Raw genomic sequence first — 57,671 nt, forward strand, 5'->3', positions numbered from 1 at the left:
CGACAACGCAACAAGTTGCCCGGTTAATAGTGGCTGACACCAGACAATGCCAGGGCCTGTTGAAATTCAAAGAATTTCGATGCCTGCTACCGGAATATGGATGTTCCGGAAAAATCGGCGACGCCTAAGTCGTTGATTTTGGGAGAAAAGTGAAAATCACATTTTTCGCTTTTCGTGTGTTGGAAAAGGCAGGATGCCTTTTTCAACAACCTGCTAGGGGGACCTCTGATTAATTCAGAGCCCGCAAAGGCAGGTCTTCCCGGTGCTCCATTGCGACGTCAAGTATCCGGGTAAGAAATTCACACAGTACGCCGGCGGTGAAGCCCCAAATCTCATATTCCTGAAACTGGTAGGCGGGCAGATCGATGGCGCGCTGGTCGATGGTGACACGGTCGGTACGAATGCGCGGGTCCGCCAGGAAGAAAGACAGCGGCACCCGGAAAACAGCATCCAGCTCTCCGGGATTGGGGGACAACTCCACATCGGGCGACACAATGCCGAGCCATGGGGTTACACGCACCTGCCAGCGGGTGGTACGGGTCCACAGGGGGCCCAGTACCCTGACCGACTCGGCCGGCACGCCAATCTCTTCCTCCGCCTCCCGCAGGGCCGTATCCTCAAGGGAGGCGTCGCCCGGCTCCCAGCGGCCACCGGGCAGAGCCACTTCGCCGGAGTGCGTAGACAGGTGTTGTGAACGCAGGGTGAGAATGACTTCAGGGTCGGACTTGTCCGTCAGGGCCAGCAACACCGCCGCGTGACCATGCAGGTCATCGCCCCGGGGAACTGTCGTTAATAGGTCCGGCTTCAGTTCCCCCAGTTTGCGCTCTATGACTTTCAGCATTGAAACCCCAAGTGATGGCCCTGGACCACATCATGCACAGGATTGCGCCTGCAGGCAAATGACGCTGTAGCGAGAGAAGCGCGACCAACCCCCGTTAGCACAATCGCACACCAAGCGGGCCAGCTTGCAATGATCAACCCGGCAACTTATTTAGTTTCCCGATTGATAATTATGAGCACCGGGCACTGGTTGGATGAATGTCGGATGCCCTTGTGAGACCCAAAACCACTGCGAGCCGGATCCACCGGCCGTTACTATCGCGGATGCCGGTCGCCGCCGAATTAAATCTCCGCTGCGGCACTATCCGACTGCGCCGCGGGACTGTGTCCGCCTTTGATTTTCTCCCGCAGCGACTGCACCAGGGCATAGTAGACCGGCACCAATAAGGTCGCCAAAACCGCCGAGGCAATCATACCGCCGAATACCGCCAGCCCCAGGGAAACCCGGCTGGCGGCGCCCGCACCGCTGGCAACCACCAGCGGGAAGACGCCCAATACAAACGACAAGGCAGTCATCAATACCGCGCGGAAACGCAATTGCGTGGCATTCACCGCGGACTCTACCACCGACTTGCCCTGGTCGCGTTCCAGACAGGCGAATTCCACAATCAGAATGGCACTCTTGGCTGACATACCGATGAGCAACACCAGGCCAATCTGTGTATACAGGTTATTGATCGAGCCCACCAGCCAGACCAGCAACATGGCTCCGACAATCGCAATCGGCACACTCAACATCACCGCTACAGGAATCATCCAGCTTTCGTATTGCGCCACCAGAAAGAGATATACAAAAACAATGGCGAGGGAAAACAATATTGGTGCTACATTGCCAGAGGAGATTTCCTGCAAGCTGGTACCGCTCCACTCATAACCGTAACCATCGGGCAGTTGTGCCGCCAGTTCCTCCATGGTTTTCATGGCCTGACCACTGGAATAGCCCGGCGCCGGGGAGCCATTGATGGTAACGCTGTTATAGAGGTTGTAACGGCTTATGGACTGCGGCGCCACCACCGGTTTGATATCCACAATCGAAGTCACAGGCACCAGGCCACCGCTGTTGGCGCGGACGAAAAACCCCGCTAAATCCTGCTCGCTATTGCGAAACTGCTCCTCCCCCTGAACCATTACCCGGAATACCTTGCCAAACAGGTTAAAGTCATTGACGTAATAACCGCCCAACTGGGTTTGCAATGTGTTGTACACATCCCCCAGTTCCAACCCCAGTACATGAGCCATATCCCTGTCGACGGTCAGTTTCAGCTGCGGGGTGCTGGCCTGGAAGTTGGTGAATGCCTCGGCAATCTCCGGTCGCTGGTTGGCGGCACCCAGCAGATCGAAGGTCACCTGGGCCAGCTCCGAGGACTCCCTGCCCAGCAGGTCCAGCAGAATAAACTCAAAACCACCGATGGTGCCCAGGCCGGGCAGCGGTGGCGAGGGAAATACCATCACCCTGGCCTGGGAGACCGCCATTACCTGTTTTTGCAGGCGCTGCATCACCGCCATCTGATGCTGGTTCCGCTCGGTTCTCTCGTCCCACGGCAGCAGGATACCGATCATAAAGGCGGTATTGGAATTGACGCTGTTGCTCAGAATATTGAAACCGGGCACCGCCAGCACATGCGCCATTTCCGGGTCCGACTCCATAATTTTGCGAATCTGGTCCACCACCGGCCCGGTGCGTGTCAGCGAGGCTCCCTCGGTCAATTGAACGTGCACATAAAAGTACCCCTGGTCTTCGTCGGGAATAAACCCCGTGGGTACGGAGGTAAACAACCAGTAGCAAAGCCCGAATAGCGTGGCGACGGATGCAATACCCATCAGCGGCCGCGCCACCCAGAAACGCACCATGTTCATATACCAGTGGGTGAACTTGTGCAGTATCTTGTTAAACCAGCCAAAAAATCCGCTTTCCTTCATACCCGACACTTCGTCGGGCTCCACTTTTTTAAGGAAGGTTGCGCACAGTGCCGGGCTCAGGGTCAGTGCATTGATCGAGGAAATCACCACCGCGAAACTGATCGTGATGGCGAACTGCTGGTACATCTTCCCGGTCAGGCCCGGCATCAGCATCACCGGCACGAACACCGCCAGCAGCACCAGGGTGGTGGCGATAACCGGGCCGGTCACCTCCTCCATAGACTTCAGCGCCGCCTGCTGCGGATCCAGCCCCTCGCTCATCAAACGCTGTGTGTTCTCCACAATGATGATCGCATCATCCACCACTATGCCGATGGCCAGAATCAAGGCAAACAGGGTGACCGTATTGATACTCATGCCGAAGGCATACATCAACGCGAAGGTGCCGATCAACGAAACAGGAATCGCGATGGCAGGAATCAGCATGGAGCGGAAGTCCTGCAGGAACAGGAAAACTACCAGGATGACCAGAACCAGCGCGATAAATAGCGTCTCCACAACCTCGGAGATGGATGCGCGCACGAAATCCGTGGTGTCAAAAATAATCTCGGCCTTCAACCCCTCGGGAAAATTCTCGGCCAGCTTGTTCACGCGCGCAGTGATACCCTCGGCAACGTTCAGCGCGTTGGCGTCCGGCAGCTGATATACCGCGATCACCGCCGATGGTTTGCCGTCCAACTGGCCATAGGCGCTATAGAGTTCACTGCCCAATTCCACCCGCGCTATATCTTTGATTCGAACCATGCCCCCCGCCGGGCTGGCGCGAATACTGATTTCCTTGAACTGTGTCGCGTCCACCAGGCGCCCCTGGGTGAGGATGTTGTATTGAAACTGCTGGTCTTTGGCGATTGGCGGCGCTCCTATCTGGCCCGCCGCCACCACCATGTTTTGATCCCGGATGGCATTAATGACGTCCTGTGTGGTGACATCCAGCGACGCCATACGGTCCGGATTGAGCCAGATACGCATAGCGTAGTTGAGCGCACCCAGTATCTGGACATCGCTGACACCGGGAACCCGGGACAATTCATCGCGCAGAAAGATCTCGGCGTAATTCGACAGAAACAGCTCGTCAAATTTTTGCTCCGGTGAGATCAGGTTGACCACCATCAGCATGGTGTTGGACTTTTTCTGCACCACCACGCCATTGCGCAGAACGTCTTCCGGCAGTGTCGGGTTCGCCTGCTGCACTCGGTTTTGCACATTGACCTGGGCGATATCGTCGTCGGTGCCGGTTTCGAACGTGACCGTCAGGGCATAGCTGCCATCGTTTCCGCTGGTGGAGGACATATACAGCATATCCTCCACACCGTTCACTTCCGATTCGATCGGCACCGCGACGCTATCGCGCATCACCTCGGCGCTGGCACCATTGTATTGAGCCGTTGCGGTAATGGTGGGGGGTGTGATATCGGGAAATTGGGCAACCGGCAGAATCGGCAGCGTCAGCAGCCCGGCCAGGGTAATCAAAATGGACACAACAAAGGCAAAGCGCGGCCGCCGGATAAAGAATGCACTGATCAAAAACTTTACTCCCTGTCAGATACCTGCGGTCCCTTACTTCCCTTCGGTCCCCTCGTCTTCCCCACTTCCGCCGTCCGGCTCCACATCCCTTGGCGGTTTCTCTGCCGGAGGCTGCAATCGCTGTCCCCGGCCCGATGGTGCCGGCTGTTCGGCGCGCTCGGCATAGGGATTACGCGGGGCGTTTTCCGGTGTCACCGGTTTATTCGCCACTACCCGTTGCAAACCCGCGATGATCACCCGCTCCCCCACTTTGATACCGCTCTCCACCGCCCACAACTCCCCCTCCCGCTGCCCCAGCTTCAGATAGCGCCGGTGGGCGATGTTTTTATCATCCACTACAAACACATAGCGCCCCTGCATATCCTCCTGTACCGCCGACTGAGGCACCAGCGGCTTGATATCGTCGCCACCCACAGACACCCAGATGGACACCCGCGCAAACTGGCCCTGTACCAGCAGCTGTTGCGGATTGGGAAACAGGGCCCGCACCGCCACCGAACCGGTATTCAGGTCAATCTGGTTGTCCACAAAGGCAATGGCCCCGGGATAGGGGTAATAGTTGCCATCCGGCTGCTGAATGCGAATATCCGATGTCGCCGGCGCCTGACCCAGCGCCCGCCGGCGCTCCCCCTCGCTCCGCACCGCGAACAATTGATCCTGCGGCACCTCGAACAAAACGTAGGTGGGATCGAGCTTCAGCACTGAGGTGAGCGGGTCCGAAGCGGGGCCAACCAGAGCGCCCTCCGTATAGGCGGAGCGGCCTATCTGGCCGGTGAGCGGGGAGTAGATGCGGGTATAGGACAGATCCAGCTCCGCATTCTCCACATCCGCTTTCGCCGCTGTCAGGTCGGCCTGGGCTTTTTCGTAATCCCCCGTCAGCTCGTCCATCGTCATTTGACTGATGGCGCCCTCTTTTACCAGTATCAGACCGCGCCGATAGTTACGCTCGCTCACCTGTAACGCGGCCTGTGCCCGGTTTTGTGCCGCGTTTCGATTGTCGAGCGTGGCCTCGAAAGGTGCCGGATCGATTTGATACAAAAGCTGGCCCTTTTGCACCAGAGACCCCTCTTCGAACAACCGGTTCTCTATGTACCCCTCCACTCTGGCGCGCACCTCGAGTTCGTCGGTGGCTTCCACCCGCCCGACAAATTCAAACCTCGGGATCACCGGCTGCTCCTGCACTGCCAGCACTTCCACTGGCGGGGGCTTCTGCTGCGGTTTATCGCCCTGGTCAGAGCACCCCCCGACAAGCAATAGCAGCAAGGTAAAGGCCGGCAATACGACAAAAATGCGACAGGGCATTGGGCTGAACCCCTACTCACCGAAGCAACTCCCTCGAAAAACTATAGTTGCTGTGCCCCCGGCTGCGGGTGGGATTGGTCACAGGGGAATGAAATACCGGAACCTTATACCGCGGGGAAATAACGCCGGGTCAATGCGGTACAGAATGCGCCACTGCCGGGTATAGGCCGGCGTGACCTCTTGAATAGCATGCGATTCCCCGCGACTGCGCAGGTTTTCTCAGACTGCAGCCGGGTTGATGGGAGATCATCTATTGGCCTGCCGGCTTGTGAATTACCCTTTGCCTGCGGGTCCGGCCCCCGAGCGGTGAACCAGACAGCCTTGAGAGGACTGACGCGCCGCCAGCGCACGGGTATACTGGCACCATGAAATTCTGTAGCCACTGCGGCAGCGACGCCGTGAATTTTGCGATTCCCAAGGGCGACGACCGCCCCCGGCACATTTGCACCGGTTGCGGCGCCATTCACTATATCAACCCGCGGGTGATTGTGGGTGTCGTCCCCTACCTGGGGGAGCGTGTGCTGCTGTGCAAACGGGCCATAGAACCGCGGCGGGGGCTCTGGACTCTGCCGGCCGGTTTTATGGAAAACGGGGAAACCAGTGAAGAGGGCGCGTTGCGGGAATCCTGGGAGGAAGCCAGGGCCAATATTCGCGTGGATGCACTCTACACCCTGTACGATATCCCCCATATCAACCAAATCTACCTGATGTACCGGGGGGAACTCACCGACACCAATTTTGGCCCCGGCCCGGAATCACTGGCAGTGGAACTGCTGCACCCCCATGAGATCCCCTGGGACGAGATCGCCTTCCCCATCATGCGGGAGACTCTGCAGCATTATTTCCGCGATCGCGAGACCGGCGAGTTTCCGCTGCACCAGGGCATTATTCAGCGCAAGCTGTAACACCACTGGCCTCTCCTACTTGCACGGGCCGCCGGTTTTCACTGGCACCGATCGTCGAGACGCCACAGGTCGAAGGCCGGCTCCTCGTAGGGGTGGGTTTCGCGAAGGGCCGCCAGCACCGCATTCACACACTGGTCGTCGCACACCATTTCCACCCGGTACTCCGGCACCTGCTCTACAGAGCCGACCTGCCCGATGAATGGCTGGCTTCCGTCCAGGGGCCGAAACTGCCCCTGCCCCAGTGTCTGCCAGGCACAGCAGTCATAATCCCCGATGCGTCCGGCACCGGCGGCAAACAGCGCCTGCTTGACTAATTCCACATGGGCTTCGGGGATATAGACACAGAGCTTGAACACTGTATGGGACCTGTTTGCACTAATAAAGCAGCGTCATCAATTTGCGCTGATAGCGCGCTGCTACGGGATCGCCGGGGCCCAGGCTTTTTACCATATCCAAAAAGGCCTGCCTCGCGGCACCATCTGCATAGTTGATGTCGCTGCGAAGAATATTCAGCAGTAATTCCAGCGCCTCTTCGCTGCGGTGGTTCTGGCTGTACTGCACTGCCAGTTGGTAGGCGGAATCAAAGTCCTCCGGGTCGGCCTCCAGTGCCTGTTGCAACGCCTTTATCTCAGGCGACTCGGCCGCCTGCTGCTTGAGTTCCAACTGCGCCATCAACTGCTGATAATCGGAATCCTGATCCGCCAGCAGAATCTTCCCCAATACGGTTTCCGCTTCCGCAATACGGTTTTGTTCCAGCAGTACCGCCGCAAACTGCTTGGCGATGTCCGCGCGCTCCGAGGACTCACTATAGGCCTGACGAAGCAGCGGCATTGCCTCGTCCAATCGGTTCTCCGACACCAGTGCCTGAGCCTGCTGCAGTTTGATATCCCAGGGCTTGGGCAGGTACTTATCCAATATCTCGCGAATTTCGCTTTCCGGCTGCACACCCGCAAAGCCGTCCACCGGCTGCCCGTCTTTCAGAACCATCACCGTAGGCAGGCTGCGCACACCCAACTGCGCCGCCAACATCTGTTCACTATCGGCGTTGACCTTGGCCAACAGAAACTGACCTGCATATTCATTGGCCAGTTTTTCCATCACCGGCATCAACTGTTTACAGGGCTCGCACCAATCAGCCCAAAAATCCACCACCACGGGCCGCTTCATGGACTCGTCAATCAGTAGCTGCTGAGCACTCTCCGCGGTAACTTCCACAATACAATCGTTCACAAAAACTCCTTATTGAGCCTCACTGCTCTGCGCCTCATGGTACACCCAGGCGTACTGTTTGTTGAGTGCCGGCCCTCTGGCCGCCTGGCCAAATGGACGCTGCGCCGACCGCAATACAGCGACAGGCCCGACCGGTACTCGGGTGGCCACACTGCTTTCGAATTCAATAACCTCCCGAATTGCACCTGAATCGACAATACAGATGCTCACTGGCCATCGCTGTGACGACTTCAGGCGACGAACCCGGCAACGGATTGCCGCATCTCATTGAGCCACAGGGTCCGCTCGGCCAATATTAACCGGGCAACTCAATAAGCTGCCGGGTTGGTAGCAGAAGCGTTTTGATAGTCATCGCGAGTGAAAATGAACGGACTGAAGTGGAAAGGGTGGGCTTTTGGCTTGGGTAGCGGTTCGAAAAAAGAGCTTCCCGCCACTTCTCCTTGCGCCGGCTCAATAGCGGTCATTGATTCCTTAAATCCAGGGATGAGCCCGCCACACTGTGCAATTCCTGTTCGCAGGTCACAAAACCGGTGGCAGCAGGGCTCTCTCAGCTGGTGTGGACAGGCGCTAGCGCCGTGCCGCAACAATACCGCCGGCCATGACCACCAGTGAAGCGACTATCCCAGCACCCACCAGGCCATATAAGCTTACGGATTGACGTGCGGCCTCACCCAGGACCTCCTCAAAGGGAAACTGCCAGGCAACGATGGCGGAAGCCACCAGGACCGCACCATATTGCATACGCGTCACCCGGCGCTCCCGGCGCCACACGGGAGATGGCAGTTGCGACATCACCGCTTCGCAGAACCCATCGTTCTCCAGATAGGGTTCATTGAACTGCAACTGCTGGCCAAGCCAGCGGTCAAAGCCCAGTTCACTGTCCTGCTGCTCGAGCTCGTGTTCAAATCTATCCACTTGTAACCTCCTCCCGCCAAGCATAAAGCAATGTCTGCAATTTTGCCCGCGCTCGGTTGATGTGGGATTTTACCGTACCAAGAGGCAGCTTCATAATAGTGGCTGCCTCCTCGTGGGAAAAACCGCGCTGCATACATAGGTGCACCGCCTGTCGTTGCGCCTCGCTGAGTTCCTCCATCGCCGCATTCAGATCCCGCGACATACCCAGCTGTTGCGCCTCTTCCACGCTCTCCTGCGCCTGCGCCCGATCCACCAGCTCCTGGTTGACTTCGGGTGTCTGCTTGCGCTTGTGGCTCATGACCAGATTGTAGGCGATACGGTACAACCAGGTGCTGAAACGCGCATCGCCGCGGAAAGCGGGTAGCGCCTTATAGGCCTTGATAAACGCCTCCTGTGCCATATCGTCGGCCAGAGCCTGGTCATCATTACACAATCCCCGCAGCGAAAACCGCAATTGCGACTGATAGCGACGAACCAGCTGGGCGTAGGCCCGCTGGTCTCCGTCGTTAACAATGCGTCGGATCAGATCCTCGTCATTGAGGCCCATTACCCAGCTTCCCTACCCTGCCCCACTTGAGTTCTGCTGTTCGAATCTCCAGTTGATAAACCGCGCCGCTCCGATAAACAGAGGTATCAGGCCCAGGCTCCCCACTTCCGGCCCCGCCGCTATAGAGAGCCAGATCAGCAGCGCCAGACCCACGGCGATGAGAGTAAAGCCCCGGTCCCTCAGGTTCGCCGGCGAAGTCCCCTCGAGTGAATCCAGCATTTCCTGCGGAATATCCCGGCCCTCGACCACCATCCGGTTGATATTGTCCATCAGCAGCTGCCTCTTGCGATAGCTGTTGCGGGTCACCAGCCACACAATAAGGACCGGAGTGCCGAACACGGCCAGAATTCCCAGAATGGCGGGTATCAATTCCATATTATTGTCTCCAAACTCGAAGCCGTGATCGTGCCGGCCGCTGCCACCGCGACGGTGGGAACGATCGCTGCGCGCGCCGGTATTGCTCTCCCGTGTGATACCGATACTGACATTCTCCGGCACGCCATCGAGCACTCTATCCACCACGAAACCCTTTTCGTCGAGCACTCCTTTGCTTTCCAGCTCATCGTAGATGCGCCGGGTCAGGGCTCCGCCAAACTCTTCGCCCAGATCCAACTGCACTTCAGAGGTTTCACCGTCCTCATCCCGAGTTTTTATGCGCAGGCTGCCATCCTCGTCGCGATAGATACGCACCTGGCTGTGCAGCTGGTCCCTTGCCCGGCTCTGTACTTCCCGCGCCTGGCTGAGCCGCTCCTGTGCCTCCTTCGCCCGCTGCAACTGCCTCTGTTCCATCTGCCCTTCGACACCGGTGGCCCGGGGGGCCTCAGGCGCCGGTACGGGGGCGTCCGGTGTTTGCGGGACCTGAACATCCGCCGGCTCCTGGGCCCAACTCAAGGCCGTGAAGGCGGCCAGTACAGCCAGCCACAGCGCGGCCGGATAGTTTCTTTTCGCTCTCATAGTTAGTGCTCTCTAGTCGTTTACTGCTTCCTGTCCGGCAGATGGGGCCCGGTCCGCCACAGTAGGGGCCCTCCCACAGGATTTTGCCTGTCCTTTATAGAGCGGCAACCACAGGGGCATCACAGGCCCACCGAATTGCCCCGGGGGCGTATCGCCAGTTCGATCCCGACGAGTGACGCCGCCAGACCCTCAAAGATCTGTTCCTGTGCGGCGATTCTTACCGGAAAGCGCGGACCGGTCGGTTCCTTCTGGTTTTTCTGGTGCCGAACTCCGTCCCCGCACTCATTGAACTTGCGGGTGAAAGCCTGCTCCGCCTTCAGGGTGAGATCCCGCTGCACCTCCAGCATGGGAATGGCCAGTTCACCCGCCGCCGCCGGCAGGCTGCTGACCAAAATGACCACCACTGCGCAGGCGCGCACCATTTTCACACTCACTGCATTTAGGGTTACCATGATCGCCTCCAGGCAATTGTCCTTTTACAGCGATAAGATGGTACTAGCAATGCATTTGGATGCACCGACGGTCACTTTTTCCCAGGGTGCCGTTCCGCAGCCTGCCCAGATACTGTGCGCCTGGTTCGGCAGTGCGGAGCTCCGGGCCCCGGTCGAGGAGCCATATCGCCGGCTGTGGTTTAGCCCCAGCGAAGCGAACGACAAGGGGTTAGCGCGGGATTTCGGCCAGGTGGTGGAGCGGGCCCTGGCGGGTCAACTGGACGACTGGAGTGCGACATTGACAGGTGAACTGGCGCTGGTGCTGCTCTGTGACCAGTTTACCCGCAATATTTACCGCGGAACCAGCAGCGCCTTCGCGGGGGATGCCAGGGCGCAGCAGCTCGCCCTGGCGGTGATCCAGCGGGGCGATCACCACCGGCTAGGACTCTACCAGCGCGCTTTTCTGGGTATGCCACTGGAACACGGTGAAAGCGAAGAGATGCAGCAACGCTCCGTGGCCTTTTTCGACCAGCTGCGCAAAGTCCGCTGGAACAGCGCGGAAGAGACGGCCCAGGCAGACAGCTTTTATCGATACGCTGTGGCGCACCGGGATGTCATCGACCGCTTTGGCCGCTACCCCCACCGCAACGCGGCCCTCGGTCGGGTGTCCTGGCCGGAGGAGCAGCAGTGGCTCGCGCAGGGAGGCGGCTTCTAATGGACTGGATCGCCTGGTTGTCCCTGGCCGGGATATGCACCCTCGGGGCCATGTCGCCCGGCCCCAGCCTGCTTATTGTGATGCGCAACGCCGCCTCCGGTGTCCGCCAGGGTATGGCAGCGGCGGTGGCACACGGTATTGCGATTGCGGTCTACGCCGGCTTGACGGCCTTTGGACTGGCGGTACTGATCACCAGCTCTCCAGCAGTATTCACCGCCCTGCAGTGGGCCGGTGCGGCACTGCTGCTCTATCTGGGCTGGAAATCCCTGCGCGCCACCGGCTCCGACAGTGGTACAGCGGAGAAACCGCGGGCGCCGGTGCCAGTGCACAGAGCCGCACTGCAGGGTTTCGGGGTCGCCTTTTTCAATCCGAAAGTGGTGATATTCTTCACCGCCCTGTTCAGTCAGTTCGTCACCGAACAGCAGTCTTTCACCATCAAGCTGGGCATGGCCGCCCTCGCCTCCGCCATCGACGCGGCCTGGTACTGTCTGGTTGCGATTGCGGTCACCGCCGGCAGTCGGGGCGCCTGGATAAGCGAATCCGTCAGTCGCAGACTGCAGCAGCTCCTGGGGATCCTGCTGGTAGCCCTGGCGGCGCGACTGGTGCTCTCCATCTGACTCCCGGCACCCCTCTCCCGGAACCCGTCTGTCGGTAAAGCCACAACCGCTTCCCGGGCATATTTGCCACCCGGGCGCCTCACCCGATCCGCCACCGGCGATCAAAATGCGAAACCCGCCATTGACACTGCATATAATTACAGATACTGTATGCTTAAACAGTATTCATAACCAGACCATAAGGGGACATTAACAATGGCTGTTGTTGCTGTATGGAAGTGCGATAGGGACGGAGCAATGTTCGACAACAAGAAAGACGCCGAAGAACACGACAAAATGCTGGAACTGGCCGCCAACATCACCTCTTTGATTGAGCGTCATGTGGACGAAATCTCCGAGGCGGCAGCCGAGGAAATCGGCCTGCTGCTGGCCCGGCAGAGAGAAGCCCTGGCCAAGGCCTGCAAAGGTAAGCCGGAAGTGTTGCTGGAAGCGGAGCCAGCCCAGCCGGAAGCAGCGGACGACCGCGTCACTCCGCTGGCAGTCAGCCAGTAACACCCAAACCCGCAGATTCTATCCCTGTAGTAGCCTGCCCGGCCCTGGCCGGGCTTTTTTGCACCAAGCAGTCGTCAGGCTGCCCGGAGCACGTAGAAGATATTGATCAGCGCAAAAGCGAAGATCACCACCCAGGTGAAGATGGTGCCCCAGAAGCGGCCCAGATGATAGCCGCCCCTACTCGCTATTAAACCATAGGCATGCAGCAGCCGCCCCAACACCAGCGCACTCCCCAACAGGTGTAGCCAAAGAGCCCCCAAGCCGTTCAACTCCGCAATCAGCATCAACAGCAGCGCCGCTGGCAAATACTCCACTGCATTGCCGTGGGCTCGCACCAACACAGCTCCACTATGCTTGCCGCCGGTGCCAACACCAACTTTCTCGTCGCGGCGAAAACGCACCACACGATAGGCCAGCGCCAGCAGCAACAGGCCGCTGAGGCCCGCGTAAAAACCCGTTATGTAAACCATTCCTTACTCCCGTCAGAACGGCGGAAATGATTGTCCGCCGCTCTCCAAACCGCCAGTCACTTCAAAACTTGTATCCGGCTCCATGGCCCGCTTCCGGCTTGAGGTAGCGGTCGCGCAAACGGGTCGACCGGTTTACCAGTGACTGCTCCTCACCGCCAATCAGCACCCTCTCCGCAAAGCTGGTAACCTCCAGGGGATCCCCACTCCAAACCACCACGTCAGCCACGGCGCCCGGCTCAATGGTGCCACCTTCCAGGCCGTATATATCCGCCACATTGCGGCTGATGGCCTTGAGACCCTCTTCATAGGGAAGTCCGTAGGCAACCGCATTACCCGCCGCCTGGCGCGACAAGTGTATATTGTGGGTACCGCCATAACCGGGGCCGGCAATGGCCAGGGTGACGCCCGCGGCCTGCATTAGCGCTGCATTTTCCGCGCGTGCTCCAAGGCTTTCGAAAGCGATGGGCAGATTGTCCAGTGAATCTATCACCACCGGCACCCCGGCAGCGGCCAGTTGTGGCGCCACCATCCAGCCCTCAGCAGCTCCCGCTATGATGAGACGCAGATTGAAGTCGCGGGCCAGCTTGAGGGCCTGGAGAATGTCGCTGGCCCGGTTTGCAGTCACCAGCAGCGGCTGCTGGCCCTGAATCACCTTCTGCAGCGCCTCCAGGTCCGCTATGGAGTAATTCAGCTGTCGCCAGTTGCCGGAGCGGATAGCCTCGCGGTTGGCCCGGTACTCCCGCGCTTCCATGAGCGCGCGTTTGATCTTGGCAAACGCATTTGCCCGGCTGCCCCCGGCCAGCTGGGCTCCGACATCCCCCAGATACGCCTTGTGGGCGAGATCCGTTGCCACGACGCTATCGAACTCGCCGTTCAGCGCAATGGCAAAGCTCCGCCCGGCAAATACCCGCTGCATCTCTTCGGCGTCGGTATTCCAGGTGCTGATGGCGGGAAACACCACCGCGCGCGTGACACCGCCGGCCCGGCTGTAGGGAATCAGGGTACTGTTGGGGTTGTAGGCCGGCAGCGGGTCAAAGGCGCTGCCGATACTCTTCCCGGTGACCCCGTAATCATTTGTGCTGCTGGCAGCGCTTATCTCTACCAGGCCGAGCTCCGACATGGGGGCGATGACGCCGGGAGTCACGACTTTTCCCGTCGCATCGATGACTTTATCGGCATCTGCGTCGATGGATGGCGCCACGGCCTCGACACGGCCGTCCCGCAGGAGAATATCGGCTGTGGGAAGGCTGCCAGCGGCCGCCAATGTGTGGACTTTGCCACCCTTGATCAAAATCGTTTCCGCCTGCACTGTGGACGCCAACAGTCCGGTCAGCAGCAGAATTACCCGCGATAATCTGTTCACAGACGCTCCCCCTCTGGATTCAGTATCCCCAACTCGAAATCGGTATGCGGCTGACGCGCCGGGTCATTGCGGTCGTACATCAGCTCGCCGTCGATAAACACCTGGTCCGCTTTGCTGTAGACACTGAAGGGGTTGCCAGACCAGACCACGACATCCGCCATCTTGCCCTTTTCAAGGCTGCCGGTCTGCTCGTCGATTCCCAGCGCCCGGGCGGGGTTCAGGGTCATCCAGGCCACCGCCTCCTCCGGCCCGATAGCAAAGCCGGCGCGCTGCCCGGCGGCCATCGCCTTGGCAACTTCCTGATTGAGGTGCTGAATTCCCACCGCTGAGTCCGAGTGGATCATTGCACACGCCTTGGCCTGATCCACGATGGCAATATTGGCCTCAGTCATGTCGAAGGCTTCGTGTTTAAAGCCCCACCAGTCAGCCCACATGGCCGCACAAACGTTGTTCTCCGCCAGCAGGTCGGCGACCTTGTAAGCCTCGACGGCGTGGTGGAAGGTGGATATCTGGAAGTCAAACTCCCGCGCTATATCCATCATAACGGCCATCTCTTCGCCGCGATAACAGTGGTTGTGGACCAGGATCTCGCCGTTCAAAACACCGGCCAGTGTCTCCAGTTGCAGATTGCGCTGCGGTTCATCGCCACCGTTTTCAGCGAAATCCTGCCACTGCTTGCGATAGTCCGCCGCCTCGATCCAGGCCTTGCGATAGCCCGCTACATTGCCCATCCGGGTCGAGGGGGCACTCCCCTTGCCACCGTAAACCCGCTTGGGGTTCTCTCCACAGGCCATTTTCAGCCCGTAGGGGGCCCCGGGAAATTTCATATCCTGCACGCTGCGCCCGGGTACATTTTTGAGCGTGACACTGCGGCCGCCGAACAGGTTGGCGGAACCCGGCAGAATCTGCATAGTGGTTACGCCGCCGGCGAGCGCCAGGGGAAATTGCGGGTCCTGGGTCCACACCGAGTGTTCCGTCCACACCTCTGCGGTATTCGGTGCAGTTATTTCATTGCCATCCTGAGACGACTCGATAGACGGTGCAGGGTAATTTCCCAGGTGGGAATGCACATCGATAATGCCGGGGGTTACCCATTTGCCGGTACCGTCAATGACCAACGCATCCTCGGGTGCTTTCAGCCCATCGCCCATATCGGCTATTTTTCCGTCTCGAAGCAGTATATCCGCCTGTTCGATCCGCTCACCGGTGCCGGTCAACAGGGTAGCGCCCTGAATCAAGACCGGCTTTGATTGAGTGACCTCATAAGTGGAAGGGAAAGCCTGTTCACGCGCAAAACTCAGGGATTCGCTATCCCTGTCGGATGCTTTGTCTCCCCCACAGCCACTGAGCAGCAAGGCTAGGCCCAGGGCTATTGCAAAACGAAGGTAAGGCAATTGCATATTATTTATCCAGAATTGTCCGTTACGTTGAGCCGGCATGGGGTCGAACAAATCGCGTTAAACCGCCTGCCGGAACCAGCATGCTATCAGTTCGGCGCCATTTCGCCATACCAACACTGGAGATCATCGACACCCCAAGGGTTTTTCCAGCCCCGAACACAGACCAGCAATCATGGGCCCTATTCCCCATTGCCTCAGGGGGGAGGCTTAAAAAAATCGAATAAATTAACCGCCGCTCTAATTCGACCTTCCGTTGGCGCCTTTTACCAGAGTAAGTGGTACGCAACATATGGACATTGCAGGGTGTTCATGCTGGAATTTGCCTAAAAAATAAACAGGAGGTTCCAATGTCCAAGAGGGACTCTCCACCAGCGGCGAAAGGTGCGGACCCCGAGCATATCTGTGAAGCACTGCGCAAGAGCGAAGAGCGCTACCGCGAACTGGTAGAGCACGCAAACTCGATTATTTTGCGCTGGGACAGCAACGGCATCGTGACCGCTTTCAATGAATACGCCCAGCAATTTTTCGGCTACTCGGAAACGGAAATCGCCGGCAGGCATGTGGTGGGGACCATTGTGCCCGCCACCGAAAGCACCGGCCGCGATCTGCGCTCACTGATGGATCAAATCTGCCGGCACCCGGAGCAGCATCAATATACGGTCAACGAAAACATTACCAAAAATGGAAACAGAGTCTGGGTCGCATGGACAAACAAGGTACTCAGCGATGAAAGCGGCACCCGCTTCGGGGTATTGAGTATCGGCTCAGACATTACCAAACAGAGGATTCTCGAGGAGGAGCTGCGCCAGGCCCACAAGATGCAGGCGCTGGGAGAACTCGCCGGGGGCATTGCCCACGATTTCAATAATATCATTCACGGCATCAGTGGCTATGCAGAGGTGATTCGCGAGGTCTGTGACGATCCCCGTGTCCTCGACTACAGCACCCATATCCTTACCAGCGCGCAACACGCAGGCGAACTCACCCGACAACTGCTCACCTTCGCGCGCAAGGGAAGCTACCGTATCCGCAACTGCAATACCCACGAAATCATCCGCGACGTCTGCGCGATCCTTGAACGCACCATCGACCGGCGCATCACCATTTCGCAGGATCTGAATGCCGGCCGCCCCCATGTGGCGGGCGACTCGGCACAGCTGAAAAGCGCCCTGCTCAACCTGGGCATCAACGCCAAGGACGCCATGCCCGAAGGTGGCCGGCTGCGCTTTTCCACTTGCAATCTGGTGGTGGAAAGAACAACGGTCATCGGTGACTTCGAGATAGAAGCCGGACAGTATCTGCTGGTCAATATCAGCGATAGCGGCACCGGTATGACTGCGGAAGTGCAGCGGCGTATTTTCGAGCCCTTCTTCACCACCAAAGCCTATGGCCGCGGTGCCGGCCTCGGACTCGCTGCGGTCTATGGCACATTGCATTTGCACAAAGGGGCCATCCACTGCCAGAGTCACCAGGGGGAGGGAACCAGTTTCGATCTGTATGTCCCCGTCAGCAAGGGCGGCACGGCCAAAACCCGGCCCAGATCGCCTTCCCACTACGATCGCAGGAAACTGAAGATCATGCTTGTGGATGACGAACCCATAGTACACAGCTACTCCAAAACCCTGTTCGAAATGCACGGCCACCAGCTGGTGTGTTTTGGTTCCGCCGAGGAGGCCCTCAACCACTACCGCGAGCACTGCCAAAATATAGACCTGGTTATCTTGGATATGATCATGCCCGGTATGGACGGCCAGCAGTTGTTTTCGCGCTTGAAGGACCTGAACCCCAACATCAAGGCAATCCTCTCCACCGGCTATAGCCTCGACAGCCAGTTGCAGGAAGTACTTGCGGACGGGATTCTCGACTGTATTCAAAAACCCTTCACCTACGAGCAGTTACAGGAACGGGTCGAACGCCTATACACTTCCGAGCTGAGTAACTTCACCCGCGAAAAGGAGCCGGAACCCTGCTGACAGTCGCCATCGGCAAAAGCCAGCCATGTTGTTGAAGAGCCGGGGATTGCGCTCAAGCGCGCAGGTTTTCAAGGGCGACAGTCCAATCGATGGGGGGTTATCGATTGGGTTGCCGATTAATAGTGAAACAACTTGATGACCGGTTCGCCGTTATCACACTCGCCCACGATTTCGGGTTCGGAAATTTTGGCGCCCGCCTGAATAACTATATTGGATGGGCGGGATATAAAGCAGGCGAAATTGAAATTCACCGCCCAGTTACAACTCAGGCGGCCATCGTCTTCCCGATAGAATCGCTGCTGACAGAAACTCAGAGTCGGGCTCTGTCCGAGATTGGGCTTGAACAGGGCATCCTCAGACATGGTATAGGAGCCAACACAGAGGGCGGGCACTGCACAGCACGCCACCAGCAGTCTAAGCCACATAAACTACCTCGTGACCCATGTATCGCTGGCTAAAGTGTAGCAACCAGTTGCGCGATTTTCCTCACTCGCGGTGACTCAACCCCAGTCTGGGTAAAAATTGGGACCATTTTGGCGGGCACAAAAAAAAAGGGGGCCAGGAAACCTCTGATTAAGTCCGCGCCCCGGGGCAGGCCCCACAGACCATCAGGACTTAATCAGAGGTTCCCTAGCCTCCCAAGCCAACTCTATGCAGGAAGAGAACTCTGCGATTGGCAAGCTCAAGGTAAAACAGTTGGAAATGGCCCCGGGAACAATAAATCCGCCCCCAGCCCAAATCCCAACAACCCACTCAGGTAGCAATGGCTGGATGTCGCAACCATTTATTACCACTCAGGAGTCAAAAAGGAATATATTATTCTTCATCGGTCAAATCAAGCCCCCAGAGAGCCACTTGCCCGAAACAGGAATAAATGATATCTATAAATCAATAATTTACGAATAAATTAGTACATCTGGTACATCGGCTGCGGCCGGCAACACAAAAACGCTCAGACAGGGGTTTTCTCGGATGGAACTGCAGTTTACGGCGCTGGACTGGGCGATCTTTGCGGTCTACGGGGGGATTCTGGCCGCCAGCGGCCTGTATTTCAGCCGTACGCGGAACGCCGACAGCCGCGACTATTTTCTCGCCCACAACAGCATGCCCATGTGGATGGTGGCAATCTCCACACTGGCGACGACCCAATCGGCGGCTACATTTTTAGGCGGCCCGGACCTGGGCTACAGGGGTGACCTCAGCTATCTGTTCACCAACCTCGGCGCCATCCTGGCGGCGATGGTGGTGGCCCGCTTTTTGATCCCCCGGTTCTATCAACAGCGTGTCACCACTGTCTATGAATTGCTACAGACCAGGTTTGGTGCATCCGCCAGCCACCAGGCGGGCGCCATGTATCTGCTGGGTCGCGTATTTGCCAGTGGTGCGCGGCTCTATATGGCGGCCATTGCTGTGTCCATGATCCTGTTCAGTGACATTGAGGCCGGCCACGTGGTGCTTGCGGTGGTAATCCTCACTCTGGCTGGCCTGCTGCAGACATTTATCGGTGGTGTCCGCTCAGTAATCCAGAGCGATGTGCTGCAGTGCCTGGTCTATGTCAGCGCCGCAATCGCAGTGATAGCAGTGCTCCTGTGGCAGATACCGGCGAGTCCCGCCGATATAGTGGCCGCGTTGAATAACCCCACAGACGGCAGCGGTTCCAAGTTGACCCTGGTGGACACCAGTTGGAATCTCGCCGATCCCTTCAACCTCTGGGCCACCTTCACCGGTTTCGTATTGCTCAATATTGCCGCTTTCGGCCTCGATCAGGATGTCACCCAGCGGTTGCTGACCTGTAAAACGCCGCGGGATGGCGCCAGAGCCATGCTGACCTCTGTCGTCATGGTGGTGCCGGTCATGGCGATATTTATGGGTATCGGCTTGCTCCTGTACATTTTCTACCAGCGCCCCGAGCTGATGGGCGGGGTGGAGATGCCACCCCCATCCGGTGGCGACATTACCGTGTTCATGCATTACGTCCTCAACGAAATGCCGGCGGGCTTGCGCGGACTGGTTACTATCGGAGTAATTGCCGCGGCGCTGTCGACCCTCAACTCCAGCCTGAACTCCATGGCCAGTGTGCTCACCGAGGACCTTTATCGCAGCTGGCTGGCCAGGCGCGGCCTGAGCCGGCCGCCACATCATTTTGTCGTCGCGGGCCGTATCGCCATGTCCCTCATCGGCCTGGCCCTCGGCGCCATGGCGGTTTTGTGTTTTTACTGGCAGCAGATGAGCGACCTGCCCCTGATCACCTTTGCGCTGTCAGTGATGGTATTTGCCTACTCCGGGCTCCTGGGTGTGTTTTTCACTGTGCTGTTTACCAAGCGGGGTAACGGGACCAGCGCCGCTCTCGCCCTCATTACCGGCTTTGTCGCGACGCTGGCACAACAACCGTGGATGATTGCCCTGGCCACGGGAAGCGAACCCGCAACAGCCATCGCCTTCCCCTGGCAACTGTGTCTCGGCACCGCGGTCTCGTTCGCGGTATGCTGCCTCGGTAAACCCGTAACAGAGCACCAACTGGCAAGGGGACGCGAAGGCAGCGGCGCATGAGTGAATACTTCCTCGGTATCGACGGCGGTGCCAGCAAAACTCTGGCGCGGCTGGGTGGGCCCAAAATGGCGCCCAGGGAACTGCGTTCCGGGCCCGGTTCGCTGACGCAAAACCTGACCGGGGCCGTTGCCACCATCCTCAGGTTGTCGCGACAACTCCTGGCCGCGGAAAAGTTGCGGGCCGACCAGGTCAATATTGCGTGCGGTGTGGCCGGCGCCGGTAATCCCAGCGCTGCCCGATTGCTCACCGAGCATTTGCAGTCGGAGGGCTTCGCCACAGTGAGCGTTACTTCCGATGCACAGACATCCCTGATCGGTGCCGGAGGCGGCCAACCTATGGTCATGGTGGCAGTCGGCACCGGCTCAGTGGCCATGCGCCTGGGCCGAGACGGATCTTTTCGCCAGTTTGGTGGCTGGGGCCTGGCGGTGGGCGACGAAGGCAGTGGGGCGGCAATAGGAAAAAGTGCCGTGCGCGCCATGTTGTGGGAACTGGATACCCAGGGTTGTCCCAAAAGTGCCCTGTGCCGGCGGATCATGGAGTCTGTCGGTCGCCGGCGCACGGATATTCTGCCCTGGTTGCAGCACGCCGGCTCGCGCGAATATGCCGCTCTGGCACCCGTCGTTTTCGAACACCTGCCCGGTTGTGAAATTGCGCAGGATATCGTTTTAAAAACGACCCTCGAAGTGGAAAAACTGATCCGCCTGGCCAGTGACGGGGAAGACCTGCCCCTGACTATACTTGGAGGGCTGGCGGATAACCTCGGGCCATTGCTGGCCGAGGATTTGCAGTCGCGACGGATTCCGCCTCTGGGCACATCATTGGATGGAGCCTGTGCTATCGCATCCTCGCAGCGGATAGCCGATAGAGGCGTTTGCGCGGGTGCAGCCACAACTCCGGAGTTTAGCCGCCATCCGCCGGTGGAATCGATTGAATATTCAGACAACTAAACCAGGGACCGGTATGATTTGCCCGCTGAAAGAAACCGGCGGGCAATCAAGGCACGGGAATGGTGATGTCAGTTGCCGGAGGCCGTAGCGCCGGAGCTTCGACAGGAATCATTAGGCAGGACAGGGCAAGCCCGTTGGATGGCTGCCTTTTATTCGGACAGTGGGCAGAGATTTATGAATCAGAAACTTATCCAGGAACTCAGCCGCCTGCCCAGCGAGGCGCGCAATCCCGATAGTGAGGACATAGACCTTCTCCCCACCGCCGAAATCGTGGAGAAAATCAACGCTGCCGATCAGGGTGTCGCTGAGGCGGTGCGAAAGGAATTGCCGCAGGTAACAGCCGCGGTGGAGGCCATTGTCACGGCGTTTAAGGCCAGCGGACGCCTGGTATATATGGGTGCGGGCACCAGCGGCCGCCTGGGTATTCTGGACGCGGTGGAGTGCCCCCCCACCTATGGGGTTGAAGAGGGCATGGTGGTGGCCTTGATCGCGGGTGGCGAAGACGCCGTCTACCGCGCCCAGGAGGGCGCCGAGGACAATCCGGAACTGGGAGCACAGGATCTGAAAAACATCGGTTTGCAATCCCGCGACGTGGTGGTCGGCATTGCCGCCAGCGGGCGAACACCCTATGTCGCCGGCGGCCTGGAGTATGCGCGCTCCCTGGGCTGCACCGCCATCGCTCTGGCCTGCAACAAATCGGCGGCCATAGCGGCACAGGCGGACATAGCGATACTGCCGGAAGTCGGCCCCGAGATCCTTACCGGATCCACCCGCATGAAGGCCGGCAGCGCGCAAAAGCTGGTGCTCAACATGCTCACCACCGCCAGCATGATCCGCCTGGGCAAGAGCTTTCACAACCTGATGGTCGATGTGAAGGCCACCAACGCCAAGCTGGTGGGAAGAACCCGTCGCATAGTGATAGAGGCCACCGGTGTCTCCCTGGAGGAGGCGGACCGGGTTTTGGATGCGTGCGACCACAATGCCAAGCTGGCGATCATGGTTTTGCTCAGTGGGTTGGAGCGCGCCGAGGCGGAGCGGGCGCTGGAAGACGCGAACGGCTTTCTACGGCTGGCATTGCGCTCGGTAAAGGGCGCCAGGCAAGCTGAGGACCTGCTTGCCTGAACCCAAAAGGAGTCGCTCCCGCTCAACATTGACCCCAGCCGCCCGGTAACAACTGCCCCGACTCGCGCAGACAGTGGGAGTGACATTCACTCGGCGTGAGGCTGGTCCAGGGCGTCCGCCACCAGTTCCAACCAGTGTCTCACCGGAGTCCCGGTACCGCCCTGTAAGTGCAGTTGGCAGCCGATATTCGCCGTGACAATCACATCCGGCCCGGTAGCCTGCAGGTGGCGAAGTTTGGCCGCCCTGAGGGCGCGGGCCATAGTTGGCTGCAACAGCGAATAGGTCCCCGCCGATCCACAGCACAGATGTGCGTCTTCAATGGTTGGCAGCGCCACCCCCATATGCATCAGCAGCCGCTCGACCCTGCCGTTCAAACCCTGCCCGTGTTGTAGCGTACAGGGGCAGTGAAAAGCGTATTGCTTGCCGGCCCCCAGTTCCCGCGGCAGCAGACCCGGCTGCTGTTGCGACAACTCCTCCAACAGCTCCACCGGGTCGCGTACCAGATGCGCCAGTGCCCGCGCCTTTTCCCCATAGATTGGATCCGCCTGCAGCAGCGCCGGGTAGTCTTGCAAGTGCACGCCGCAGCCGCTGGCGGTGGTTACTATGGCCCTCACCTCACGCTGCTGATAGAGCTGCCACCAGCAGTCGATATTGCGCCGCGCCAACGCGCGGGCCTGATCCTCGCCACTGGTGTGAAAACTGGCCGCGCCACAGCAACCGGCGGCGCCCGGCGCCAACAGCGGCACGGCGAAGTGATCCAGGATGCGCGCCAGCGCCTGATCGGTCTCCGGTCGCAGCGACGGCTGGATACAACCGGGTACCAGTATCACCGCCGCGCCCTGCGCAGAATCACCTGCGGCGACCCTTGTGCCCAGCCAATCTGGCTCCCGCAGGGGGAAATAGGTGCGCCGCACCGCCGCCGGCAGCAGCGGCGAACAGGCGCGGCCCAGGGCCAGGAGAATCCGCAGCAGGCGCGGCGACAGCAACAGCCGCCGAAGTGCCGCGCGCATGAGTCGCTCGGCGGGATTGCGCGGCGCCAGCTGCTCGCTGGTGTGGCGGCCTATGGCTACCAGGTGGTGGTAGTCCACACCCGAGGGACAGGTGGTCTCGCAGCTCTGGCAGGTCACACAGCGATCCAGGTGCCTCCGTGTCACCGCCGTCGCCCGGCCGGTTTCCAGCATTTCCTTGATCAGATAAATTCGCCCGCGCGGACTGTCCAGCTCGTTGCCGGTCTCCACATAAGTGGGGCAAGTGGCGGTGCAGAAACCACAGTGCACACAGGCGTTGAGAATTTCTTCAGCCCGTTGGGTATCTCCGTCCTGCAGCAGTCCCCGGATCAGATTCACCTGCATAGCGGCTGGGCTCCGTCGGCAAAATAGCGAGCAAACAGCGATGGATTGAAAATTTGCCGCGGATCCATGGCCTGTTTGATACGCCGGTGCCACTCTGCTGCGGGCACCTCTGCCTGCGGCGGGCCGCCGCGCAGGGCGCGCACAAATCCGCCGGCGGCCTGCGCTGCGCTGACCAGCTCCGGGTAATCACCCTGCCGCACCCAGACCCGCGCCCCCTCCCAGTCGATCAAGGTCTCGCCGGTGGCAACTCGCGGGAGAGAAAAGCGCGGTAACTGAACCACCGCCAGACTGTCGCTGTGGAAAAAGGGGTGGCGGAGATCCCGCACTCCATCCCAGTCGAAATCGGATGGCTCTCCGCCCAACCCGGCCAGGGCCGCCACCACCGCTCGCTCGCGCCCCTGCAGCCGCAGGTGCAGCTGTTCCCGGTACACACAACAGGCCCGCAGCAGCGGACGGAGTTGGCGCGTCTTCTGCCACCAGCGCGGCAAGTCGTCGGCCGCAACCTGGAAAGCCCGGCTCGCGCTGTATTCGGCGACCGGCGACAAACGCAAACTGACGTCCAGCAAAACCCCCAAAGTCCCCAGCGCACCCACCTGCAGACGCGAGAGATCGTAGCCGGCCACATTTTTCATGACCTGGCCACCAAAATTCACCAGCTGCGCCTGTCCGTTGACCAGCCCGCAGCCCAGCAGTGTATCCCGCAGGGACACCCCAAAAGCCCGCTCGGGGCCATCCCACCCAGTCGCGATGGCGCCGCCGATGGTGCTCTCTGGCGCCGGTCTGGGGACATCCGCGGCCAGGCGCTGTCCCTGTTGCTGCAACAGTCCGGCAATGTCCTCGAGCCTCGTGCCGCTGCGCACCCGCAACACCAGCTCATCCGGCTGATAGTCGATAACGCCGCTGTGATCCGCAAGGGAAATCGACGTTTCAGGCCCGAGCAGATTGAAAGCTTCCCGGGTCGCCGCCCCGCTGATCGACAGGGGCTCGGCGCAGTCGAGCGCAGCTTCCACACGGGCCTGGATCTCTGCCCCGCAGTCACGTTCAAGCATGGCTTTTTCTCAATGCCCGATATTCCTGGCACCGCGCCAGAGAGGGAATCAGCTTGTCCGGGTTGAGCAGCTGCTGAGGATCCAGGGCCCGTTTGAGATCCAGAAACTGGCTGATTTCCGCATCGCTAAACTGCACTGCCATCTGATTGATCTTCTCTATACCCACGCCGTGCTCGCCGGTGATGGTGCCACCCACTGCGACACAATATTCCAGGATATCAGCCGCCAGCCGCTCCACCCTTTCCAGCGCGTCGTCCTCGCGACCATCGAACAGGATGATCGGGTGCAGATTGCCGTCCCCAGCGTGAAATACATTTGCTACCCGCAGGCGATAGGGGCCGGCCAGGCGGGCGATGGTTTCCAATACATCCCCGATGCGGCGGCGGGGCACTGTGCCGTCAATACAATAGTAATCGGGGCTGAGACGGCCTATGGCCGGAAAAGCGCTTTTGCGCCCCTTCCACCAGCGCTGCCGCTGCTCTTCATCCTGTGCCGACTGTACCCGGGCCGCGCCCGACATCTGCAGCACCTGGAGCACCAGTGCCGTTTCCGCCTCCACCTCCAGCGGATCCCCATCCAGATCGACCAACAGAATCGCCGCCGCGTCCAGCGCATATCCCGCGTGACAAAAAGCTTCCGTGGCGGAGATCGCCAGCGCATCCATCATTTCCAGTGCGGCGGGTATCACACCGGCCCGGATGATTGCCGCGACCGCGTCCGCCGCCGCCCCAACACTGGAGAAGTCCGCCATCAGGGTGCGGGTTTGCGCCGGTACCGGAGTCAGTTTGACGGTGACTTCGGTGACTACACCCAGCCCACCCTCAGAACCATGCATCAGTGCCAACAAATCAAAACCGGGCTGGGCGAGGCAATCACCACCCAGGGTCAGTATTTGGCCATCAATGGTCACCAGGCGCATTGCGCAGACGTTTTGTACAGTTACCCCGTACTTGAGGCAGTGCACCCCACCGGCGTTTTCCGCTACATTGCCGCCAATGGAACAGGCGATCTGAGAGGAGGGGTCCGGGGCATAATAGAGCCCGAAGTCCGCTGCGGCCTGGGACAGACGCGCATTGACCACTCCCGGCTCCACCCGCGCGGTCATGGTCTGCGGATCCAGCTCAAGGATGCGATCCATTCCCGCAGTGACCAGCAGCACACCGCGGTCATGGGGTCTGGCACCGGCCGAGAGCCCGGTGCCGGCGCCGCGGGTGACCAGCGGCACCCGGTGCGCACTGCAGAGCCCGACTACGGTGATCACCTCCTCCTCGGACTTGGCCAGCACCACCGCCAGGGGCCGCGCACAGTACACCGGCAGGGCGTCACACTCGAAGGGCGCCAGCTGTTCCCCTGCGGTGAGTACTCTTCCCCTGGGCAGGGCCCGCACAAGCTCCCGTTTGAATTGCACCCTATCCATGTGATTTACACTTTCCAGATGATGTTGCGGCGATACATCTGCCACAACACCAGATAAAAAACGATCAGGCAGGACAGCGCAAAAGCCAGCGAACCGCCGTAACTGCCAAATAGGGGTTCGTATATGGCACCGAACAGCCACTGCTTGAGGGATTGCCCCCCCACAGGAATCATGATCAGCAAGCGCCCAACTATCCCCGCCAGCATAAACAGCGCAATGGCATTGACACCAAACACCAGCAGTGGCGCCAGTGCCCGCCGGTGACGGCGCACATCCACCAGGAAAAAGAGTCCCGACAGCAACATCAGCGAGGCACCGCCGCTGATCATTACAAAGCTGGGCGACCACAGGGCTTTGTTGATGGGTATCCAGGGGTGCAGCAACTGCCCGCCAAGCAGCAACAAGCCTCCCCACACAAGCCAGCCCCTGCAGAGCTGCGCACAGCTTACGCCGTCGCGCTCGCTGCGCTTCCAGGCCAACCCCGCCAGGACTCCCACCAAAGCCGTGGCAACCGCCGGCAGTGTCGTCAGCAGCCCCTCGGGATCAAAGGCGAAAGGTTCCGCATTGCGATAGTAAAGGTGGGCGCTGCCAAGCAGCTTTTCATCCAACCAGGCGGAGAAATGATTGCCAAACAGCAGCTGTCCGCGAAACAGTTCGCCCTGCTCACTGGCGTAGGGCACATACATCATCAACAGCCAGGGCACTGCCACCAGGGCAACTGCTGCCGCGGTCAATCCCCGCGGCGACAGCCAATAGACCAAATAGCAACACAGGATATAAACCAGCGCGATCCGTTGCAGCACCCCCAGCCATCGCACTCCCACAAGCCGGTCGTCCAGCCAGCTGTAGGATGGATCGCGGAAGTTGTAGAAAAAGACCGCCAGAAAAAGCCCCAGCGCAAACAGCCTCAGACTGCGGGACCACTGTGTCCAGCCTACCCGGGGAAATTTCCTATTGTTGCCGTTTGCCAGCACCATCGATATACCCACCACAAACAAAAACAGCGGGAAGATCAGGTCGGTGGGCGTCCAGCCGTGCCACTGCGCATGGGCGAGAGGCGCATACACATAGGACCAGTTGCCAGGGTTGTTGACCAGCACCATGGCGGCGATTGCCAGCCCGCGCAACAGGTCCACGGCCAGTACACGCCCCGGCGGCAGCTTGCCGAGTATTTCCGACAGGTGGCGAGCCGGCAACGGCTAGTCCTCCCGGTAGAGAAGATAGGGTTTGCGCCGCTGGCGAAAATGCTGCAAATCCGCCTGCCAGCTGCGCCGGATCTGGGCCTCACTCTGGCCGGCCATCACGGCGAGACGCAGCCGATCGGTGCCGGCCAGCTTGTCAAAAAAACTGGCGCGGGAAAAAAATTCAGGACCGGTTTCACCGGTGCGGCCCACCCAGTCAATCAGGTAACGCAGAGTAAAACGACTCGGCTGATCGGCCCGGCGCAAATCGTCGCCGTGTACCTCCAGTCCGCGGTACTTTGGATTCTCACTCGCGCCGGGTACAGGTCGCGGCACGAATACCAGCTCCCCTTGAGTGTCACTGGGGTGACCGACCACCTGGAACGGAAACCGGGTACCGCGGCCGATACTCACCGTCGTGCCTTCGAACAGGGCCAGTGATGGGTAGAGGCGCACTGAAAGGTCATTGGGAAGATTGGGTGAAGGCTTGACCGGCAGGGAGTAGTGATCCCCCTTGCGATAACCCGCCGCGGGAATCACCGTCAGCTCACACCGGGCGTCCCCGTCGAGCCAGCCCTCGCCGTTGATCATGCGGGCCAGCTCACCCACGGTCATCCCGTGTACCAGGGGGATGGGGTGCATGCCCACAAAGCTGCGGAACTTCGGTTCCAGTACCGGGCCATCCACATAGTCGCCGTTGGGATTGGGCCTGTCCAGGACCATCAGCTGCACCGAGTAATCCGCGCAGGCCTGCATCAGATAGTGCAGAGAACTGATATAGGTGTAGAAACGCACCCCCACGTCCTGAATGTCGAACAGCAGCCAGTCCAGGTCCTGGAGATCCTCCCGCGACGGCGCATAGTGTCCGCCATACAGGGAAACCACCGGCAGGCCGGTGGGCGCATCGACACCGTCCGCCACCTTGCCACCGTTTTCCACGTCACCCCGCACACCGTGTTCCAGGGCAAAGATGCGTTTTATCGCCACCTTGTTGGCGCGCAGAAAATCTATCAGGTGCTGTCCACCCACCCGGGAAGTTTGGTTCGCCACCAGGCCCACGCGTTCTCCCTGCAATAGCGGGAGATACAGGTCACCCCGCTCGGCACCGATCCGCAACGCCGAATCGGCGCAGGCGGGCAACCATACCAGCGTGAGCAGCAGTGTTATAAGGGAGCGAGCAAAACTCATAAAAACTCCATCTGGCCAAGCCGTTTTGGTCAATGCCCTAGGGCCTACTCTACCGGCACATCGAAGTACTGATCCGGCCAGGGCTCGGGCTTATAGGTAAAATGCCACCATTCCTGAGGATAGTTGACGAAACCCCGCGCGCGCATCGCGTCCCGCAATAGCATGCGATTGCGATAAGCGGCGGAGCTCTCCAGCGGGTATTCGGTGGCCGAGCGCTCGTCCATAAAATCAAACGGCGTTCCCATGTCCAGCAGATTTCCGCTGGCCAAATCATAAAGGCCCAGGTCTACGGTGGCGCCGCGGCTGTGCCCGGACCTCTGTGCGATATAACCGCGCGCAAACAGCTGGGCTTTTTCCTCGCGCGGATAAAAACGCTCTTTGGTACTGTGGTCTTCTGCAGTGCTGGCCCAGCGCACAAAGTGGTTCACCGCACTTTGCGGGCGATAGCAGTCGAACACTACCAGGCCGACCCCGAGCACCCGCAGATCCGTGGCGACCTGTTGCAGGGCAGCGGCGGCTTCCCCGGCCAGCAGGCATTTGTTGGCCCGGTAGCCGTCCAGTGGTTCACCGACGAGGTTGTCGCCGGAGAAATACTTCATATCGACACTGATACCCGGCGACGCAACACTGACCAGTTGCGGCGCGCCGCCAGTGCTGCAGCCGATGAGCAACGACACAATTGTCGGTAAAAAAGCAATCAATCGCATCATCACCTATCGCTCCGCTGCAAGCAGCAGCCAGGCCGCTATAGTTGTTGCATCTCGCCGATGCCGGCATCCTGCTCAGAAAGGGTCATGACCCGCAGCGCCGGCACACCGTCCAGGGTGCGCACCCCGTGCATTTCAAGATCGTCGCGCTCGCAAACAAAAGATTGAATGGCCGCCAGAATATCCGCGGTAATCTCCTGCCCCGGCACCAGTAGCGGTATCCCGGGTGGATAGGGGACCACCTCGTCACAGGCGACCCGCCCCACCAGTGCCGATGCCTGATCGCCGTTCAACGGCAGCTTTTCACCCCGTGCAAAATAAGCCGTGCGCGGCAGTACACCGATCCGGCTCAGGTTTGGCAGGGACTGGCCGTCGGCGGGAGCCACCGCCCCCCCGGCGGACTCGGACAGCCTGCGCAGCGCCTGTTTGAGGCGCAGCACCTTGCTCTCGGTAGTACCGATGGTGACCAGAAAGGAGAGCGTATTGTGGGTGTTTTTTTCCAGCTGGATTCCAAAATCGCTGAACAGCTTCTGCTGCACATGGGGTGCCGACAAGCCCGCGCATCCAACGTCGATAGTGACCTTGGTGGGATCGAGCAGAATAGCGTCCTCACCCAGCTCCGCGCTGCAGATATCTTCCACCGCGAGACTGCGAAAGCGTGTGGACTCGTGCACAAACTGGCGGATTTCCTGCGCGAAATCGAGCGTGCGCTGCATGACTTCGTAGCCCTCAATACTCATCTGCTTGCGCGCCATATCCAGACTGGCAATCATACCGTACTGCGGGCTGGTGGAAGTGTGCATATTGATATCTTCGCGGAAGCCGGCGACATCGAAGTCTTTTACACCGTGCCCCACGTGAATCATACTGGCCTGCGAAAATGCGGACAGCATCTTGTGGGTGGATTGCGTTACAAAATCCGCTCCGCACTCCAGTGCAGTGGGGCGCAACTGCGGATGGAAACGCCCGTGTGCGTACCAGGCCTCGTCGATCAATACGTACAATCCCCTGCTGTGCGCATAGTCGATAATGGGCTTGAGATGGTACCGCAAACCGTCGTAAGTACAGGAGGTCAATACCAGCAGACGCGCCGATGGCGTGCGGTCAATCGCGTCAAAAATAGTTTTGCGGGGTACCGGGCCGTAGATTCCGTATTGCTGGTTTACCGATGACTCCAGATACACCGGCACTGCGCCACTCATGATCATGGCGTGGTGGACGGATTTGTGGCAGTTGCGATCCACCACCACGCGATCGCCGCGGCGCAGGAGGTGCTGTAAAACGATCTTGTTGGAAGTCGAGGTGCCGTTGGTGACGAAGTAACTGTAGCGCGCCCCGAACGCCTTGGCGGTCAGCTGCTGCGCCTGGTGTATCACGCTGCTCGGATCCATCAGCGAATCCAGCATCTTCACACTGACGGAAAGGTCGGTGTTGAAAATATGCTCGCCCATAAAACGGTGAAAATCCACTACCCAGGGGCTGCAACTCAGGCTGTCACCGCTGGAGTGGCCGGGCGTATGCCACGAATCCCGGGCGGCGTAAACATATTCGCGCAGTGCATCGGCAAAGGGCGTGGCGGTGCGCTCCAGCAAAATCCTGCGCAGAGTGCGATAGACTACGCCGTAATTGGACTCGGCGCGGGATATGACACTCTCGTAGGCACCATCGTCGGCGGGCGCCCGGTCCGCGGTCAACAGCACACAGTCGATCTCGGCCCTATAGCCGCGCAAATAGTTATAGCAATCGGACGAGACTTCCCCCTCCAGACTGCTGTCATCCAGGGCGACTATCTGTGTGCGGCCGTCTTTGAGCAAATCTTCCAGTTGCTGCGGTGCTACATGAAGGAAACTGAGCCGGATCGGTGAGTCCTGGTCGGTCTCGGCCACCTGGGCCAGCTGGCTGACCCAGCGCACACCGAACTCACGCTCCGCGGTCACCAGGACTATTTTACATTCATTCATCAGGTGCTCTCTAAAGTTACAGCAGCACGAAACCCAGTGCGGCAAATCCCAGCGCACTGACAGCGCCGGCGAGCAGGGCATAGGGCAATTGTGTTCTCACGTGTTCAATATGTTCTGTGCCGGACGCCAGCGACGAAACGATCGTCGTATCCGAAATGGGTGAGGCGTGATCGCCAAAAATACCACCGGACAATACCGCGGCAACAAACAGTGTCGGCTCGGCGCCCAAAGCGGAGGCGACCGGAACCGCGATCGGCAGCATAATCGAAAAGGTGCCCCAACTGGAACCTACGGAAAAAGCGATGACTCCGGACACGAAAAAAATCACCACCGGCAGCAGCGCCAGGGGAATCGCATCACCCACCATGCCCGCCACGTATTCACCCGTACCCAGCAGTTTGGACACGGATCCAAGGGCCAGGGCCAGCACCAGTATGACCGCCAGCGGCAACATGCGCCCCGCCCCCTCCATCCAGGTGTGGCTCAACTCATCCAGCGTCATACTGCGCTGCAGCAGGACCAGGGTGGATACGACCGCCAGTGCCGTCAGCGAGGCCCAGAGGACGGCTGTGGAGCCGGAGCCTGCAAAGATATCCCCGTCGCCGGTGATCCACAGGGCGGTGGGCATGGCCAGGATCAGCGTCAATAGCGGCAACAGCATATTCAGCAGCCGCGGCTTGACGTGCTTCGCCTCCCCAACGCTGATGCCGATGTCGATGCCGTCCGGGTCGCCACCACTGGTGCGGGCCTGGGCTTGGGCCATAGGTCCCGGGTTATAGTCGCGGGAGATGGTATAGGCGGTGAGCGCCACGGCGGCGATCGCATAGAGGTTTAGCGGAATGGTGGACAGCAGCACCTTGAGCGGATCCTCTACCCCGAGGCCGTCCAATAATCCTAGATTGAATGCACCCCAGGCGTTCAGCGGAATCAGCATACACACCGGTGCCGAGGTGGAATCGATAATGTAGGCGAGCTTTTCCCGCGCTATCCTGAAGCGATCAAACAGGGGGCGCGAAACGGTACCGGCCACCAGCACGGTGATGTTGGACTCGATAAAAATAACAATGCCCACCAGCCACGCCATCCACTGGGCGCGCTTGCCATTGGTGACCCAGCGGCTGCGTTCCAGAAAACGGACGAAACCGCTCACGGCACCGCAGCGCTCCAGTGTCACTATAAAGGCACCGATCACCAGCGTGAACATCACCACTCTGGCGTCGCCGGGATTGGCCAATATGGCCAGAACGCCATCCAGCGCCTCGGCCAGAGAGGGGAAGATACCGGATTGATTGAGAAGGTAGAAACCCAGCCAGATACCGGCGAACAGCGCCAGGTAAACCTGTCGGGTGAGCAGCGCCAGGCCGATGGCGATAAAGGGAGGCAGCAGTGTAATCCAGGTCAACTCAGTCATACAGCCTCTGATCATTATTATTCATGTCATGCTACCGATTGCAGCTGCGTCGCAACGCCCGGACCGGCGCGCATACTAACCTGTCTGGGGCCAAAAGCCATCAGCTTACCGCCGCTTCCAGCAGGGTCAGGCTGCCCCCATCGCCATCCAGCTCGGCCATGGCGCCCACCGGAATCACCGTCTGATCCTCCACATGGCCGGTCATCAGACCGCGGATCACCGGCACTTTCAATCCACCGCAACGCTCCCGCAACACATGTTCCACGCTGAAGGTATTGCCGCTGGTATCCGCCTCGGTGAATTTGCCGAACACAATGCCGGCCACCTGCTCCAGTTTGCCCGCCAGCCACAGTTGGGTCAGCATACGGTCAATGCGGTAGGGGGCCTCGCCCACGTCCTCGAGAAACAGTATGCGGTTCCGGAATTCCGGTTCGTAGGGGGTCCCCAGCAGGCTGCAGACCAGCGACAGATTGCCACCGGTCAGCCGCCCCCGCGCCCTGCCGCCGCGAAACCTTGTCAAACGGTTGTTGTGCTCGGCGCGCCCTGGCGCAGCCTCGAACCGGGGCGGTGCACCGATTCGAACCGGCCCCTCCCCCCGGACCAGCACCTTGCGGAACTCATCGAGGGTGTAATCGGTGAAATTCTGCGCTGCGATGGGCCCGTGGAAAGTAATGAACCCACAGCGGCGGTTGATGGCGTTTAGCAGCGCCGTGATATCGCTATAGCCCAGCAGCACCTTGGGGTTGCGGCCAATAGTGTCATAGTCCAGCAGCGGCAGAATCCGCGGAGTACCATAGCCCCCGCGCAGGCAAAAGACCGCGTCCACCGAGGGGTCTGCGAACATCGCATTGATGTCCTGAGCCCGGGCCGCATCCGGTCCCGCCAGATACTGGGTGCGCTGGTACAGGTTGCGCCCCTCTTTGACCGCAAAACCCAGCGACTTCACGATATCGATCGCGAAGCGTATATCCTCATCCTCCCAGGCATTGCTGGCCGGTGTCACCAGGCCCACGGTCATGCCCGGCTGCAGCCGCGCCGGCCGCCGCATTTCCCCGGTGTCCGGAGTTGTGGCAGCCGCGGCGGCGCCGGCACTCAGCCCGCCGAGCACTGGCGCCGCCAGCATAGACTTGATCAAACTGCGTCTGTTCACTGTAGATACCCCCTCCAACGCCTAATTGTCAGCACCGATGCGGACAAACCTCAGATCCGGGAAATCGTAACTAAAGTCCACCCCCCGTGACTGGGGCTGCATCGTCAATACAAGCTCCCCGTTTTCGTCGTTGCCGGCAATCAGCCAGGCATCCGCCTCCAGACTGCGGTCGTCCCAGCGCAGGCTCCAGACACCCGTCGCCGCCGCTTCCAGGGTTCCTTCGAGTCGCGGCGACTTAAGTGATCGCCAGCGCAGGCGTCCCTCTGCAATCCCTATGCGCACAGGGCCAAACCAGGGGTCCCGGTAACTGCCGGCCAGCTCTTCATCCTCCAGCGCAGTGCGACTCTCAGGGGGCGGATAATGCTCCGGCTCCTGGGGTTCCGAGGCGCCGCCATAAAGTGCCTGGAAATACGCCAGCCAGTCCCGCTGTTCCGTCTGCAAATAGAGGTTCAGGAGGCTGTATATGAGGGCCTGGCGGGCGACGCCGGCGCTCCGGTTCATCAACACCACCATCGCCAGCTCCTCTTCCGGCACTATCGCGACCCAGGCGTACATTCCCGACAGGGAACCGGTGTGGTGCAGCACCCGCCGGCCGTGCATATCCTGCACCCGCCAGCCCAGTGCGTAGGCGTAGAAATGTGCCCCGTCCCGCTCCGCGCGGGTCTCTGACAGAGGCATCAGGGTGACCGGCCGCCACAGGCGATCCCGGCTCAGTTCGCTGAGTATGCGCCGGCCTTCCGGTGTCACTCCGCCGGCTGACAGTGTGCGCAGCCAGCGCAGCATATCGGCTGCACTGCAGTGCATGCCGCCGGCGGCCGCCAGCACTATGGGCTGGTCGCCGGCCAGATTCGGTGTGTCCACTACCAGAGTGCCGTTTTCCAGCCGGTGCGGATCGGCCAGATTGTCCCGCGCGCCGCCCGGTACCGGACCCGCAAAACAGTGCTTCAGTCCCAGTGGCGACAGCAGCCGGCTCTGCACAAAGTCTTCGAAGGACTGCCCGGAAACTGCCGCAATCAATTCGCCGGCGACGATGTAGAGCAGATTGTCATAGGCGTAGTCAGCGCGAAAGCGACCGCTGACCGGCAGATACTGCAGACCCGAGATGATATCGGTACGGGTAAAGTGATTCGGCTGCGGCCACAGCATCAAATCCCCGGCGCCCGGGCCCAGTCCGGATCTGTGGGTCAACAGATCCTCCACGCGAAATTCCCGTGTGATCCACTCATCGCCGAGACGGAATTGCGGCAGGAAATCGACCACGCGACTGTCCCAGTCAATCCTGCCCTCCTCTACCAACAGCGCCAGGGCGGCGGCGGTAAAAGCCTTGGTGGTCGATGCCAGTTTGAACAGTGTGTGCTCATCCACCGGCCGCGGCCGCTCCACATTGGTCACGCCAAACCCGCGCAGCAGCACCGGCTCACCGCGGTGCCAGATACCCACAGCGGCACCCGGTACCCGCTCTGCGGTCAGGATATGTTCAACCAGCTGCTCTATATCCCGCGGCTTTGGCGGCGCATCATGGCTGCAGCCCCCGACTGCGGCAGCGAGTAGCAAATACAGGATTGCCACTGAAACCTTGATATTCATACGCTCCTCCCCGGCACTCGGCGTCGCGCCCGCCGCCCCGGCAAATCATTTTTATACGACTGACATGCCCAGCTAACCACCGCCCCCGCAGGTACATGCTGGCTTGGCCACCAGGCCCGCCGTTACCATGGCACTAAGCGCTTCCGGCTTGACGTCGAGGCACAACAGGAATAATTTATCAACTTGATCATTTTCTGTAAATATAATTTATTCCAATCCTCTACATCTCGGAGCCCCGCCGTGTCCAAGTCCCACCGCTCGAACCCGATGCTGCTCGCCCTGCTCACTGCCGTGTTGAGCCCCCTATCGGCGCTGGCAGCGGGCAGCCAGGATACCGGCCTGGCGGCTGTTCAGGCGCTGGTGGACCAGGGGCAGTACAGCCGCGCACAGGCCCGGATCTCGCAGTTGCTAGAGCGGACACAATCCGGCCAAAGCCGCACTGATCTGCTGTTTGAAGCCGAGCGTATGCGCCGTATCCAGTTGGACTTCACCCTGCGTGAAAAGGATCTGCTGTCGGCTATCCAAGGTTATATTCCCGACGCGACAGCGGGAGATATCGCAGCCTGGAAGCGGGACCAATTGCTGGAATACAAGGTTATTGACGGCGAGCGCCGCTACTTTCGCAAAGTCGCCTACAACCTGGTACATATCTCGGATGCGGCGGCGCGGCGCAGCAACGACTACCGGCTGTACAGCGAGAATCCACCGCTCTACGCACTCCATAGACATCATCTGGAAATCATCAACGCCGACACTCCGGTTCGCCGGCGCTTCCGCATCCGCTATCGCCTTTCGGTGAACCCGGACGCGGTGCCGGCCGGTGAGACGATCCGCGCCTGGATTCCCTTTCCCAAGGAACTGCCGGGACGCCAGGAAAATATCACCCTGCTGCAGTCGTCCCCCAAACACCACCATCTGGCACCCGCGCAGCAGCCTCAGCGCACCATTTATTTTGAGCAACAGGCGGTGGCCGGCGAGCCCACCCGGTTTGAAGTCAGCTATGCATTTGACAGTATCGCCGCTTACACGAGGATCGATGCCGAAAAAGTCACCCCCAGGGACTCGCTACCACAATCCGTGCAGCCTTACCTGCGGGAGCGTGAGCCCCATATCCGCTTCACACCGGAGATGGTCGCACTGTCGAAGCGCATCGTCGGCGACGAGAAAAATCCCTATCACATCGCCCAGAGACTGTTCGCCTATGTAGACGACATTCCCTGGGCCGGTGCGCGCGAATATTCCACTATCCGCAACATCAGCCGCGATGCGGCAGAAGCGGGACATGCGGACTGCGGCCAGCAGACGCTGCTGCTGATCACGCTGATGCGCCTCAACGGAATTCCCGCCCGCTGGCAGTCGGGATGGGAGTTTTCTCCAACCGCATTCGACACCATGCACGACTGGGGCGAGTTTTACCTGGCACCCTACGGGTGGATGCCCATGGACGTAACCCACGGCAAACTGGGTGATGGGGACAGTTCCGCAGACTGGTTCTACCTCGGCGGGCTGGATGCCTATCGCCTGATTTTCAACAGCGACTACAGCCGGCCGCTGGTGCCTCCCAAACAGCATTTCCGCTCGGAAACCGTGGACTCACAGCGCGGCGAAGTGGAATGGCATGGCGGCAATCTGTATTTTGATCAATGGGATTACCAGTTGAACTGGGAGCTGCTGGAACAGCAATGAACAAGACGGGCGATCGCAAAGGTTGCCCGGGCAATAGCGGCATCCCGAATCGCCGCCCGGCGGCGGGAATAATTCCGCCGGGGGGGATTTACTTCTCGACCGCCAAAAGGCCGCTGATAAGACTCTCGATCACATGCAGCTGTGCGGACCGAAACAGCAGGCGCTGCATGGCTCCATTCTCTTCCGGGGGCACGACATAGAGGCGGATATCGGAGTGGATACTGGCCGCATTGTAATTGTAGCGGGTGAGGCTCATCACTTTCGCACCCTGGGTCCGCGCGGAATTGGCCACTTCCACCAGGGACTCCTCTCCCCCCATGTCGCAGATGATGCACAACAGATCCTGGCCCTCGAGAGAATTGACCATACTTTTCTGCAACTGGCCGCTTTGGTCATAAACAGCCCAGTATCCCAGCTCCAGCAGCTGGTGCGCCAGATACTGGGCTACCGCAGCCGAGCCGGCACAGGCGGCGATCTGGATACAGCGGGTGGCTTGAATCGCAGCAACCGCCTCACGCAGATAATCGGCCTCATTGATATTGGTGGTGTTCTCGAGGACTTCCAGTTTTTTCTGCGCGAGCAGGCGCAGCGGTGTATCCGAGTAGGAAAAGTTCGCGCCAGCCTCCTCCACAAGGCCAGCCCCGAGGCCGCCGCCGGCATAAGTCTCATATACAGCCAGCTTCAGGCTCGGATAACCCTTGTAACCCAGCTTCTGGGAAAATTTCACCACGCTGGACTGGCTCACTCCCACCACATCGGCGAGTTGCTGGGAGGAGTAATCCCGCAGTAACTTGGTATTTTCTAAAATAAAATCGGCCAGCTTGCGCTCATTAACCGACATCTGATCGCGCATCGCGCGCATTTTCAGTAAACACGTCATATCCACCGCTCCAGGAGGCAAACTATCCGTTGTTATCAACCCGGCAATCAAGCCCGCCGTCCGGTATCACCGCTAAAACACTGGCGCTAATGCGTGGCGTCATTGATGTGTCGACGGACGCTGTCAGTCCGCAGCCCGGGCAACAGTTGCCCCTAGCCGCACGCATCCGACAGTCTTCCCGCATGCCCGGTTGGGGAACCCCGGATTGAACCCGCATGTGAATTCAACGGGCTCTGACAGCCGGAGACATCACGCGCTTGATCAAAGGTGCCCGCATACTACACCAATAGCTGCAGTCCTTCGATTTTCTCGATACCCAACCCTGGGGTTTCGTTCAGAATAATATCCGCATCCCGGTAAGTTGCGCCACCGATGACCGGATCATACTGGCAGAGTGAAGGGACATCCAGGTCGAGCTTGGACACTATTGGCGATCTGGCGGCGGCCACATGGGCTGCCGCGGAGACACCGATACTGGTCTCCAGCATGCACCCCACCATGCAATCGGTACCGTAAAGCCCACACAAGTCCACGATTTTCAACGCATTGCGGATGCCGCCAGTTTTCATCAGTTTGATATTGATGATTTCCGCTGCGTGACGCTGAATAACATCCAGCACCTCCAGTGGCCCGAAAATACTCTCGTCCGCCATGATCGGCGTTTGCACCCGTTCGGAAATGTAACGCATACCCTCCAGGTTGCTAGCCTTCACCGGCTGCTCCACCAGTTCCAGCATTACCCCCGCCTCCTCGAGACTGCGGATGGCGGACACCGCCTGCTTTGGTGTCCAGCCCTGGTTTGCGTCGAGGCGCAACAGTGCACGCCCCTTTACCGCCGCGTACACCGCCTTGATACGCTCTATATCCAGACGGATATCCTTCCCGACTTTCAGCTTCAGTATTTCAAAGCCCCGCTCCACCGCACTCTCGGCATCGGCGACCATCTTGTCGATATAATCCACGCTGATGGTGATATCCGTGGTCAGACCACTCTCGCCACCACCGAGGATCTTGTATAGCGGTGTGTCATAACTTTGTGCAAACAGATCGTACAGGGCTATTTCCACCGCCGCCTTGGCGCTGGTGTTGTTGATCATCGCGGTATCTATCTCGGCGGTGAGCCGGTTCAGATCGGCCACATGCCGGTCCAGCAGCAGTGGGGTATAGACACTGCGAACCGCCTCAATTACGGAACCGTGAGTATCGCCGGTAATCACCGCAGTGGCCGGGGCATTGCCATAACCGACGTGACCCGTGTCAGTTTCCAGCATGACAATGACGTCCTCCACATACTCGACTATGCGCAGTGCCGTCTTAAAGGGCGTGATCAGTGGCACTTTGAGCATACCCAGCTTGACATCAACTATTTTCATGGTGGTCCCGATCAAAGAATGGTTTTTATTGCGTAAATACTGTCGACAAAACTCTTGTCGCGGCTCAGCCACAGTGGCTTTAGGGGAGTAACCGAGACCCCGGACAAGGTGCCACTGTAGAAATTCTTCTCGCTGTCGTAATAACGCAGTCCGGTCACGTCGTGAATGACATAGGGCTCTCCGGAAACATCGCCGATATACATCATCACATGCCCGGGTATATAGATCAGATCCCCCACCTGGAGTGAACCCAGAGCGTCCCGGCGCCGCTTTTCATCCCCCTCGCCGAAGAACCGCGTAGGTGCAAACCCGCCCCGCCCCTGCTGGCCCGAGTTGCGCGGCATCAAAATCCCAAAAGACTTGTACACCTCGCCGATAAATCCGGTGCAGTCGCGGCCGTTGTAGTCGTGCCCCCAGCCGTAGCGCTCGCCCAAAAACTTGAACGCCTGGCGCAGCAAGGCGGAATCCCGATACGCCAGAGCCCCCCTGTGCACATCGCGGCTGCGGGCGATCAGGGTCGGTACAAATTCCAGCGAACCATCGGCGGCGCGCGCGGGCAGACTGACTATATAACTGGCGTAGGGATTCTGCCCGTTTACCTGGTAGCCGACATCGGCGGCACTCAGCAGCGGCAGCGACACCCCCATGTCCAGCGCAACCTGCGAAGTGCGGGGATCATCGGGATTGAAATTGGTCTGCACCTGCGCGCCGGTCACCAGCAACCGCGGCTCCCGCTGTGACCAGCGGTCGATTACATCGCGGTCACCGACCGCGACCGCAGATTTTGGCAACCAGGCCGCATAGTGGTAGTTGACCGCAAACCACCAATTGCCATCGGCACTCTCGTGCAATAGTGCCAACCGCTGGCCGGGGAAGACCCCCGTTTCCTGCAGCCGGTCCAAATCCGTATCCTGCGGATTTTTGTAAATACGCATCTGCGTGGGAAAGCTGCGCATGTTCGCCCGGCGCACCACCATTCCCCAGCGCACCCTCACTTCAGCGGGAATACGGGCTCTCTGAGTCGAAGCTTCCAAGGCGGCATAGTCCCGCGGCGTCAGCGGCGAGTCATCGGTATGAAAGCGGGGTGTGGAGGCGGGGCGGCTGACAGTATCCAGTAATGCCAGCACCCGGGTTCGTTTCAGGCGCTGAGGAAACTGGTCCAGGTCATGCAGATACTCGCCACGGGCAAAATTTTTGGCGTTAAAGGTGCCGATCTCTGCCGCAGTCATGCGGATTTCATCGTCCCTTAAGCGCCCTATCCAGTATTCCGGGTCGAGCATCTCCTCCCTGATACCGGGCACGTCCGTCACGAACGCCGGCGCAACAGATGCCGGTGGTGATACCTCTGCCCTGCTGGCCCAGGCGCCGAGTGCCAGGCCGAACAGTATCGGCGCCACTATGGCTGCTGTTGTTGTCATCTTCACCATCATGGCCACCCAGTACTGCGGACGCACCTTCTTGTTGCCGCTGCGATTTTGCCATCAAAAGACAGCATTGATGACAAAAGAATACATTATTCTACAGTCTCGAACAATGATGAATAAATGATTATCAAATGATCTGCAAGACCCACGGGTGCAGGCGGTCGTCTGATGAGAGCCATGGCGGAGGTCGGGGAGACGGTTCCAGCGGCCCCAGCCGCAGTTGATGGACACCCCGCCCCTGGGGCCGGCCGCCAGCCCAGCATTCCATATAGCCCAGACAACCGGCTTGGCGCCTTGTTCCCTGGGTCTATCTGTCGAGTCTATTGCGGAGCCACCGCCGGGGCGGCGACGGAAAAACACGACCAGCTCCCATATCAGAGGCAGTCGGATATCACTGGCGCGGTTACCGCAGACCCGAAAGGTTTACTCAAAAAGATAAGCAGGAATAATTAATTACTAATTTAATTACATCTTGGAATTTTCTATTAAAGTCGTGCTACTATCAGCGTCAGCGTCGCAACTACTGAAGTGAAGTAGCGCCTTCTGGGATGGGCAACGACCTGCCACTACAGCTATTCAGCTCTGCTTAGACGGCGGCGTATCAATGGGCACGCGGCGCATTTCTATAACAATGATGACGGAAGCGATGAAACCTTTTCCCGACCGACGGCCAAAGTTCACCAACCTGATGAAGGTCGCGGTGATGGGTGCCTCGGTACTCCCCCTCCCGGCGGTGGATGGGCTCGGCGAGAAAATTACCCGCATCAACGATTTGCGCCCGGACGATCTGGTGTTCCTGAAAAACACCTACGGTAACTGGACCGAAGTTGTGCTCACCCACGCCGGCATAGCGCTCGGCGACAGTACCTACATTCACCGCCTCACCTCTAACGATGGGGTGGTAGGAATTCAGCCCATCCCTGCCGACGTTTTTTTACTCGGCAATCAGAATTAAGGAATCGCTATGCCAACCCATGTACTATCCTCAGCGTGGAAGAAATCCCTGCTTGCAGCAGGCTGTGCGGTCACCCTGAGCGCCTGTAGCTCCGGCGGTTTCAACCACTCCAGCAACGCCTACGACATTGAAACTGTGGCATCGCAAAATGCCAGTGAGCGGGTGCGCTTTCTGGTGCTGCACTATACCGCCAGCGACTTCGCCTCTTCGCTGCACATACTTACCCAACCCAGCGAGCACCCGGTCAGCTCCCACTATCTGATTCCCGAAAACGGCGATGCCAGTTACCCCCACAAGGATTTGCGAGTCTACCAGCTGGTGGACGAGAACCGCCGCGCCTGGCACGCAGGCCCCGGTAAATGGAACGACCGCACTCAAGTCAATGACCAGTCCATCGGTATCGAGATCGTCAACAAAAGCTATTGCGAACCGCCGGTGGAAACCGGCACAGTGAAACCCGGAAAAGAGAACTGTTTTTTCCCTGAGTTCGATCCCCAGCAAATCGATCTGTTGATTGATCTGTCAAAGGATATTCTCGCCCGCTATCCGGATATCCGCCCCACTAATGTCGTCGGCCACGGCGACGTCAAACCTGAATTTAAGATAGATCCGGGCCCCAAGTTCCCGTGGCAGAAGCTGGCGCAAGCCGGCATCGGCGCCTGGTACGACGACGATACGGTTAAACGGCACCTGGATTATCTGCAGGGCAATACCACCAGCGACCGGCAGAGTATCCGCCACCACTTCGCCCAGTGGCTGGCGGATTACGGCTACGGTATCGATCCGGACAATACCAGTGACGAAGAGATCAGCATCTATACCCGTGCCTTTCAGTATCACTTCCGCCCCTGGAAAGTGGACGGTGAGGTGGATAACCAGTCCCGCGCGATCCTTCTGGCACTACTGGAAAAGTACTACCCCCGCAAGCTCAGCAGCTACAAGGACATAGATACAGGTATAGTGGCGGAGCTCAGTAGCCCGGCAAGCAATTAGGGCCTGTTGACACTCCTGCTTCTGCTGCTCTCCGGTACCGCGGCACCGAATCGGAGAACAGCTTCCCTTATTGGAAACAGGTCGAAAATCGCTTGGGAACCTCTGACTAACGCATTAATGCCTCAGCGAAGTTCGGCGATGTGCTGCAAACTGTGCCGGCGAAATTCAACTTGCGGCCGTTTGTCAACGCCGCGACAGCGCTTCGCGAATTTCGCGGATAACCGCGACGGCCTGCGGATTGTCTCCGTGGACGCATAGGGTATCGGCGGCGACCTGGAGGCGGGAGCCATCACTGGCGGTAACGCCACCCCGGGCAAGTTCCTGCGCCTGGTGAATAATTTCCGCCGTAGTCTCCAGCACTGCACCCGCTTGGGTGCGGGACAGCAAGCTGCCATCCGGCCCATAGCGCCGGTCGGCAAAGGCTTCTAGCAGCAACTCCACACCATATTCCGCCGCCAGCTGCCGATACCGATCAATTTGGGGGGAGGCCAGAATCATCAGCGGCAGAGCGCTGTCGAATTGTGCAACGGCTTCCAGCAGCGCGCGCATCACGGCCTGGTCGCGCAGCGTATCCCAATAGAGGGCACCGTGGGGTTTGACGTACTGCACCAACGTGCCTTCGGCGCGACAGAGCCCCTGCAGAGCACCCAACTGATAGATAACCATGGCGGTGATTTCTTCCGGCTGACAAGCCATGGAGCGGCGCCCGAAGCCCGCCAGATCCGGGTAACCGGGGTGTGCGCCTATCTGCACACCATTGGCCTTCGCCAACCTTATCGAACCCTGCAGAGAGAGGGGGTCGCCGGCGTGATAGCCACAGGCGATGTTGGCCATGTCGATATAGGGCATAACCTCTGCCTCATCTGCCAGCCGCCAGATACCGTAGCCTTCGCCGAGGTCGCAGTTGAGTTTCAAGTACTTGGCTCCCATCCGCAGGAATTTATGCCGGACTAGGATAGCATTGACAGAAGCTGACGACAGCGCTCGCGAACGAGCGGGGCCGCCCGTCGCAACTTGGCGCCTCGCTGCGCCGGCCTGGATTAATCAGAAGTTCCCCGGGGATTTAAAACCCGGATTGCAGCGTTTGCGCGGCGTTTCTAAGGGTGGTGACCACCGCCTCGCCACTGAAAGCCGGCAGGCCATCCTCCGATGCTGTGGCCATACCGGTGACACTGTCGACAATACCGCTCCGGCTCAGCACTTCCAACAGGGGGGTCAGGTGAAGGTTTCGCAGCAGGTTTTTGCGTACAAAGGCGGAAGCCAGTGCCAGCAGACCACAGGCGCCCCAGTTGGCGATATCCGCAATCACCAGTCCATCGGTCCAGGAAACCGCCGGCACTATCGACAAACGGGCCAGGGGATCTGCGACGCGCCCCATTCCCAGGTGATTGCCGCTGTCGGCGATCGCAATGCTGTAGCAATCGGCGAGTTCCAACAACTTCTCCCAGGGCAGCGTTCGGTCACTGATGTCCTCGAAACGCGGATTGTAGTAACAGCCGTCGGCCGCCTGGCCCGGCACGGCGACGAAAATCAGCAGAGTGGGCGCGAAGCCGGCCATATACCCTTGCAGCTGTTCGCAGACATCGCCACTGCGGTCAAGGGCCAGCAGATCCCTTTGATTCAGTTGCGGCAATCCGGCCACGCAGTTGCGCAGCCGGTCAATATAGGGAGTAAAACCCACCAGCCTGGCCTGGCCACCACAGTCTTTGACGCCCTGCAACAGCGCTATGGCGCCGGCAGGTCCATCGGTCTCATAGGTTTCCCCCACCGGAAACCCACTGACGATGACCACCCGCTGGCAGTGCCTTACAAACAATTCCGCCGCGGTGTGCAAATAACCCGGCGTCCATAGCTGGCGTACCTGAGCCATACCCCGGCGGTCACTGCTGACCAGCAGCTCTTCCAGTTGCAGCGCCAGCGCGCTCACCGAAGTTTTTTGCGGGTTCACTCCCCTGTCGACGCCTTCTAAGTCATGCATATCACACCCGCTGCCCCGAACCGAAAAATTTTAACTGAGCGGCCAGCTCGGCCTGAGACTCAGTCAGGCTGCCCAGGACAAACCTGACCTGGGTGCCCGGCCGCGCCTGTGCCAGCCGGTCCAGATCCACCCGATACACATGCCCCAATTTCGGGTAGCCGCCAATGGTCTGGCAATCCCGCATCAGCACTATTGGCAGACCGTTGCCGGGGATCTGTATCGCCCCCGGCGCCACCGCCTCCGATGTCATATTGCCCGGTACTTCGCTCAAGGGTTCGCCACTCATACGCACGCCCATACGGTCGGATTCGGGCGCGACCCGGTAATTGCGGCTGAAAAAATCGCGCCGGCTCTGTGGGGGAAACTGCGTAAATTGATTGGAGGCTGCGACGCGCAGAAAAACTTCGGCTGAGTATTGGCGCACATAACCTGGCGGCGCTGCCAGCAGGGTTTTGCACTGCTGCGGCCCGTAGGGCAGCAGATCGCCCCGGGCCAGTGGCGCACCCTGCAGCCCGCCCAGTTTTTCTGCCACCGTGGTGGCGCGGCTGCCCCATACAGGCGGAGTTAGAATGCCACCTGCCAGGGCCATATAACTGCGCAGGCCGCAAGTTGCCGTCGACCCTGTCAGTAAGCTGCCGGCGCCGACACGGTGTGCCCGCCAGTTGTCCAGAGGCTTGCCGTCCAGCTGCCAGCCGCAATCGGCTCCGGTGATGGCAATACAGGTGTGTGCGGGGAAACGCAGGGCAAAAGGTCCCAGGCAGATTTCCAGCAGCGCCGCCTGTGGCGGGTTGTGTAACAACCGGTTGGCCCAACCCGCTGCGTGACTGTCCAGCGCGCCGCCCACACTCACGCCCAGATGCTGCTGTCCACGCCGGCCGCAGTCCTGGATCAGCGTCAGTGGTCCCGGTCGCTCGACGATTGCGTACTCAGTCATCGGGGTCGCCTCCGAGCGCGATAAACTCCGCCCGTGCCACCGGCACGAAACGCACGCGATCCCCCAGCTGCAGCAGCACTGTCGGCGGCGTGCTGGCGCGGTCAAACAGCAGCGTCGGGCAGCGGCCGATAATATTCCATCCACCCGGGCTGGAGTCTGGATAGACCGCGGTCTGGGCACCCGCTATGGCCACCGCACCCGCCGGCACAAGGCTGCGCGGGGTCTCCCGCCTCGGCATTTGCAGGGCTGCGGGAACCTGGCCGAGAAATGCGAAACCGGGGCGAAACCCCAGCGCATAGACCCGATACTCCTGTGCCGCATGCAGCTGCACGACTTCATCGGCAGAACAATTGGCAAACTCCGCCAGCCGTGGCAAGTCCGGCGCCACCTCGTCATCGTAGTAAACCGGCAGTTCCACTAATCGGGCTTTGTCTTTCACCGCATTTCCCGCATCGCTCACCACCATCGCGCCCAGCTCGGTCAACAGTCGGTCCAGCCTTGTGTGAATCTCTATCCCGGTGCAATGCAGAAGATCGTAATAGACGGTGACGCTGCAGTAGGATGGCACCACGTCAGTGATTACATCAGTCAGTTCCCGGCGAATGCGGGCCACCAGCTGCACTATCAGCGCCAGAGTTTCCGCGCTCACCTCATCGGCCAGGTAGACAGTGACAGCCTCGTCACCGGAATCGACCAGTTGAAACATCCTTTATTCCCAGTGCTGTTCCCAGTTCAGTTGTGCACAGTTGGTCGGATCCTGTAACTCCAGATTGCTGCAATCCGTAACCCACATTTGTCCGGGAGGCTGCGTGATGCAAAAATTCCGCTCGCCGCGCCACAACGCCGCCGCCGCCGACAGTGAAAGACGACCGGTGCGAATATCGGCACGGACACCGAGAGCGCTGTTGTGGCTCACGCCATCGTCCTTTGTATTTGTAGGGTGGGGTGAATCCGGTCGCAGGACGTTTTGAACGCCAGCAGTCCGCACAGGACAGCGGGAATCGGCAGGCACCCATATCGGCGCCTTTGGCGACAGTGCGCGAACCTGTAGCCAGCGCGGCCCTGCCCGTCCGGAAGAACCGCCCGGGGTGGTGTCGGGGTTCCCGAGGTTAGGGGTCACGCCCCTGAGCCGGGAGCGGGTACAGCCCGCTAGCGAAAATCCGGGGGTCAAGGTTCGCGCCGCCACTGGTATACCCGCAGACAGCAGCCGCCCGGGAACCGGGTCGGTAGTCGCAACGCGATCGTCGCGCAACAGTTTGGAGCCATTAGTAATTACCTGCCCGGCAATACCGGTTTCGTCCTTGATTTGCAGTGATGGCGCTTTTCGGCGGCCTCAGGCTGCCCGCGCCATATGCCCACTGGGTGGCCGTGACTGAGTCAGCGCCGAATCGAAAAACAGCGCGCTGTAGAGGCGTTGATCTCCGCTCTGATAGCCTCATAGCCCCGCCTCTGAGACTGAAACACTTCCACCGGCGAAAGTTCACACGCCCGAAATCGCCGGATCACCTCACTGGCGCCCAGATAACACAATTCCAGAGACACAGATCACATATCTCGGCCCTTGGCCACGCACAAAACAATCCCTTCCATAGTGTTCCAAGAGAGGTCCACACTTAAATTAGTAGCTAGAGGTGGAACCGATAGAAGCCACCGCCTTGCTCACCGACTACTGTGCTTCAGGTCCCACCGGCTGCGGACACCTTGTCAGATCGTTGACAAACACTTTTTTAACAGTCTGCCAGGGCCTGTTCACACCTAGGTCTGTTCACACTAACTGAGTTGACCCTAGTCAATATTGGCCGGGGCGTCGGCCGCAGGCATTCCCACAACCGTTTGCCGGGAACCGGACTGTACAGTGACCGGCAGCCTGCCCTCGGGTGTTGTGGCACTGGTCAGCGCGGCAGCCAACGCTGTGTAGACAGGTCCCCGCAGGCTGCCGCCCGGGCCGATAAAAGCTTTGTAGTCGTAACTGGCCAGGAGTAGGTCGGCCAGTTGATGAAACTTAGCCGCTTCATAGGGTGAACGCATACTGATGAAGACAGTTTTCTGCCCGCGCGTGCGCGCCAGTTGCAGGCTCGCGCCGTAGATATCCTGCAGTTGAGTGCTGTCCAGGATCGGCTGCGGAGCAGCCGCCAGGTCTTCCGCACCGCCCCACTCCACGGCGCTCTCACCCGGCACTATACTGGCCACCACAAGCACCTGCGCCGCCTTTCCGGGCAATATCTCCAGCGCCTTGTCCGGCGGCACCAGCTCCACCTCGGCATCGCTGACCTGGGCTATGGCCAGCCGAAAAGCCTCTCCTATGGCGCGGCTTGGCGCTATGACCTGAAGGCTTTTGACTGCAGTGGAAATAACCGGCAGGGCCCCCTCTGCGGGTGGATAGATAGGGCTGACCGCGGCGCGCGCCAGCTGATCCGCAAGTTGGCGATGGGCGGGTTCTGCGAGAACCCTGTGGGCCATGGCGATATTCTCTTCCACATCGCGCCGCAGCCACTCAGTATCTACATACCTCTGCTTCAGAGCGATGATTCTGGCTGCGGAAGTATCGATATCCCGCTCGGACAGGCTGCCACTGCGCACCGCCTCCACCACCGCGTCGATCAACTGTTCCACCTTGGGCAGATCTTCCGCATAGCGGATTTTTATCGGCATCAGCGCTATGTCTGCACCGGCGGCGAAAGTGTGTACAACCGCCTGCTCCGCGCTGAAGTAGTCGCTGATACCGGCCATATCCAGTGCATCCGTCACCACCACCCCCCGGTAACCCATCTGATCGCGCAGTATTCCGGTCAGTATCTTGCGGGAAAGCGTGGCGGGTACCATCAGGCTTTCACCATCCTCGCCCTGCAGGCTGCTGTTATCCAGTGCCGGGTACTGGATATGGGCGCTCATCACCAGCGCGGGGGCGGCGTCGCGGATGACCTTTGCAAAAGGCAGCAGGTCTATTCCCTGCGCCTGCGCCAGCGGACGCTGAACCCGTGGCAGGCCGGTGTGACTGTCCACCGATGTATCGCCGTGGCCGGGGAAGTGCTTGACGGTGGCCGCCACCCCGTGTCGCTGGAACGCCTTCACGCTGGCGGCCCCGAGTGCGGCCACCATCTGCGGAGCTTCACCATAGGAGCGCACATTGATCACCGGGTTGTCCGGATTGCTGTTGACGTCCAAAGTGGGGGCAAAATTGACGTTGAATCCCAGTGCACGCACCTGTTCCGCCATGGCCGCGGCAGTACCCTGGGCAAATTGGGTGCCGTGACCCGGGTAGGTGGCACCTATCGCCATATTGCCGGCGAATGCCGTCGCTTCATCCCGCGGCAACCGGTTCACACGGCCACCCTCCTGGTCGATCGCCAGCAGCAATGGCTGCGCGGCTGAAGACTGCAGCGCGGCCTCCTGCAGATCCCGGTTGAGCCGCACTATCTGTTCGCTGTTCTCCAGGTTGTCGGCAAACAGCACTATGCCCCCCAGTGCGGACCCGGTGACCAGCTCGCGCAGATCCTCGGGCAACACGGTGACGGGGCGCTTACAGCCGGGCTGCGAAGCCTCGGCTGCTTCCAGCGACCGATCAGGCTGCCCCCTGGCACCGCAGTAATAGCGGATATCCAGCATGAGCTTCTGGGCAACTTTTTCTCTCAGCGACAGAGCTGCCCCGACCTCCTCCGACCTTTCGCCACAGCCGGTCAGGACCACAACCAGTGCTATGCAGACGGAGCTGATGAGAGAGCGACGCAGGAGAGCGGGCTTGAAGATCACGGAAATAATCCAGTAGGAATTTATTCCCGTCGAGAATATTTTATTCATTGGCGGCTGGCAAGTGCACTATCGGCAATTGCCACACAGTCGGACCCGGCAAGGCATCACCACCCGGCTCCGATAGCGACTGGCGGGACTGGACCCGCCCCGGTTCAATTCCCCCCTGTGGCACCGGCATTGCACCGGCGTCATCGCTTTCCACCGGGGCCATCAGAAGCGGTCAGACCAGTTGACGCCAATTGTCCACAGCCCGCCTGAATCAACCGCTGGCCAGCATGTTTTTTCTCTAACAGGAAAATTCCGCCCGCTCATTGATGAGATTGCGTACCCGGGATCCGGTATCTCACCGCTCCACACCGAGAATGACATGCGCATGGCAGAGCCTGTAGGAATCCTACCTGCAGGGGCTTTCCATCCGGTGAATCCACAGGGTCACTCTGCACTTCACTGGTGTAAGCACCCCGCGGACTCCTGGACAAAGAGGAGGAGATGACGCCATCCATAAAGCCGGCGTCATCCAGCTAAGCGAGGGACGCGCGCTAAGCCGCTGTCGCCCCCAGAGGCTGGTTGACCACCAGATCCGTGTCGGTGCTCAGGCCACCGCCATCGGTCTTGAAAATGCCTGAATTTACAGTGACTGAGGACTCGTCAAACTGCGACTTGTTAATGTTGCGCTTGCGCAACACCTCTTTTCCAATCGCGGAAAAATTGAACAGAATTTTTTCCACCGCTGCTTCGCGGCGGGTTGCGGTCGGGGTAATTGTCTCCTGTGCCCGTTGGTCCTTGTTGTCCGTCGCTGCGCCCGTATCGGGCGGCTGCTGGGCAAATACTGCTGGTGCCCGTATCAGGGTAAACGCGGAAGTAAAGCAGCAGCGTGATGTTTTACTGAAAGGTATCATAGCCTTTGTTCCTATCCTTATTAGATGGTCCACCAACAGTCAAATGTTCCGTCACCACCCACTTGGATGTCGTTGCAGAGTTTCCGGTACATATGTACGTATGTGACGCTCACTCGCGGTCCTGGGGTCCCCACCCTGAGCGGCTCATGACCCGCGTCACAGATTCCAAAACAACTTCAGCACGAATCAAAATGCAAAGCTCCAATCAATTTCGAGCTTCGCTCCTTTGACCTTCCTCTACCACCTTAAACACCGTTGCATTACAACTGAGTTTGCGTCTGCAACTGCGTGGCAACCACAGAGTAATATTGCAAAACCTCTAGGAATCCAGGCTTGAAGTATCACTGTGTACTCTTTGTGACAGTATGTTAGAGTCGAGGTACATAGGTTTTGACGCCAAGTATCGGGCGTTGGTCACAGAGTCCGAACCATCACGGGTGCGCAAGCCTGTACGAAGTACAACCCAGAACGAAAAGGTAGCTTGCCATGGAATCCCGTTTGCTCATTGCACCCGAGCAACTGGAAGCCTTCGAGGCGACAGCGCGCAGTGGTTCCTTTTCCGCCGCCGCGCGCTCCCTCGGCAAAGCACAGTCCACCATTTCCGGGCTGATCAGTAATCTGGAAGCCGATACGGGTCTTCTGCTGTTCGACCGCTCCGGCCGGGAACCGAAACTCACACCGCAGGGACGCTCTCTCCTGATGGATGCGCGCTGCCTGCTGAACTCCTACTCGCGCTTCGAGGCGAAAAGCCGCAGCCTGAACACCGGCCTTGAAGAATCCCTCACGGTCGCCATCGACGAATCAGCTATCGATCTAAGCCTGTTGGCGCGGGGGCTGTGTCAGTTTTATGAGGATTATTCCACGGTAACCCTCAACCTCTTGCACGCGCCCGGTGACGGTGCCGCACAAATGGTTCGCGACGGTAGAGCCAATATGGGTATCGTGCTGAGCCGCAGTGATTATCCCGAAGATTTTGAATTTCGCGGTGTGGGAAACTGCAGTTTTGTGTTGATCACCGGCACCCGGCACCCTTTGACACGGTTGTCATCAGTGAGCTGCCGGGATCTGCAGGACCACCTGCATTTACGCATGAAAGTCTCCATCGACCAGACAGCCCTGCCGGAAAACGATTTGAGCAATCGCATCTGGTATCTGGAGAGTTATTCACTGTTCATCGCCATGCTGGCCACGGGGCAAGGCTGGGCATTTGCACCACTGCACATAGTCCGGCCCTACATAGAGAGCGGTAGCATACAGGTGCTGCCAACGGATTTTCAGCTGGTTCCCTACCCTTACTGCACGGATATGATTTGGCCGCGTCACAAACCACTTGGCCCCGCCGGCCGGGGACTGCTGGAACAGGTTTCAAAAATCCTGTCGGCACAGGGTGCGGAAATCGCCTGAACTCTGGCTGTGCGCACAACCCGGCGTATTGTTAACCCGGCAACTCAAAGAGTTTGCGGGTCAATAGTCCAGTTGGGGCAGGCTCCAAAGGTCGCGTTTGCGAAGATACTCACTGAGTGGCAGCACCACATAGACAGGCCGGGCCTCCCTGTTCAGCCAGCTAAGCAATTGGTCCATCACCGGCTCAGACAGGGAAGTGCAACCGGCGGTGGGAGCGCCATCCTTCTTCCACAAATGCATAAAAATGCAGCTCCCGGCCCCGGCCATATTGTCCGGGTTGTGGTTAATGAAAATACCCTTGCGGTACTGGTTATCCCCGTAGTGGATATCCCGGCGCATGCCCTCGCTTGAGCCCCGCACCGCCTCAATGCCGACCTCGCCCACATCCACCGTCTGGTTGTAATAGGGGGAGGCAGGCATGTCGATACAATACTGATTCACGTGCATTGGCCGATAGGCAAGCTCTGTCTCCACACTGGAAAGATAACCGAAGGCATCCCCCAGGCGAAAAATTCCGGCGGGCGCCCGGCCATCCCCCTCGCGTTTCTGCACCCCTTCCTGCGGTGCATGCAGTCCCAGCCCCCAGCCCAGCCCGGCGCGACCGATATTGACCCGCGCCTGTATGGAATGCCGTTGCCAGCGACCATCCACCCGGTTGAAAGTGTACAGTTGCCCGGTGGATAGGTCCCAGCCATCGCTGATGGTCAACACCATTTGTGTGCTGTTCGCGGGGACCTTCGCTACTGCGTGCAGCGCCCCAAGTAGGAATCCCAAAACAAACGTCCAGACATATTTATGCATTTTTTTGTACCTTGCAGGGCCAGTCCCAGGCCGGGAATGGGATAAACTTACCACCTCCACATCGCCGCGGTATTAATCGGCGTCGATAAACTCAGCCAGTTGCTGGCGCTTTCGGTCAACTACCAGGCGGGTGACATCGGGTCTGCTGTAGTGGCCGGTGGGGTCGAAGTTCTGGCGCTCTGCCCTAACAGCCACATGATCCAGCTCCGCGGTAATAAGAAGCTCTCGGTCCATCTGAGGCGCCACAACCCAGGTGCCGTCGGGTGCGGCAATACAGGAACCACCGTTTGCGAGGAATTCACCACTGTTGGCAATAATTTCCGCGAGTTCCGGTGTATCACTGGGAAAGTCGGCCGGGCGCATCAACCCGGATACTGAGAGCACGTAGCTCCTGCTTTCCAGAGCCACAAACCTTGTCGTATCCTCCGTGTTGTGCGATCCACCCGGCCACACAGCGACATGCAGATCCTCGCCTTGCGCGTAGAGTGCGGCGCGGGACAGCGGCATCCAGTTTTCGTAGCAGTTGAGTCCGCCGAGGGTAAAGCGACCCAGCCGATGTACCTGTAAACCGTTGCCATCCCCCGGTGCCCAGGCGAGACGCTCTTCGTAGGTTGGCTGCAGTTTGCGATGGGCGGAGCCGATCACTCCCCGCTGGTCGATATAGACCAGAGTGCAGTAGAGACTGTGTCCACTTCTGTTTGCCGCGCGCTCCATAACCCCGAGATAAACGGCAATGCCATATTCCTTCGCCAGCGCGCAAATTGCATCGAGGTGGCCATCTTCAATCACCACACCCTGCTCTAAATATTCCGCGTAGATGGCCTTTTGTTTGGCGTCATTGAATCTGGCACCATCCGTGCGCTCAATCCAAAACGGATAACCCGGCACCAACGCCTCACCAAAAGCGACCAGCTGGCAACCCTGCCTGGCTGCAAGTTCAACTGCATCCGCGACTTTTTCCAGGGTTTTCTCGCGTTTTAGCCAGACCGGCGCTATCTGTGCCAGCGCTACCTTTAGTTTGTCCGATGTCGCCGTCGAGTGAATCTGGTGCTCAACCGCCAATATTTCCATGGAATCTCCTCAGGTTGTGTATTGGAGGCCCCATACCAGCAGCCGGAGTTGGTCATTATCGACCAGTTGCGCCGCAGCGCGGCGCACATAATTGGGGATATCTTTTGACCGGGCAATCCAATCAAGGATCGCTCATCGATTGGACTGGCCGTTCTTGAAAACCAGCGTCAGTGCGCGGAATCACCCGCTTTTAACAGTCATGCGCCGGCCACTGGCCGGCGGCGGTACATCCTTGTGCCACATTTACCCGGCAACTTATTTGGCTGCCGGATAAATGACATCTCAATCCGCGGCCGCCACTTCCTGCGAATCCGCTTTAACCTTTTTCCGGGGCGCTGGCCCCCCGCTGGTGATTTCCCCTGCTCCCACCCGGTGCAGTACCGCGTAAAACACCGGTATGGCAATAAGCGTCAGCACAGTGGCAAATCCCAGCCCACCCATAATGGTCACTGCCATATCCGCGAAAAACGCGTCGAACAGGAGCGGTGACATACCGAGAATGGTGGTAATCGCGGCCAGAAATACCGGCCGCAAACGGCTGACACTGGCCTGCTGGATTGCCGTCAATCGCGGTAGCCCCGCATGTGTCTGGACCTGGATTTCATCCACAAGTACCACCGCATTCTTGATCAGCATTCCCGACAGGCTGAGCACACCCAGCAGGGACATGAAACCGAACGGCAATCCCGACAGCAGCAGGCCCACAACCACGCCCACCAGTGACATGGGCACAACCAGCCAGATAATCACCGGCTCCTTGATGGTGCCAAACAGCAGCACCGAGATCAGTATCATGATCAGGAAGCCCAGTGGCAATCCCTTGCCCAGGGATTTTTTCGCATCGCTGGACCGTTCATATTCTCCACCGAATTCCAGCCGGTAGCCGGGTGGCAGTGCCATGCCCTCGGCTGCACCACGCACCCGCTCAAATGCCGCCATTGCAGTCATACCCTCAGGGGCATTGGCACTGACGGTAATGGTGGGCACACGGTTGCGACGACGAACCAGCCCGTCTTCCGCGGTGGTTTCAAATTTTTTCACCAACTGGCCCGCGGGAATATAACCCCGCTCATTGGGGCTCCACACCAGCCGGTCCGGCAACGAACCCACCTGATTGCGGTCGCCCTCCGGCAGGCGCGCCACAATCGGCACAATGCGGTCCCCGCTCTCATAATTTCCCACACGGTAACCGGAGGTGGCAAACTGTATGGTGCGGCTGACATCCGCGGCATTGACCCCCGCGACCCGCGACCGCTCCTCATCCATTTGCGCGTGGATGGTCAACTCCCGCCCGCGCCAGTTATGGCGGACTTCCTCCAGCCCCTGCGTGCGAAACTCACCCTCCACCTCGGCGGCCAGAGCCCGCAATGTATTGAAGTCGGGCCCGGAGAGCCGCACCTCGACATCGGCCCCGCCACCGGGGCCAAACACCAGGCGTTTAAACGTTATCAGCGCTTCCGGGTGGGCGTCGCGCAACTGCGCTTTGGCCTTTTCGATCAGTGCGGGAATCTGCTCCCGCGACTGGGTGCGGACAATCAGCTGACCATAGGAGGGGTTGGGCGGTTCCTGCGCATAAGTGAGCATAAACCGGTCGGCGCCGCGCCCAGCCACCGAGACAACCGAAACCACTTCAGTCTGTTCCTGTAAAAACTCCGTCGCCTGCTGCAGCGCCTCCCCGGTGCGGTTGATGTCGCTCCCCTGAGGCATAAAGTAATTGACGTAGAAAAGCGGCGCATTGGAATTGGGAAAGAACCCCTGTTTGACAAAGCCAAAGCCAAAATAGCTGAGCAGCGTCACCCCCACCAGCAGCGCAATGGTGCGGCCGCGGTGACCCAGGGCCTTCTGCAAAGCGCCCGCATACCACTGATAATAGCGCCCGCTATAGGGGTCTTCACTGCCCGCGTCTTTATCCGGCTTAAACAGATGGTAACCCAGATAAGGCGTTACAGTGATCGCCAGCACCCAGCTGAGCAACAGCGAAATACCAATCACGGCGAACAGCGAGAACAGGAATTCGCCGGTGGCATCCTTGGAAAGGCCGATACCGGAGAAGGCCATGATCCCGATAATGGTTGAGCCCAGCAGCGGCCAGAAGGTCTGGCACACCACGCGGGAGGCCGCGTGCTTTGGCGATTCGTTGCGCTGCACCCCCATCAGCATGCCCTCCGCCACGACGATGGCATTGTCCACCAGCATGCCCATGGCGATAATCAGTGCACCGAGGGAAATCCGCTGCAAATCCAGGCCCAGAAGGTCCATGATCAATACCGTGCCCAGCACAGTCAGGCCCAGTACTGTGCCCACCACAACACCCGACCGCCAGCCCATGAACACACACAACACCAGTGTGACGATGACGATGGAGCTGATCAGGTTGAACAGGAATCCATCGACACTTTTCTCCACCTCGTGGTGCTGTTCATAGATGGGTTTAATCTCGATACCCAGCGGCAGATTCTGTCGCAGTTCGGCGAGCTTGTTTTCCACCACCTTGCCGACGTCCACGATATTGGTGTTCTCCGCGCCGGCCACGCCAATCAGCACCGCCGGCTGGCCGTTATAGCGCGCTATAAAGGCGGGGCTCTCCTCGTAGCCCAGTGACACATCGGCAATATCCCGCACCGACAGCATGGCCGTGGAACCCGGCACACCGATTAGGATATTGCGTATCGACTCCAGGTCACTGGCCGGGCTGTCCACCTGAATCCGCATGCGCAGATCCTTGCCCTCCACCTCTCCAACCGGCTGGATAGCGCTCTCGGACTGCAGCACCTGTGCCAAATCGTCCAGAGAGAAACCCAGCCGGGCCAGGCGCGATTCGTCGATATCCAAGTAGGCGACTTCGTTAATGACACCCGAGCGGGAGACCTTGGCCACGCCTTCCACAGCCAGCAGTTCGCGGCGAATCACTTTGGTAATCTCGCGCATTTCGCCAGGGGAGAAACCCTCGCCCGTGACCGCATAATAGATCCCGAATACCTGCCCGAAATCGTCGTTTACCACCGACTGGGCCGCACCGCGCGGCAGCTGGCTCTGGGTATCGCGCACCTTGCGCCGCAATTCGTCCCAGACCTGGGGCAGTTGGTTGGAGGCGAACTGATCCTTGATCTGCACCCGTATCTCCGACATGCCCGGTCTCGAGGTGGAGGTCACGCGTTTCAATTGCCCCATCTGCTGGATGGCCACCTCTAGTTTTTCCGTGACCTCTTCCTCCACCTGCCGGGCGTTGGCACCCGGATAGACAGTAAAAACCCGGGCTTCCTTGATGGTAAAAGCCGGATCCTCGAGGCGGCCGATATCGCCCAGCCCCCAAAGTCCGCCCACCAGGCAAATCAGCATCAACAGCCAGCTATACACCGGCTTTTCGATAAAAATATCAGAAATCTTCACTACATCTTCCCTTTCAGGCCAGATTCGGGCCGGTTACCGCGCTGACTGTTGTGCGTAGTTGCGCACCCGGGCGCCCTCATAGAGGTGCTGGCCGCCGGCGGCAACCAATTGCATCGAGGGCCGCAAACCTGTGGTGACCTGAACCTTGTCCCCGTCCGTTACTCCCAATTCAACCGCTGCCTGGGACACCGACTGATCCCCATTGATCTGCCACACGAATGCAGCGCCGTCGGCGCCGGTCTGCACCGCGGACAAAGGTATCCAGAGCGCACTTTGTGCAGGTTTCAGCGCCACTATTACGCGCGCGGTCATGCCCGGCAAAATCTGAATATTCTTTGGGCGCGGCATACCCAGCTCGACAATATAGGTCTGGGTCACACTGTCCGCCTCGGCTTCGTGCTCACGATATTCCAGCGGAAATTCCTGTCCCGGGAGTGACTCAAAAACTGCGCTGATAGAGGCGATGCGCTCCGCATTGACGGTTGCCAGCAGCTTCCCCGGCACCGACACCTGAATACGCACTTCCGATACATTCTGCACCCGAACAATCGCCTGGCCGCGCTGGACATTGGTGAAACTGTCCACCAGCTTGCGGGTTACCAGTGCGTCGAAGGGAACGGTCAGGCGGGTATAGGCGAGATCCTGCTGTGCATTCTCCAGCGCAACCTGCGCCAGCTTGAAGCGCGTCTCGGCCTCGTCAAATTGCTGTTCCGCAATCACCTTGCGCTTGGCCAGGGCCTGCTGACGCGAAACGGTTTTTTGCAGCAACTCCAGGTTGACCCTGGCCTCTTCAACCTTGCGCTGGTAATCCCGGTCGTCCAGTGTGGCAATGACGGTCCCTTTGGGAATAATCTCCCCCTCGCGAAAATCCAGTTTTTCCAGCCGGCCGCGAACCTGAAACGATAAATCTACC

The 57,671-nt window shown here is 59.4% G+C and carries 50 protein-coding genes and 1 pseudogene (1 of these 51 only partly in view); 13 read left to right on the forward strand and 38 right to left on the reverse strand.

All coding sequences use genetic code 11. The annotated features are described in order from the left end of the window. Positions 1 to 229 precede the first annotated feature (229 nt). From ABVT36_RS10280 to ABVT36_RS10290, 3 genes are all read right to left on the reverse strand, one after another. Positions 230 to 841, reverse strand: a complete 612-nt coding sequence (locus tag ABVT36_RS10280) for a CoA pyrophosphatase (protein ID WP_367149076.1) — start codon at positions 839 to 841, stop codon at positions 230 to 232. Positions 842 to 1,122: 281 nt separating this feature from the next. Next, complete coding sequence (locus ABVT36_RS10285) at positions 1,123 to 4,284, reverse strand: efflux RND transporter permease subunit (RefSeq protein ID WP_368456495.1); 3,162 nt, start codon at positions 4,282 to 4,284, stop codon at positions 1,123 to 1,125. A gap of 33 nt (positions 4,285 to 4,317) precedes the next feature. Beyond that, positions 4,318 to 5,586 (reverse strand): efflux RND transporter periplasmic adaptor subunit, encoded by a 1,269-nt coding sequence (locus ABVT36_RS10290; protein ID WP_368456496.1) that lies wholly within the window; start codon positions 5,584 to 5,586, stop codon positions 4,318 to 4,320. 365 nt (positions 5,587 to 5,951) lie between these two features. Between ABVT36_RS10290 and ABVT36_RS10295 the strand changes: the two genes are divergently transcribed. Beyond that, positions 5,952 to 6,491 (forward strand): NUDIX hydrolase, encoded by a 540-nt coding sequence (locus tag ABVT36_RS10295; protein ID WP_368456497.1) that lies wholly within the window; start codon positions 5,952 to 5,954, stop codon positions 6,489 to 6,491. Between the two features lie 38 nt (positions 6,492 to 6,529). On the opposite strand, the gene ABVT36_RS10300 is transcribed toward ABVT36_RS10295, so the two are convergent. From ABVT36_RS10300 to ABVT36_RS10325, 6 genes are all read right to left on the reverse strand, one after another. Then, positions 6,530 to 6,847, reverse strand: a complete 318-nt coding sequence (locus tag ABVT36_RS10300) for an NGG1p interacting factor NIF3 (RefSeq protein ID WP_367149081.1) — start codon at positions 6,845 to 6,847, stop codon at positions 6,530 to 6,532. Between the two features lie 19 nt (positions 6,848 to 6,866). After that, entirely contained in the window at positions 6,867 to 7,721 is an 855-nt protein-coding gene (gene trxA / locus ABVT36_RS10305; RefSeq protein ID WP_368456498.1) for a thioredoxin, read from the reverse strand. 567 nt (positions 7,722 to 8,288) lie between these two features. Continuing rightward, on the reverse strand, positions 8,289 to 8,636 hold the full coding sequence (locus tag ABVT36_RS10310) for a hypothetical protein (RefSeq protein ID WP_368456499.1): 348 nt from the start codon (positions 8,634 to 8,636) through the stop codon (positions 8,289 to 8,291). Beyond that, positions 8,629 to 9,183, reverse strand: a complete 555-nt coding sequence (locus ABVT36_RS10315; RefSeq protein ID WP_367149084.1) for a sigma-70 family RNA polymerase sigma factor — start codon at positions 9,181 to 9,183, stop codon at positions 8,629 to 8,631. Before ABVT36_RS10315 ends, ABVT36_RS10310 begins: the two co-directional genes overlap by 8 nt. A 12-nt stretch (positions 9,184 to 9,195) precedes the next feature. After that, complete coding sequence (locus ABVT36_RS10320; protein ID WP_368456500.1) at positions 9,196 to 10,137, reverse strand: DUF6249 domain-containing protein; 942 nt, start codon at positions 10,135 to 10,137, stop codon at positions 9,196 to 9,198. A 119-nt stretch (positions 10,138 to 10,256) separates the two neighbouring features. Next, positions 10,257 to 10,589: a hypothetical protein gene (locus ABVT36_RS10325; RefSeq protein WP_368456501.1), complete on the reverse strand. Its 333-nt coding sequence runs from the start codon at positions 10,587 to 10,589 to the stop codon at positions 10,257 to 10,259. Between ABVT36_RS10325 and ABVT36_RS10330 the strand changes: the two genes are divergently transcribed. The 3 genes from ABVT36_RS10330 (at position 10,588) to ABVT36_RS10340 (ending at position 12,392) form a co-directional block, all read left to right on the forward strand. Beyond that, positions 10,588 to 11,283, forward strand: a complete 696-nt coding sequence (locus tag ABVT36_RS10330) for a DUF924 family protein (protein WP_368456502.1) — start codon at positions 10,588 to 10,590, stop codon at positions 11,281 to 11,283. The two genes, ABVT36_RS10325 and ABVT36_RS10330, sit on opposite strands and share 2 nt — an antisense overlap. Further along, positions 11,283 to 11,900 (forward strand): LysE family translocator, encoded by a 618-nt coding sequence (locus tag ABVT36_RS10335; RefSeq protein ID WP_368456503.1) that lies wholly within the window; start codon positions 11,283 to 11,285, stop codon positions 11,898 to 11,900. The genes ABVT36_RS10330 and ABVT36_RS10335 overlap by 1 nt, the downstream gene beginning before the upstream one ends. 195 nt (positions 11,901 to 12,095) lie before the next feature. Next, positions 12,096 to 12,392 (forward strand): YebG family protein, encoded by a 297-nt coding sequence (locus tag ABVT36_RS10340; RefSeq protein ID WP_368456504.1) that lies wholly within the window; start codon positions 12,096 to 12,098, stop codon positions 12,390 to 12,392. Positions 12,393 to 12,466: 74 nt separating this feature from the next. Here the strand turns inward: ABVT36_RS10340 and ABVT36_RS10345 are convergent, their stop codons facing one another. The 3 genes from ABVT36_RS10345 to ABVT36_RS10355 form a co-directional block, all read right to left on the reverse strand. Next, positions 12,467 to 12,862, reverse strand: a complete 396-nt coding sequence (locus ABVT36_RS10345) for an MAPEG family protein (RefSeq protein ID WP_368456505.1) — start codon at positions 12,860 to 12,862, stop codon at positions 12,467 to 12,469. Between the two features lie 61 nt (positions 12,863 to 12,923). Further along, complete coding sequence (locus tag ABVT36_RS10350) at positions 12,924 to 14,225, reverse strand: amidohydrolase family protein (RefSeq protein ID WP_368456506.1); 1,302 nt, start codon at positions 14,223 to 14,225, stop codon at positions 12,924 to 12,926. Beyond that, positions 14,222 to 15,625, reverse strand: a complete 1,404-nt coding sequence (locus ABVT36_RS10355; RefSeq protein WP_368456507.1) for an amidohydrolase — start codon at positions 15,623 to 15,625, stop codon at positions 14,222 to 14,224. Before ABVT36_RS10355 ends, ABVT36_RS10350 begins: the two co-directional genes overlap by 4 nt. Positions 15,626 to 15,972: 347 nt before the next feature. Between ABVT36_RS10355 and ABVT36_RS10360 the strand changes: the two genes are divergently transcribed. Continuing rightward, a complete protein-coding gene (locus ABVT36_RS10360) occupies positions 15,973 to 17,598 on the forward strand; it encodes a response regulator (protein ID WP_368456508.1) in 1,626 nt (541 codons plus the stop codon). 116 nt (positions 17,599 to 17,714) lie between these two features. On the opposite strand, the gene ABVT36_RS10365 is transcribed toward ABVT36_RS10360, so the two are convergent. Further along, on the reverse strand, positions 17,715 to 18,023 hold the full coding sequence (locus ABVT36_RS10365) for a hypothetical protein (protein WP_368456509.1): 309 nt from the start codon (positions 18,021 to 18,023) through the stop codon (positions 17,715 to 17,717). 226 nt (positions 18,024 to 18,249) lie between these two features. On the opposite strand from ABVT36_RS10365, the gene ABVT36_RS10370 reads away from it, so the two are divergent. The 4 genes from ABVT36_RS10370 to murQ all read left to right on the forward strand — a co-directional run bounded on the left by ABVT36_RS10370 (position 18,250) and on the right by murQ (position 22,217). Further along, entirely contained in the window at positions 18,250 to 18,504 is a 255-nt protein-coding gene (locus tag ABVT36_RS10370) for a hypothetical protein (protein WP_368456510.1), read from the forward strand. Between the two features lie 66 nt (positions 18,505 to 18,570). Continuing rightward, positions 18,571 to 20,148 (forward strand): sodium:solute symporter, encoded by a 1,578-nt coding sequence (locus tag ABVT36_RS10375; RefSeq protein ID WP_368456511.1) that lies wholly within the window; start codon positions 18,571 to 18,573, stop codon positions 20,146 to 20,148. Further along, a complete protein-coding gene (locus ABVT36_RS10380; RefSeq protein WP_368456512.1) occupies positions 20,145 to 21,095 on the forward strand; it encodes a BadF/BadG/BcrA/BcrD ATPase family protein in 951 nt (316 codons plus the stop codon). The genes ABVT36_RS10375 and ABVT36_RS10380 overlap by 4 nt, the downstream gene beginning before the upstream one ends. 174 nt (positions 21,096 to 21,269) lie before the next feature. Next, on the forward strand, positions 21,270 to 22,217 hold the full coding sequence (gene murQ, locus ABVT36_RS10385) for an N-acetylmuramic acid 6-phosphate etherase (protein ID WP_368456513.1): 948 nt from the start codon (positions 21,270 to 21,272) through the stop codon (positions 22,215 to 22,217). An 86-nt stretch (positions 22,218 to 22,303) separates the two neighbouring features. Here murQ and glcF read toward each other — a convergent pair whose 3' ends face one another. The 10 genes from glcF to ABVT36_RS10435 form a co-directional block, all read right to left on the reverse strand. Beyond that, a complete protein-coding gene (gene glcF / locus ABVT36_RS10390) occupies positions 22,304 to 23,569 on the reverse strand; it encodes a glycolate oxidase subunit GlcF (protein WP_368456514.1) in 1,266 nt (421 codons plus the stop codon). After that, positions 23,560 to 24,618 (reverse strand): glycolate oxidase subunit GlcE, encoded by a 1,059-nt coding sequence (glcE, locus tag ABVT36_RS10395; RefSeq protein ID WP_368456515.1) that lies wholly within the window; start codon positions 24,616 to 24,618, stop codon positions 23,560 to 23,562. The genes glcF and glcE overlap by 10 nt, the downstream gene beginning before the upstream one ends. After that, the gene (locus ABVT36_RS10400) at positions 24,611 to 26,035 is read right to left on the reverse strand and encodes an FAD-linked oxidase C-terminal domain-containing protein (RefSeq protein ID WP_368456516.1); all 1,425 of its coding nucleotides are present in this window, start codon (positions 26,033 to 26,035) and stop codon (positions 24,611 to 24,613) included. Before ABVT36_RS10400 ends, glcE begins: the two co-directional genes overlap by 8 nt. 5 nt (positions 26,036 to 26,040) lie before the next feature. Further along, entirely contained in the window at positions 26,041 to 27,231 is a 1,191-nt protein-coding gene (locus ABVT36_RS10405; RefSeq protein ID WP_368456517.1) for an acyltransferase family protein, read from the reverse strand. 3 nt (positions 27,232 to 27,234) lie between these two features. Then, on the reverse strand, positions 27,235 to 28,404 hold the full coding sequence (locus ABVT36_RS10410) for an exo-beta-N-acetylmuramidase NamZ domain-containing protein (RefSeq protein ID WP_368456518.1): 1,170 nt from the start codon (positions 28,402 to 28,404) through the stop codon (positions 27,235 to 27,237). Positions 28,405 to 28,448: 44 nt separating this feature from the next. Further along, positions 28,449 to 29,114 carry a M15 family metallopeptidase gene (locus ABVT36_RS10415; protein ID WP_368456519.1) on the reverse strand — a complete coding sequence of 222 codons (666 nt, stop codon included), beginning with the start codon at positions 29,112 to 29,114 and terminating at the stop codon, positions 28,449 to 28,451. A gap of 35 nt (positions 29,115 to 29,149) precedes the next feature. After that, positions 29,150 to 31,072 carry an aminotransferase class I/II-fold pyridoxal phosphate-dependent enzyme gene (locus ABVT36_RS10420; RefSeq protein ID WP_368456520.1) on the reverse strand — a complete coding sequence of 641 codons (1,923 nt, stop codon included), beginning with the start codon at positions 31,070 to 31,072 and terminating at the stop codon, positions 29,150 to 29,152. A 16-nt stretch (positions 31,073 to 31,088) separates the two neighbouring features. Continuing rightward, positions 31,089 to 32,483 carry a Na+/H+ antiporter NhaC family protein gene (locus tag ABVT36_RS10425; protein ID WP_367149106.1) on the reverse strand — a complete coding sequence of 465 codons (1,395 nt, stop codon included), beginning with the start codon at positions 32,481 to 32,483 and terminating at the stop codon, positions 31,089 to 31,091. A 100-nt stretch (positions 32,484 to 32,583) separates the two neighbouring features. Further along, positions 32,584 to 33,633, reverse strand: a complete 1,050-nt coding sequence (locus ABVT36_RS10430) for an LD-carboxypeptidase (RefSeq protein ID WP_368456521.1) — start codon at positions 33,631 to 33,633, stop codon at positions 32,584 to 32,586. Between the two features lie 21 nt (positions 33,634 to 33,654). Further along, positions 33,655 to 35,220, reverse strand: a complete 1,566-nt coding sequence (locus tag ABVT36_RS10435; protein ID WP_368456522.1) for a serine hydrolase — start codon at positions 35,218 to 35,220, stop codon at positions 33,655 to 33,657. A 240-nt stretch (positions 35,221 to 35,460) separates the two neighbouring features. Between ABVT36_RS10435 and ABVT36_RS10440 the strand changes: the two genes are divergently transcribed. Then, the gene (locus tag ABVT36_RS10440) at positions 35,461 to 36,906 is read left to right on the forward strand and encodes a transglutaminase-like domain-containing protein (RefSeq protein WP_368456523.1); all 1,446 of its coding nucleotides are present in this window, start codon (positions 35,461 to 35,463) and stop codon (positions 36,904 to 36,906) included. Between the two features lie 88 nt (positions 36,907 to 36,994). Here the strand turns inward: ABVT36_RS10440 and ABVT36_RS10445 are convergent, their stop codons facing one another. The 3 genes from ABVT36_RS10445 to ABVT36_RS10455 form a co-directional block, all read right to left on the reverse strand. Next, positions 36,995 to 37,786, reverse strand: a complete 792-nt coding sequence (locus ABVT36_RS10445; RefSeq protein WP_368456524.1) for a MurR/RpiR family transcriptional regulator — start codon at positions 37,784 to 37,786, stop codon at positions 36,995 to 36,997. Positions 37,787 to 38,064: 278 nt separating this feature from the next. Beyond that, positions 38,065 to 39,159, reverse strand: coding sequence for a dipeptide epimerase (locus tag ABVT36_RS10450; RefSeq protein WP_367149111.1), 1,095 nt, complete (start codon positions 39,157 to 39,159; stop codon positions 38,065 to 38,067). An 11-nt stretch (positions 39,160 to 39,170) separates the two neighbouring features. Next, positions 39,171 to 40,577 carry an NlpC/P60 family protein gene (locus tag ABVT36_RS10455; protein ID WP_368456525.1) on the reverse strand — a complete coding sequence of 469 codons (1,407 nt, stop codon included), beginning with the start codon at positions 40,575 to 40,577 and terminating at the stop codon, positions 39,171 to 39,173. A 652-nt stretch (positions 40,578 to 41,229) separates the two neighbouring features. On the opposite strand from ABVT36_RS10455, the gene ABVT36_RS10460 reads away from it, so the two are divergent. Then, entirely contained in the window at positions 41,230 to 41,538 is a 309-nt protein-coding gene (locus ABVT36_RS10460; protein WP_368456526.1) for a hypothetical protein, read from the forward strand. A 9-nt stretch (positions 41,539 to 41,547) separates the two neighbouring features. Then, entirely contained in the window at positions 41,548 to 42,531 is a 984-nt protein-coding gene (locus ABVT36_RS10465) for an N-acetylmuramoyl-L-alanine amidase (protein ID WP_368456527.1), read from the forward strand. 183 nt (positions 42,532 to 42,714) lie between these two features. Here ABVT36_RS10465 and ABVT36_RS10470 read toward each other — a convergent pair whose 3' ends face one another. The 8 genes and pseudogenes from ABVT36_RS10470 to ABVT36_RS10505 all read right to left on the reverse strand — a co-directional run bounded on the left by ABVT36_RS10470 (position 42,715) and on the right by ABVT36_RS10505 (position 50,092). Further along, a complete protein-coding gene (locus ABVT36_RS10470) occupies positions 42,715 to 43,446 on the reverse strand; it encodes a 5-oxoprolinase subunit PxpA (protein WP_368456528.1) in 732 nt (243 codons plus the stop codon). A gap of 148 nt (positions 43,447 to 43,594) precedes the next feature. Further along, entirely contained in the window at positions 43,595 to 44,509 is a 915-nt protein-coding gene (locus ABVT36_RS10475) for a glutamate cyclase domain-containing protein (protein ID WP_368456529.1), read from the reverse strand. A gap of 1 nt (position 44,510) precedes the next feature. Next, the gene (locus ABVT36_RS10480; protein WP_368456530.1) at positions 44,511 to 45,443 is read right to left on the reverse strand and encodes a biotin-dependent carboxyltransferase family protein; all 933 of its coding nucleotides are present in this window, start codon (positions 45,441 to 45,443) and stop codon (positions 44,511 to 44,513) included. Next, complete coding sequence (pxpB, locus tag ABVT36_RS10485; protein ID WP_368456531.1) at positions 45,436 to 46,149, reverse strand: 5-oxoprolinase subunit PxpB; 714 nt, start codon at positions 46,147 to 46,149, stop codon at positions 45,436 to 45,438. The genes ABVT36_RS10480 and pxpB overlap by 8 nt, the downstream gene beginning before the upstream one ends. Before the next feature lie 3 nt (positions 46,150 to 46,152). Further along, entirely contained in the window at positions 46,153 to 46,359 is a 207-nt protein-coding gene (locus tag ABVT36_RS10490; protein ID WP_368456532.1) for a hypothetical protein, read from the reverse strand. 165 nt (positions 46,360 to 46,524) lie between these two features. Next, a pseudogene (locus tag ABVT36_RS10495) lies at positions 46,525 to 46,755 on the reverse strand (amidase); the annotation flags it as partial. A 473-nt stretch (positions 46,756 to 47,228) separates the two neighbouring features. Beyond that, positions 47,229 to 49,241, reverse strand: coding sequence for a glycoside hydrolase family 3 protein (locus ABVT36_RS10500; RefSeq protein ID WP_368456533.1), 2,013 nt, complete (start codon positions 49,239 to 49,241; stop codon positions 47,229 to 47,231). 491 nt (positions 49,242 to 49,732) lie between these two features. Continuing rightward, entirely contained in the window at positions 49,733 to 50,092 is a 360-nt protein-coding gene (locus ABVT36_RS10505; RefSeq protein WP_368456534.1) for a hypothetical protein, read from the reverse strand. A 486-nt stretch (positions 50,093 to 50,578) separates the two neighbouring features. Here ABVT36_RS10505 and ABVT36_RS10510 point away from each other — a divergent pair, with 486 nt between their 5' ends. After that, positions 50,579 to 51,496 carry a LysR family transcriptional regulator gene (locus tag ABVT36_RS10510; RefSeq protein ID WP_368456535.1) on the forward strand — a complete coding sequence of 306 codons (918 nt, stop codon included), beginning with the start codon at positions 50,579 to 50,581 and terminating at the stop codon, positions 51,494 to 51,496. Between the two features lie 60 nt (positions 51,497 to 51,556). Here ABVT36_RS10510 and ABVT36_RS10515 read toward each other — a convergent pair whose 3' ends face one another. The 4 genes from ABVT36_RS10515 to ABVT36_RS10530 all read right to left on the reverse strand — a co-directional run. Then, positions 51,557 to 52,297 (reverse strand): L,D-transpeptidase, encoded by a 741-nt coding sequence (locus ABVT36_RS10515; protein WP_368456536.1) that lies wholly within the window; start codon positions 52,295 to 52,297, stop codon positions 51,557 to 51,559. Positions 52,298 to 52,369: 72 nt separating this feature from the next. After that, positions 52,370 to 53,368, reverse strand: coding sequence for a carbon-nitrogen hydrolase family protein (locus ABVT36_RS10520; RefSeq protein WP_368456537.1), 999 nt, complete (start codon positions 53,366 to 53,368; stop codon positions 52,370 to 52,372). Positions 53,369 to 53,650: 282 nt separating this feature from the next. Next, on the reverse strand, positions 53,651 to 56,758 hold the full coding sequence (locus ABVT36_RS10525) for an efflux RND transporter permease subunit (RefSeq protein WP_368456538.1): 3,108 nt from the start codon (positions 56,756 to 56,758) through the stop codon (positions 53,651 to 53,653). Between the two features lie 33 nt (positions 56,759 to 56,791). Next, positions 56,792 to 57,671, reverse strand: the 3' portion of a protein-coding gene (locus ABVT36_RS10530) for an efflux RND transporter periplasmic adaptor subunit (protein WP_368456539.1). The gene runs 191 nt beyond the window's last position; the window shows 880 of its 1,071 coding nt (coding positions 192–1,071); its start codon lies beyond the right edge, outside the window; it ends in the stop codon at positions 56,792 to 56,794.

Origin of the sequence: Microbulbifer sp. TYP-18, assembly GCF_040932045.1 — a bacterium.
Taxonomy (GTDB): Bacteria; Pseudomonadota; Gammaproteobacteria; order Pseudomonadales; family Cellvibrionaceae; genus Microbulbifer.

Coding starts and splice junctions, on each gene's coding strand:
- ABVT36_RS10520 (WP_368456537.1), bottom strand. CDS start 53,368: ATGGAAATATTGGCGGTTGAGCACCAGATTCACTCGACGGCGACATCG.
- ABVT36_RS10510 (WP_368456535.1), top strand. CDS start 50,579: ATGGAATCCCGTTTGCTCATTGCACCCGAGCAACTGGAAGCCTTCGAG.
- ABVT36_RS10370 (WP_368456510.1), top strand. CDS start 18,250: ATGCAGGAAGAGAACTCTGCGATTGGCAAGCTCAAGGTAAAACAGTTG.
- ABVT36_RS10380 (WP_368456512.1), top strand. CDS start 20,145: ATGAGTGAATACTTCCTCGGTATCGACGGCGGTGCCAGCAAAACTCTG.
- ABVT36_RS10420 (WP_368456520.1), bottom strand. CDS start 31,072: ATGAATGAATGTAAAATAGTCCTGGTGACCGCGGAGCGTGAGTTCGGT.
- ABVT36_RS10505 (WP_368456534.1), bottom strand. CDS start 50,092: ATGATACCTTTCAGTAAAACATCACGCTGCTGCTTTACTTCCGCGTTT.
- ABVT36_RS10480 (WP_368456530.1), bottom strand. CDS start 45,443: ATGACTGAGTACGCAATCGTCGAGCGACCGGGACCACTGACGCTGATC.
- ABVT36_RS10290 (WP_368456496.1), bottom strand. CDS start 5,586: ATGCCCTGTCGCATTTTTGTCGTATTGCCGGCCTTTACCTTGCTGCTA.
- ABVT36_RS10450 (WP_367149111.1), bottom strand. CDS start 39,159: ATGAAAATAGTTGATGTCAAGCTGGGTATGCTCAAAGTGCCACTGATC.
- glcF (WP_368456514.1), bottom strand. CDS start 23,569: ATGCAGGTGAATCTGATCCGGGGACTGCTGCAGGACGGAGATACCCAA.
- ABVT36_RS10295 (WP_368456497.1), top strand. CDS start 5,952: ATGAAATTCTGTAGCCACTGCGGCAGCGACGCCGTGAATTTTGCGATT.
- glcE (WP_368456515.1), bottom strand. CDS start 24,618: ATGCTTGAACGTGACTGCGGGGCAGAGATCCAGGCCCGTGTGGAAGCT.
- ABVT36_RS10335 (WP_368456503.1), top strand. CDS start 11,283: ATGGACTGGATCGCCTGGTTGTCCCTGGCCGGGATATGCACCCTCGGG.
- ABVT36_RS10375 (WP_368456511.1), top strand. CDS start 18,571: ATGGAACTGCAGTTTACGGCGCTGGACTGGGCGATCTTTGCGGTCTAC.
- ABVT36_RS10410 (WP_368456518.1), bottom strand. CDS start 28,404: ATGAGTTTTGCTCGCTCCCTTATAACACTGCTGCTCACGCTGGTATGG.
- ABVT36_RS10355 (WP_368456507.1), bottom strand. CDS start 15,625: ATGCAATTGCCTTACCTTCGTTTTGCAATAGCCCTGGGCCTAGCCTTG.
- ABVT36_RS10515 (WP_368456536.1), bottom strand. CDS start 52,297: ATGCATAAATATGTCTGGACGTTTGTTTTGGGATTCCTACTTGGGGCG.
- ABVT36_RS10365 (WP_368456509.1), bottom strand. CDS start 18,023: ATGTGGCTTAGACTGCTGGTGGCGTGCTGTGCAGTGCCCGCCCTCTGT.
- ABVT36_RS10345 (WP_368456505.1), bottom strand. CDS start 12,862: ATGGTTTACATAACGGGTTTTTACGCGGGCCTCAGCGGCCTGTTGCTG.
- ABVT36_RS10315 (WP_367149084.1), bottom strand. CDS start 9,183: ATGGGCCTCAATGACGAGGATCTGATCCGACGCATTGTTAACGACGGA.
- murQ (WP_368456513.1), top strand. CDS start 21,270: ATGAATCAGAAACTTATCCAGGAACTCAGCCGCCTGCCCAGCGAGGCG.
- ABVT36_RS10435 (WP_368456522.1), bottom strand. CDS start 35,220: ATGAATATCAAGGTTTCAGTGGCAATCCTGTATTTGCTACTCGCTGCC.
- ABVT36_RS10445 (WP_368456524.1), bottom strand. CDS start 37,786: ATGACGTGTTTACTGAAAATGCGCGCGATGCGCGATCAGATGTCGGTT.
- ABVT36_RS10330 (WP_368456502.1), top strand. CDS start 10,588: ATGATCGCCTCCAGGCAATTGTCCTTTTACAGCGATAAGATGGTACTA.
- ABVT36_RS10400 (WP_368456516.1), bottom strand. CDS start 26,035: ATGGATAGGGTGCAATTCAAACGGGAGCTTGTGCGGGCCCTGCCCAGG.
- ABVT36_RS10500 (WP_368456533.1), bottom strand. CDS start 49,241: ATGAATAAAATATTCTCGACGGGAATAAATTCCTACTGGATTATTTCC.
- ABVT36_RS10280 (WP_367149076.1), bottom strand. CDS start 841: ATGCTGAAAGTCATAGAGCGCAAACTGGGGGAACTGAAGCCGGACCTA.
- ABVT36_RS10340 (WP_368456504.1), top strand. CDS start 12,096: ATGGCTGTTGTTGCTGTATGGAAGTGCGATAGGGACGGAGCAATGTTC.
- ABVT36_RS10320 (WP_368456500.1), bottom strand. CDS start 10,137: ATGAGAGCGAAAAGAAACTATCCGGCCGCGCTGTGGCTGGCTGTACTG.
- ABVT36_RS10475 (WP_368456529.1), bottom strand. CDS start 44,509: ATGCATGACTTAGAAGGCGTCGACAGGGGAGTGAACCCGCAAAAAACT.
- ABVT36_RS10425 (WP_367149106.1), bottom strand. CDS start 32,483: ATGACTGAGTTGACCTGGATTACACTGCTGCCTCCCTTTATCGCCATC.
- ABVT36_RS10460 (WP_368456526.1), top strand. CDS start 41,230: ATGAAACCTTTTCCCGACCGACGGCCAAAGTTCACCAACCTGATGAAG.
- ABVT36_RS10360 (WP_368456508.1), top strand. CDS start 15,973: ATGTCCAAGAGGGACTCTCCACCAGCGGCGAAAGGTGCGGACCCCGAG.
- ABVT36_RS10455 (WP_368456525.1), bottom strand. CDS start 40,577: ATGACAACAACAGCAGCCATAGTGGCGCCGATACTGTTCGGCCTGGCA.
- pxpB (WP_368456531.1), bottom strand. CDS start 46,149: ATGTTTCAACTGGTCGATTCCGGTGACGAGGCTGTCACTGTCTACCTG.
- ABVT36_RS10325 (WP_368456501.1), bottom strand. CDS start 10,589: ATGGTAACCCTAAATGCAGTGAGTGTGAAAATGGTGCGCGCCTGCGCA.
- ABVT36_RS10415 (WP_368456519.1), bottom strand. CDS start 29,114: ATGATGCGATTGATTGCTTTTTTACCGACAATTGTGTCGTTGCTCATC.
- ABVT36_RS10465 (WP_368456527.1), top strand. CDS start 41,548: ATGCCAACCCATGTACTATCCTCAGCGTGGAAGAAATCCCTGCTTGCA.